The sequence below is a fragment of the Leuconostoc litchii genome (assembly GCF_008107645.1).
Lineage (GTDB): Bacteria > Bacillota > Bacilli > Lactobacillales > Lactobacillaceae > Leuconostoc > Leuconostoc litchii.
This window is the reverse complement of sequence record NZ_SDGY01000001.1, coordinates 1,168,343-1,223,023: the sequence shown is the minus strand read 5'-3', so window position 1 is coordinate 1,223,023 and position 54,681 is coordinate 1,168,343. Positions and strand designations below refer to the sequence as shown.

Genomic DNA, 54,681 nt, shown 5'->3' with positions numbered 1-54,681 from the left:
GAAAAAATTTACCAAAGAGACGGGGTATAAGGTTAGTTATGAAACGTTTGATTCTAATGAAGCGATGTATATGAAAATAAAGCAGGGCAGTACGTCATATGACTTAGCAGTCCCTTCAGAATATATGATTGAAAAAATGAAGGCGGATCATTTGCTACAGCCACTCGATCATCGTAAACTAACAGGTTTAAAAAATTATGATAGTCGTTTTCTGAATCAAACTTTTGATAAGGGGAATAAATATTCCGTGCCATATTTTTGGGGAACATTGGGCATTATATATAATGATAAGTACGTTCAAGCAAAAGATGTCCAGCACTGGGATGATTTGTGGTCTCCAAAGTTCAGAAATCAGATTATGCTGATTGATTCAGCACGTGATGTTCTTGGTATTACTTTGATTACGCAAGGCAAACCGGTTAATGATAAATCTGAGGCAGATTTGGCTGCCGCGCAAGGAAAGTTAACAACCCTGATGCCAAATGTTAAGGCAATTATTGCCGATGAAATAAAAATGTATATGGCACAAGATGAAGCTGCAATAGCTGTTACATACTCCGGAGAAGCAGCCGAAGCAATGGATAAAAATCCTCACTTACATTATGTTGTGCCTAGTGAAGGCTCTAATTTATGGTTCGATAATATTGTCATGCCTAAGAATGCGAAGCATAAAACAGCAGCGTACGCTTTTCTGAATTTTATGAGTGAGCCGAAAAATGCTGCACAAAATGCTGAGTATATAGGGTATGCGACGCCTAATAAAAAGGCGTTAGCATTGTTGCCTAAATCTATTCGTGGTGATAGGCAGTTTTACCCTGATGCAAAAACAGTTAGTCATTTACAAACATATGATGACTTAGGTCAGAAATGGACAGAAAAATATAATGACGCTTTCTTAGAGTTCAAAATGACACAACGATAAGCAAGCAGTAATTTAAGAATTAATTTGTGGCTGAAAAGTATCAAAATTAAATTTTAAATAATAACAGAAAAACCCTTGCTATGCACGGGTTTTTCTGTTATTATATTTAAGTACGCTTTTGGAACAGTAGTAGTAAAAACCTACCGAAAGCCTAGTGTATCAATGTTTAGCGATGATGATTAAGGTTGCGACACGCGCGGCCGCGTTGCCATGGGCGCGCAAAACACAAGCAGTGTTGTCGGTTTTTAATCGAAGTTAGCTGATTTACAAAATCAACGAGGAGGCATGAAATAATGGCACAAAAGAAGATCCGTATCCGTTTAAAGGCATACGAACACCGTATCTTAGACCAATCAGCAGAAAAGATTGTTGAAACAGCTAAGCGTACGGGCGCAGAAATTGCTGGTCCTATTCCGCTACCAACTGAACGTACATTGTATACAATTTTACGTTCACCACATAAGCACAAGGATAGTCGCGAACAATTCGAAATGCGCACGCATAAGCGTTTGATTGACATTGTGAACCCTACTGACAAGACAGTTGACGCATTGCGTAAGCTAGAATTGCCATCAGGTGTTGCAATCGAAATCAAGTTGTAATCCAAACGGAATATAACTTCATGTCTCATTGAGACAAACACATTAAAAATATTTAAGGAGATTAGTCATGACTAAAGGTATCTTAGGCCGCAAAGTCGGTATGACTCAGGTTTTTACAGAATCTGGTGAATTGATCGCCGTGACTGCTGTTGAAGCAACACCAAACGTCGTTTTGCAAGTTAAAAATGCAGAAACAGACGGATATAGTGCTATTCAACTTGGTTACCAAGACAAGCGCACAGTTTTGTCAAATAAACCTGAACAAGGTCACGCTTCAAAAGCAAACACGACCCCTAAGCGCTACATTCGTGAAATCCGCAATGCGGGAGACGAATTTAACGTTGGGGATGAAATTAAGGTTGACACATTCCAAGCAGGTGAATACGTCGACGTAACCGGAATCACAAAGGGACATGGTTTCCAAGGTGCTATTAAGCGTTTGGGACAGTCTCGTGGTCCTATGACTCACGGTTCTCGTTACCACCGTCGCCCTGGTTCAATGGGTGCTATTATTAACCGCGTATTTAAGGGTAAGCTTTTGCCAGGACGTATGGGAAATAATAAGCGAACAATGCAAAATATTGCTATTGTCCATGTTGATGTTGAAAACAACTTGTTACTTTTGAAGGGCAATGTACCTGGTGCTAACAAATCACTTTTGACTATTAAATCAACTGTAAAAGTAAACGCAAAGCATCCTGAAGTTAAGATGGCTAATGCATCTGCATCTGCTGCTAACTCAGAAGAAGCTTAATATAAACTATTAGAAAGGAGAACAATCAATCATGACTAAAGTTGCTGTATTAAAGCAAGATGGTAGTCAAACTACTGAAATCGAATTAAATGATGCAGTATTCGCCATCGAACCTAACAACGCCGTTATCACTGATGCAGTATTGATGCAACGTGCATCATTGCGTCAAGGTACACATGCTGTTAAGAACCGTTCTGCGGTTTCTGGTGGCGGACGTAAGCCTTGGAAGCAAAAGGGTACTGGTCGTGCACGTGCCGGTTCAATTCGTGAACCTCAGTTCCGTGGTGGTGGAATTGTCTTCGGACCTACACCTCGTTCATATGCTTACCGTATTAACCGTAAGGCTTACCAATTGGCATTAAAGTCAGTTTTGTCACAAAAAGTCGCTGATAACAAATTAGTAGTTGTTGATGCTTTGTCATTTGAAGCACCAAAGACACAAGACTTTAAGAAAGTTTTGGCAAATTTGTCAGCTGACACAAAGACATTAGTAGTTGTTGATGAAGACAACGAAAACGCAATCTTGTCAGCACGTAACTTGACAAATGTTCAAGTTATGACAACAAAGGGTATCAACGTTCTTGATGTTGTTAATGCAGATAAGCTGGTGGTTGTTCAATCATCAATCGAAGAAATCCAAGGAGGTCTTGCCTAATGGATGCACGCGATATTATCCGTCGCCCTATCATCACCGAAGCTTCAATGGCGCAAACAGAACGTAAGCGTTATGTCTTCGAAGTTGATACACGCGCAACAAAGCCTGAAATAAAAAAAGCTATCGAAGAAATCTTTGAAGTTAAAGTTTCTGGTTTGAACACTGCAAACGTCCGTGGTAAGAAAAAGCGCCAAGGCCGTTATGTTGGTTACACACGTAAATTAAAGAAGGCAACCGTTACGTTGTCAAAAGATTCAAAAGATATTCAAATCTTTAACGAAGGTTAATCTAAAATAGGAGGATAAGACATTGGCTATCAAGAGTTATAAGCCAACTTCTGCCGGACGTCGTAATATGACGACTTCAGATTTCGCTGAAATCACGAAGACAACGCCCGAAAAGAGTTTGTTGGCCAAAAAGTCAAAGACTGGTGCACGTAATGCATCTGGTCGTATGACAGTTCGCCACCATGCTGGTGGACATAAGCAAGCCTACCGTATTGTAGACTTCAAGCGTACTAAAGATGACAAGACAGCGACTGTAAAAGCTATCGAATATGATCCAAATCGTACTGCTAACATTGCTTTGTTAGTATACGAAGATGGTATCAAGTCATATATCTTGGCGCCAAAAGGATTGAAGGTTGGCGACAAAGTTCAATCTGGTCCTGATGCCGACATCAAGCCCGGCAATGCCTTGCCATTAAGTGCTATTCCTGAAGGTACTTTGATTCACAATATCGAATTGAAGCCTGGTAAGGGTGGACAATTGGCTCGTTCAGCTGGTGCATCAGCACAAATTTTGGGACGTGATGGTAAATATATCATCGTTCGTTTGACTTCAGGTGAAGTTCGTTTGGTATTAGCTACAAACCGTGCAACAATCGGTGAAGTGGGTAATGCAGAACATTCTTTGATTAACTGGGGTAAGGCTGGTCGTAACCGTTGGCGTGGAAAGCGTCCACATGTTCGTGGATCAGTTATGAACCCTAACGATCACCCACACGGTGGTGGTGAAGGTAAAGCGCCAGTTGGTCGTCCAAGTCCTATGTCACCATGGGGTAAGAAGACTGCCGGTAAGAAGACTCGCGATAAGAAGAAGGCTTCAACAAAGTTTATCGTTCGCGGTCGTAAGAGTAAGTAAGGGAAAGGAGACAACTAATGGCTCGTAGTTTAAAAAAGGGACCATTTGCGGACCCACACTTGCTTAAGAAGATTGAAGCGCAAGTTGATTCTGAAAAGAAATCAGTGATCAAGACTTGGTCACGTCGTTCAACAATCTTCCCAAGCTTCATCGGCTTTACAATTGCCGTTTATGATGGTCGCAAGCACGTTCCAGTTTATGTGCAAGAAGATATGGTCGGTCACAAGTTAGGTGAATTCGTACCAACTCGTACGTTCAAGGGACACAAGAACGACGATAAAAAGACTGGTAAATAAGGAGGAAGTGAAAAATGGCTGAACAAGTTACATCAGCTCGCGCGACTGCTAAGATCGTCCGCGTTGCCCCACGTAAGGCACGCCTAGTTCTTGACACTATTCGCCGTAAGAGCGTTAACGAAGCATACGCAATTTTGAAGTTCCTACCTAATACTTCTACAGAAGATATTTACAAGGTTTTGAACTCAGCAGTTGCTAATGCTGAAAACAACTTCTCATTAGACCGAGAAGATCTTATTGTGAAGGAAGCCTTTGCTAACGAAGGACCAACGCTTAAGCGTTTCCGTCCTCGTGCCAAGGGATCTGCTTCACCTATTAACAAGCGTACAAGCCACCTAACAATTGTGGTTGCTGAGAAGGAGGCAAAGTAATGGGTCAAAAGATTAACCCTACTGGATTCCGTGTCGGCGTTATTCGCGACTGGGATGCAAAGTGGTTTGCTGATAAGGCTGACTATGCTAACCAACTTCACGAAGATTTACGTATTCGTAAGTATATCGAGAAAAACTTAGCAGATGCCTCAGTTGATCGCATTGAAATTGAACGTACAACAAAATCACGTGTTGACGTTTCTATCCAAACTGCCAAGCCAGGAATGGTTATTGGTAAGGGTGGTTCAGAAGTTGAAAAGCTTCGTACACAATTGGCAAAATTGACAGATACAGATGAAAAAGGTCGTTCAAAGCGCGTATTCATCAATATTGTAGAAATCAAAAAGCCGGATTTGAGTGCACATCTAGTTGGACAACAAATCGCTGGTGATTTGGAACGTCGTGTGGCTTTCCGTCGTGCTATGCGTGGTGCTATTCAACGTGCTACTCGTTCAGGTGCTAAGGGTATCAAGGTTATGGTTTCAGGTCGTTTGAATGGTGCTGATATTGCACGTATCGAACAATACACTGAAGGTACTGTACCTTTGCATACTTTGCGTGCGGATATTGATTACTCATGGGATGAAGCAATGACTGCTTACGGAAACTTGGGTATCAAGACTTGGATTTATCGTGGTGATGTATTACCACAAAAAAAGAACAGTAAGTAAGGAGGGAAGCAAACATGTTAGTACCAAAGCGTGTTAAGTTCCGTCGTGTACACCGTGGCCACATGCGTGGCGAAGCAAAAGGTGGCAAGACGGTAACATTCGGTGATTATGGCTTGCAAGCAACAACTTCAAGTTGGATTACTAACCGTCAAATTGAAGCTGCCCGTATTGCAATGACACGTTATATGAAACGTGGTGGTAAGGTTTGGATTAAAATCTTCCCTCATAAGTCATATACATCTAAAGGTGTCGGTGTTCGAATGGGTAACGGTAAAGGTGCACCCGAAGGTTGGGTTGAACCAGTTAAACGTGGCAAGGTGATGTTTGAAGTTGCAGGTGTTCCTGAAGCAACTGCACGTGAAGCATTACGTTTGGCACAACACAAGTTGCCTGTACGTACAAAGATTATTGCTCGGGAGGCTGAATAATGGCTAAAGCAAGTGAATTGAAAGAATTGTCACTTGCGGATTTGCAAAAGCGCGAAGCCGAATTCAAGGAAGAATTATTCAACCTTCGTTTTCAATTGGCTACTGGTCAATTAGAAAACACGGCGCGTATCGCACAAGTTCGTAAGGACATCGCACGAGTTAAGACAGTTATTCGTGCACAAGAATTGGCAAACGCCAACAAATAAGACGAAAGGAAGAAGCTGAAAAATGAGTGAAGAACGTAATGCTCGTAAGGTTTACCAAGGACGTGTTGTTTCAGATAAAATGGACAAGACAATCACTGTTGCTGTTGATACTTATGTAAACCATGCCGTTTATGGTAAGCGTGTTAAGTATACAAAAAAGTTTAAGGCCCATGATGAAAAGAATGTTGCCAAGCAAGGTGACCTTGTTCAAATTATGGAAACTCGTCCTTTGTCTGCAACTAAGCACTTCCGTTTGGTCAAGATCGTTGAAGAGGCAGTTGTCCTTTAATAGATCGACTAAATCGTCGTAATTAATTGCTAACAAGGAGGAAGAACCATGATTCAACAAGAGAGTCGTTTAAAAGTGGCTGACAACTCTGGCGCACGTGAAATCTTAACGATTAAAGTGCTCGGTGGTTCAGGCCGTAAGTTTGCTGGTGTGGGTGACATGATTGTTGCCACAGTTAAGCAAGCTATCCCTGGTGGTAACGTAAAGAAGGGTGACGTCATTAAGGCTGTTATCGTTCGTACTGTTTCTGACGTTCGTCGTGCAGATGGCTCATACATCAATTTTGATGAAAACGCCGCTGTTATCGTGAAGGACGACAAGTCACCAGTAGGTACACGTATTTTTGGTCCCGTTGCACGTGAATTGCGTGATAACGACTATATGCGTATCGTTTCATTAGCACCAGAAGTGCTCTAATACTGACAAGGAGGAGCCAAATCATGTTTGTAAAAACAGGTGATAAGGTTCGCGTCATTGCCGGCAAAGATAAGGGAAAAGAAGGCACAATCACTAAGACTGTTGCTGGAAAAGATCGCGTCGTTGTCGAAGGCGTGAACATCGTTAAGAAGCATCAAAAGCCTTCTAACGAATATCCACAAGGTGGTGTTATCGATATCGAAGCACCTATCCATGTTTCTAACGTGCAATTGCTTGACCCTTCAACTAATGAACCAACACGTGTTGGATTCAAAGTAGAAGATGGCAAGAAAGTTCGCGTATCTAAAAAGTCTGGTAACGTACTAGGCTAAATATCGAAAGGTGAAATCATTTTCATGGCTAATGCTTTAAAAGAAAAATATGTTAATGAAGTTCAACCTGCTTTGATCGAAAAGTTTAACTTTAAGTCATCAATGCAAGCCCCAAAGATTGACAAGATTGTCTTGAATATGGGTGTTGGTGATGCAGTTTCAAACTCAAAGAACTTGGATGAAGCGGTTGAAGAATTGAAGTTGATCTCTGGTCAACAACCAGTTATCACAAAGGCAAAGAAGTCAATCGCTGGTTTCCGTTTGCGTGAAGGTATGTCAATCGGAACAAAGGTTACACTACGTGGAGAACGTATGTATGACTTTTTAGACAAGTTGATCAATATTTCATTACCTCGTGTTCGTGATTTCCGTGGTGTGTCATCAAAGGCTTTTGATGGTCGTGGTAACTACACTTTGGGAATTCGTGAACAATTAATTTTCCCTGAAATCGACTTTGACAAAGTTAACCGTGTACGTGGTTTAGACATTGTTATTGTTACAACAGCACAAAACGACGAAGAAGGTCGTGAATTGTTGACACAAATGGGAATGCCATTTACTAAGTAATTAGTGAATAAAAATGTTGTTACTCGAAAAGAGTGACGCGTTTTTAACTGTTATTGACCTAAATAGTCTATAATAGTTAAGAGCGTGTCATTTTGTATGATTACGTTCAAAATTAAAAGGAGGATATCGATAGATGTCTATGACTGATCCAATTGCTGATTTTTTGACTCGCATTCGTAATGCCAATTTGGCACGTCACGAAGTGGTTGAAGCTCCAGCATCAAAAATTAAAAAGAGCATCGCTGAAATTTTGAAATCAGAAGGTTTTATCCGTGATTTTGAATACATAGATGATAACAAGCAAGGTGTTATCCGTGTATTTCTTAAGTATGGAGAAGACCGTAATCGTGTGATTACAGGAATTCAACGTATCTCTAAGCCAGGCTTGCGTAAGTATGCTAAGGCTGAAGATTTGCCAAGAGTTTTGAACGGTTTGGGAATTGCTATTATCTCAACTTCTGCCGGTGTTATCACTGACAAAGAAGCACGTTCTAAGCAAGTCGGTGGCGAAGTAGTCGCTTACGTTTGGTAATATATCTAAGAAAGGAGACTTACCATGAGCCGTATTGGAAATAAAGCAATCACATTACCTGCTGATGTAACTGTATCTCAAGAAGGTGCTGTTGTAACAGTTAAGGGACCTAAAGGTGAATTGTCACGTGAAATCGTTTCAGCCATTACAATGACTATTGAAGGAAATGAAGTTTCTTTCAGTCGTAGTAGTGATGACAGTAAAACCAGAGCTTTGCATGGTACTACACGTGCCAATGTTGCAAATATGGTCGAAGGTGTATCTGCAGGTTTCACTAAGACATTGAAGCTTGTCGGAGTTGGATACCGTGCATCAAAGTCAGGTTCAAAATTGACTTTGAACGTTGGTTATTCACACCCTGTTGATTTTGAGGAACGTGAAGAATTAACTGTTGAAGTACCCGATGCTTTGACAATTAAGATTTCAGGTATCTCAAAGCAAAAAGTCGGCGATTTGGCAGCTGAAATCCGTGCCGTACGTTCACCTGAACCTTATAAAGGTAAGGGAATTCGTTACGAGGGTGAAGTTGTTCGTCGTAAGGAAGGTAAGACTGGAAAGTAAGCAATTACTTTGCATTTTACAAAATTTCATTAATAATAAACTTAAAATGGCATACGCCATAAGAAAAGGAAAGCACAGCTATGATTTCAAAACCAGATAAGAATAAGCTCCGCGTAAAGCGTCACAAGCGCGTTCGTGGAAAAATCTCTGGTACTGCTGCTCGCCCACGTTTGAACGTTTTCCGTTCTAATGCAAACATCTACGCTCAATTAATTGATGACGTAGCGGGTGTAACGCTAGCAAGTGCCTCAAGTCATGATGCCGAAGTAAAGGGATCAAAGACAGAACAAGCGGTTAAAGTTGGTGAATTGATTGCCTCACGTGGTAAGGCTGCAAACATCGAAGAAGTTGTTTTCGATCGTGGTGGTTATGTTTATCACGGACGTATTCAAGCATTAGCAGAATCAGCCCGTGAAAACGGATTGAAGTTCTAAAGGAAAGGAGGAGTATAAAAATGGTTGAATTCGTTAATCCTAAGTCACTTGGTGAATTAGAAGAAAACGTTGTTGCTATTAACCGTGTTACCAAGGTTGTTAAAGGTGGTCGTCGTTTACGTTTTGCAGCATTAGTTGTTGTTGGCGATAAGCAAGGACACGTTGGCTTTGGTACTGGTAAAGCGCAAGAAGTTCCTGAAGCAATTCGCAAAGCTGTTGAAGATGCGAAGCGTAAGTTAATCACCGTACCAACAGTTGGTACGACTATTCCTCATGAAGTCCTTGGTGAATGGGGTGGCGGTAAAATTTTGGTTAAGCCCGCCGAAGAAGGATCTGGTGTTGCCGCTGGTGGAGCTGCACGTTCTGTGATGGAACTTGCAGGTATCGCCGATGTGACTGCAAAGTCACTTGGATCATCAACACCAGTTAACGTTATTCGTGCAACTTTTGATGCTCTTACGAGCTTAAAGGATGCCGAAGGCGTTGCAAAGTTGCGTGGTGTTTCTTTGGAACACTTAGCTGAATAAGGAGCGATAAAATGGCTGATTTGAAAATCACTTTGATTAAGAGTGCGGTTCATCGCTTACCTAAGCAACGCGCGATTGTTAAGTCACTTGGACTTGGCCGCGTATCTAGTTCAGTGGTGAAGCCTAACAACGAAGCTACACGTGGTGCAATTTTCCATATTGCACACTTAGTTAGCGTTGAAGAAGTTAAGTAATTACACAATTAAAACAGGAGGTACCGAAAGATGAATTTGAATGAATTACAACCAGCTGCCGGCTCACGTCATGTACGTAACCGTGTTGGTCGTGGTACATCATCTGGAAACGGTAAGACATCCGGACGTGGTCAAAAGGGTCAAAAGGCTCGTGGAAAAGTACGTTTGGGATTTGAAGGTGGTCAAATGCCTTTGTACCGTCGTATTCCAAAGCGTGGATTTACTAACATTTCACGTAAAGAATACGCAGTTGTTAACTTGGAAAAGTTGAACAGCTTTGATGATGGTACAGAAATTACCCCAGTACTTTTGATTGAAAATGGAATTGTTAAAAATCAAAAGTCTGGTATCAAGATTTTGGCTGTTGGTCAGCTTGAAAAGAAGTTGACTGTTAAGGCACATAAGTTCTCTGCAGCAGCAGTTGCCGCAATTGAACAAGCTGGTGGGTCAACTGAGGTACTTTAATGCTTAGCACGTTATTTAATGCAGTTCGTGAAAAAGACATTCGAAAAAAGTTAGGGTGGACATTTTTTATTCTGTTCGTTTATAGAATTGGAACACACATTACTGTGCCAGGTGTCAACCCTGCCGCTATGTCTGAAATGGCTAACTCCGGATTAATGAACATTTTGAACATCTTTTCTGGTGGTGGCTTGACAAACTATTCGTTGTTCGCAATGGGTGTGTCACCATACGTGACAGCACAAATTATTGTACAACTCTTGCAATTAGATATCGTGCCTCGCTTTGTCGAATGGAGTAAGCAAGGTGAAGTTGGCCGCCGAAAGTTGAACAATGCAACACGGTGGCTGACACTCATTCTTGCTTTTGTTCAATCCGTTGGTATCACAGCAGGGTTTAACTCTCTATCGTCTTATGGCTTAGTTAGTCAAACTAATAGTGTGATGTCATTTATTGTTATCGGCTCTGTTATGACTATTGGAACATTTTTTGCAATGTGGCTAGGTGAAATGATCACTGAGAAAGGCTTAGGTAACGGCGTTTCAATGATTATTTTTGCGGGTATCATCTCGCAAGCCCCAGAAGGTTTTTATGAAATTTTCAAAGAAAATATTCTTCAGGCTAACAGTAGTGATATTCTAAATGGGTCAATTTTTGTAGTTGTATTAGTTATAGCGATGATTTTGGTTGTAGCGTTTACGACATGGTCTTACGAAGGAACACGTCGTTTACAAATGCAATATACGCGTTCAGCAACATCATATGGAACTGAAGCGTATTTACCTTTAAAAGTAAACGTTTCGGGTGTCATACCGGTTATATTTGCTTCATCGTTTATTAGTACACCGCAAACAGTCATGCTAGCCTTCCAAGATAAATATGCTTCAGCGCAGTGGTATCAAGTGATGCAACAAATATTTAGTATGACAACTTTGCCTGGTGCAATTTTATATACAGTGTTGATTGTTGTATTCACATATTTCTATGCCTTTGTTCAAGTTAATCCAGATAAATTGTCCGAAAACTTACAAAAGCAAGGCGCATATATCGTTGGTGTTCGTCCAGGTGCAGAAACCAAAGCATTTGTTTCTAAATTATTATTGAATTTAAGTTTTGTGGGTTCAATTTTCTTAGGTGTCGTTGCTTTGGTTCCACTAATTGCATCAGATGTGTGGGGACTAAATGAAAAAATTGGTCTCGGTGGCACAAGCCTATTGATTTCAATAGGTGTTGCTTTGGATTTGATTCGTCAAATTGATGGATTGATGCAAAAAAAGAATTATGTTGGGTTTATTACAAAAGATCAGTTAACAACTCGGGAGGCAATCAATGGCTAAAAACTTGATTTTGTTAGGTTTGCCAGGTGCTGGTAAAGGCACACAGGCAGACTTTATCGTGGAAGATTATTCTATTGTCCATATTAGCACAGGAGATATTTTCCGTGCTAACTTGGCTGAGAATACAGAACTAGGAAAAAAGGCGCGCCAGTTTATGGACGCTGGAGATTTGGTTCCTGATGAAATCACGAACGCAATGGTTGCTGATCGTTTAAGTCAACAAGATGTTGAAGCTGGTTTTATGCTGGATGGATACCCACGAAATGAAGCCCAAGCAGTTTTCTTAGATAAATACTTATCTGAGAACGGGAAATCTATCTCAGCAACATTATACTTTGAAGTTGCTGATTCATTATTGCGCGATCGACTTTTAGGTCGTGGTCGTGCAGATGATACACCCGAAGTTATTGACAATCGTTTAGAGGTCAATAAAGCAGCTAACTTGCCTTTGGTGGACTATTACCAAAAAGTTGGTGTGTTGCACACAATCGATGGCGGTCGTGAACTTACTGATGTGTATCATGATGTTAAGGAAGTTTTGGATAACTTATAATAATTAATTAGTTGTTTAGAACAACGTTGTTGAGAGATACCAGATTTTCTGGTATAATTTGATAGGTTAAGCACTTATATCAGCAATGTAAACATTATAAGCACAGGAGGTTAAGTGCGTGGCCAACGATGTCATTGAAATCGAAGGTAAAGTAAAAGAAACTTTGCCAAATGCTATGTTCCAAGTAGAACTAGAAAATGGTGCTGTGATTCTAGCGCATGTATCAGGAAAAATTCGAAAGAATTTTATTCGTATCTTGCCTGGTGATCGCGTTACTGTTGAAATGTCACCATACGACTTAACGAAGGGTCGTATTACTTATCGTTTCCGATGAGTAAAAGATAATAATCAGTTAACCGAATAGGAGGAATAGATTATGAAAGTACGCCCATCAGTTAAAAAGATGTGTGATGCTTGCCGTGTTATCAAGCGTAATGGTCGAACTATGATCATTTGTTCTGCTAACCCTAAGCATAAGCAACGCGCTGGAAAATAAATTTCGCGTGTTTTAAAAATTGATTGAATAAAGACATAATTGTCATTTTCAAAATTAAAAAGGAGGTAAATTGTTATGGCTCGTATAGCAGGTATAGATTTGCCACGTGACAAGCGAATTGTCATTGGCTTAACTTACATCTACGGAATTGGTAATACAACTGCACAAACAATCTTGGCTGAAGCTGGTGTGTCTGAAGATGTTCGCGTACGCGATCTAACTTCTGACCAAGAAGACGCCATTCGTGCAACAGTTGACAAGTTAAACTTGCAATTGGAAGGTGATTTGCGTCGAAAGATATCACTTGATATTAAATCATTGCAAGAAATTGCATCTTACCGAGGCATTCGTCATCGTAAGGGCTTGCCCGTTCGTGGACAAAACACGAAGAACAACGCTCGTACACGTAAAGGCCCAGCTAAGGCAATTGCTGGAAAGAAGAAGTAATCTTTTACTTTTTCTAGTTGTATCCTCATCGGTATGACAAATGATTATCGCAACCAAAGTTGTGTAATGTTGGTTAACAAATGTTAACCCGAGAAATTATAAACAAGTATTGAAAAGGAGGCAAACTAATGGCAGGTCGTACAACGCGTAAGCGTCGTGTAAAAAAGAATATTGAATCTGGTGTAGCACATATCCATTCAACGTTCAACAATACTATCGTCATGATTACTGATGTTCAAGGTAACGCGGTTGCTTGGTCATCAGCTGGTGCACTTGGTTTCAAGGGAAGCCGTAAGTCAACACCTTTTGCTGCTCAAATGGCAGCTGAAGCTGCAGCTAAAAGTGCCATGGAAATGAATATGCGCACAGTTGCAGTTACTGTTAAGGGTCCTGGTTCAGGTCGTGAATCAGCTATCCGTGCTTTGGCAGCAGCTGGCTTAGATGTTACATCAATCAAAGATGTTACACCAGTTCCCCATAACGGATCACGCCCACCAAAGCGTCGTCGTGTTTAATTGAATTTCATTGCTCTTGCTGTGAAAGAAGGGGTAAGAATTTACAGATGATTGAATTTGAAAAGCCAAATATTCATAACATCGAGGAGGACGCCCGCTACGGCAAATTTGTTGTAGAGCCTCTTGAGCGTGGATATGGTACGACACTTGGTAATTCTTTGCGTCGTATCTTGTTGTCTTCGCTTCCTGGCGCAGCCGTTAATACGGTACAAATTGATGGCGTAGTCCATGAGTTTTCAACTGTGGACGGCGTTGTTGAAGATGTCACACAAATTATCTTGAATCTCAAGAAAGTTGTGTTGGCAATTGACTCAGATGATGAACGTTCTCTTGAAATTGATATTCAAGGGCCAGCGGACGTTACAGCTGCTGATTTACAAGGTGGCGCAGATGTGGAAGTTTTGAACCCAGATTTGCATATTGCTACAGTAGCAGCTGGTAAATCATTGCATATGACAGTCACGGCAGTAAAAGGCCGCGGATACACGTCAGCTGATGAAAATAAAAAATTACGTGATGAAATGCCAATTGGTGTTTTAGCTGTTGATTCGATTTATACACCTATCGAGCGTGTGAACTACCAAGTAGAAAACACACGTATCGGTGCACGTGACGATTATGATAAGCTCACTTTTGATATTTGGACTAACGGTTCTATCAAACCTAGTGATGCATTAAGTTTAGGTGCTAAAATTCTAGCAGAACATCTTGGTTTGTTTATGGATATTTCTCCAGTAGCAGCTGAAGCCAATGTTATGGTTGAAGCAGAACCTGTTGCTGCTAGTGCATCGGACTCTGCTCCAATTGAAGATTTGGACTTATCTGTTCGCTCGTATAATTGTCTCAAACGGGCCGGTATCAACACTATTGTTGAACTAACAGATCGCACTGAAGCTGACATGATGAAAGTGCGTAATCTCGGTCGGAAATCACTTGATGAAATCCAAGAAAAGCTCACTGATATGAACTTAGGTTTTCGCAAGGAAGATTAATACATGTCTTTAAATTAATAAAAGGAGGACTCACCAATGGCATATCGTAAATTGGGTCGTACATCTTCACAACGTAAAGCTTTGTTGCGTGACTTGACAACTGATCTTTTGATTAATGGTCGTGTTACAACCACTGAAGCTCGCGCTAAAGAAGTTCGTAAGACAACTGATAAAATGATTACATTAGGTAAGCGTGGTGACTTAAATGCCCGTCGTCAAGCTGCTACTTTTGTTCGAAACGAAGTCGCAGATGTAATAGAAGACGGTGATGACGTTAAGGTACAATCAGCTTTGCAAAAATTGTTTGATGATGTTGCACCACGTTTTTCAGAACGTAATGGTGGTTATACACGAATTCTTAAGACAGTCCAACGTCGTGGCGATGCTGCGCAAATGGTTATCTTGGAGCTTGTTGATTAAAAATTAAAAAGCACTTGTNNACAAGTGCTTTTTAATTTTTACGTTGTAACAATAAATTAGCGAGATGATGTAACTTATTTTGTAACGCTTTATTTGGTAGCTTATTAAGCAAGGTGTTAAGTTCTTCAGTATATTCAGATAATAGGGTGTTAAGTCGTAACATCGCATTACTATCGGCAACGATTTTGTGAATCAAAATGAGCTGCTCATCGGTAATTGTATCTTTTAGAGATAATAATGCAATTAATTCCTCATTAACACTTTGATCTTCCAAGGCAAATATGATAGGTGCTGTATAAATACCATTACGAACATCTTGACCAGATGGTTTACCAAGCGAAAGCTGCTCTGTAATCGACTCAAAATCTAAATAATCATCTAATAGTTGGAACGCAATACCGAGATTTTTTCCGAGTTTACCAACAACATCTAATAAATCTTCATCAAGTGCTCCCGAACTAGTAGCGCCGAATAACACGCTTAGTTTAAATAAAGCAGCTGTTTTACCTGTAATCTGAGTAAGATATTTGTCAAAGCTTGTACTAGTTATATAACGATTTTGTTTTTGAGTTAGTTCACCGAATAAAAGCTTTTTTAGTGCTTCTAGTGCTAGCTGATTTGCTTGTGCGTTATTAGCGTCATTTAGTAGAGATAACATGCCGGTAAGAAGGTAGTCGCCAGCGTAAACAGCAGTATCTTTACCAAATTGTGCCTGTACACTCTCGTATCCGCGGCGAAGTTTAGATTCATCAATAATATCATCATGAATTAACGTGGCCATATGCAAAAGTTCTACACTTGAGCCCAGTACAATTGCTTTTTTATTATATGGTGCATCGGTCAATTCAGAGAAAAGCAATGTTAATGCGGGACGAACAAGTTTCCCTGCACTAGCTTGTGAGCGAACAGCACGATCAATTTCTTCAAAGCCTATGTGCCAACTTTCTGACATTTCGGTTAATACATTTTGAAGAGGCGTATTTAACTCAGGGAAGGTCTCCCAAATTTTTGGTAATGTTGGCATTGCCATGGAAATCTCTTTTCATTCATTATGTACAAAGTGCGAGAATTATAATTCTCGCACCTTATTATTATAACTTATTTTTCTAATTCATTATATGTTGATTTTGCTTTACCATACCAGAAGCCACCAAATATTTTTTGTAACAGTGGTACGACGTAGAAATCTAATCCGAATCCACGGCCTGAACCATTCATAATAGCTAAACTACTAAACATTATGAACCAGTGGACTATTTCAAAAGAGTGTGTTGCACCGGAAATGATCGTGAGAATAATTGATAACACAGCAAGTGGCCAGGTAAATAGACCAAGTAAAATTCCGGCCCCTGTGACAATTTCGAGAAAACTAGAAATACCATTTTGCCAGAATAAGTCGTTAAGATTACCGGCATTTCCTAAAGCAACTAATATCCAAAATAGTCCTAGTAACAGGCGTAACGGTGTTGACCATAAAACATTTCCGAGCCTCGATATGCTTCCTTTAAATGGATTTCGTCCGTCTTCTGTTCGGAAGAACTCGTCCATCATGTAGTGGAATATTGAATAAGCTGAACGAATCTGTGAGTAAAAGAAAAGATTAATACCATGCTTGGCGATGCTAGCCAAGAATCCGGAGAAATTCAATCCCATCAAACTTGCCACAGTGTAATGAGATCCGATAGAAACAGCAAATCCATGATATTTGACAGTTTCAGAAAATTTCTTTGCCTTACCATATCCAAAGTCGGCAAGAATGTTAGCAGATACTGCACGAGCAGCGCTCTCCGCACCTTCGACTGTTTGGGGAATAGGACCAGTTTTTTCGTCGACATAAGACAAAGTATCACCGGCTACGTATATATCTTGTTCAGGAGTACCGTCTTCTTTAGTAGCTCGCATGTAATCGTCAGCTTCAATACGTCCGCCACGACCATATTTGAATCCCCAATCAGAGATAAATGACTTTGCTTTAACACCGGCAGTCCAGATTAATGATTTTGTTGGTAGTGTGGATCCATCTTGGAAAGAAACACCACTTTCATCGACACCAGTAACTCTTGAATTTAGACGTATATCAACATTATTGTCTTCCATATATTTGAAAGCTTTGTCTGCTAATTTACGATCTTTTAACATATTCAAAATAGATGGTGAAGCTTCAAGCAAAACGAGCTTAATCTCATTTTCATCTAGCTTATACGTTTGTGCTAAAACTTTGCGTTGTTCAATAAATTCACCCATTAATTCTGCACCGGTAAATCCAGAGCCAACCACAGCAATTGTTAACATTTGTTCACGTTTAGCAGGATCTAGTTCAGCAGCACCTTGACCAATAATATTTTCAATGTGATTGCGGATTTTAAGAGACTCTTCCATTGACCACATTTCAAAACCATATTCTTTTACACCTGGGGTACCAAAATCATTTGATTGACCACCAACTGCTAAAACAAGCTTTTCATATGGAATATTACCCTGTGTGGTTGCTATCGTTTTGTCTTTTTTATCAATATTTGTTACTTCGGTCGTTAATAACTTAACATTCTTGTCTTGATAAAACAGATGTTCTAGGTCTTCTTGAACATGCTTTGGCTTAACACGTTGAGAAGCAACTTCATGCAATTCAGTCATATATGTGAAGTATGAATGCTTGTCTATAAGAATAATATTGTATTCTTTGTGATTTCTTAGCTTTTTAGATAATGTTTTGGCTGCAAAGACGCCACCAAATCCAGCACCGACGATAACGATATTTTTTTCTCTCATGGAATGCTTCCTTTGTGAAATTAATTATTTATTAGCATTTTACTTATTCTAGTATAGACCAGTTTATAGTAATTTACTAGGTTTATGAGAGTTAATCTTTGTGAAAATGTTGAAGAAATGTTAATAATCAGTAGCAATCAATTTTTTGAGAGAAATATGCTAAAATAAGTAGTAATGGTTAAAGCGATAGAGATAAACAATTTAAAATATAGCTACGATGAACAACCTTTGTTCAATGACTTTAATTTAAACATTGAAGCAGGTCAATGGGTTGCCTTAGTTGGACATAATGGTTCAGGGAAGTCTACACTAGCTAAACTAATATTAGGCTTGTTAGTTGCAGATGAGGGACAGATTATTGTTTTTGATGAACAATTAAGTATTGAATCAGTGCATCGCGTACGTGCAAAAATTGGAATGGTTTTTCAGAATCCAGATAATCAATTTGTAGGGGCAACTGTGGCTGATGATGTCGCCTTTGGACTAGAAAATACAAAAGTGGATAGTTCTGATATGCCTCAAAAAATCGATGCAGCGCTCACGGTTGTTGGCATGCAAGATTTTAAAGATCGTGAACCACATACATTGTCTGGGGGACAAAAGCAACGTGTTGCTCTAGCAAGTGTTCTAGCTTTACAACCAAAAATTATTATCTTAGATGAAGCAACTGCAATGCTGGATCCTGACGGAAGAATGACGGTAATGGAAACATTACAGCAACTAAAACAACAGTTTGGTCAAAATTTAACCTTAATAACAATTACACATGATATGGACGAAGCGACATTAGCCGATCGAGTTGTTGTGATTAATGATGGGCGAAAAATTTTAGATGGCACACCCGCTAAGGTATTTTCACAGCGAAGGGTTTTGCATGATAATGGATTAGAACTACCATTTGCCAATGAATTGGCTTACCAATTAGATAAAAAGCCTGAAGATTATATGGATGAGAGAGAACTGATACAGTGGCTATCAACTTTGAACAAGTAAATTTTAGTTATGGTGCTGGTACGACTTTAGCTCAGCCAATTTTGCATGATATTAATGTCACGATACCAGATGGACAGGTAACCGCAATTGTCGGTCAAACTGGATCAGGGAAATCAACCTTAATTCAGCATCTAAACGGACTACTTAAACCAACATCAGGCCGAATAATTATTGATGATTTTATTTTGACAAATGGTATCAAAGAAAAGCAATTAACAGGCTTACGTGCTCGAGTGGGGATGGTTTTCCAATTCCCTGAAAATCAACTTTTTGCTAATACCGTTTTAGATGATGTGATGTATGCACCGATTAATTTTGGTTATTCGAAACGTGAAGCACAAATTGCTGCAAAAGAAGCTTTGAAACGGGTGCATGTTTCTGAAAAATTATGGCATAAATCACCATTTGAACTATCTGGTGGTCAAATGCGTCGAGTAGCCATGGCCGGTACATTAGCCAGTAATCCAGATATCGTTGTTTTAGATGAACCAGCCGCTGGACTAGATCCTAAAGGTCAAAATGAATTGCTTAATATTGTACGTGATTTAAAATCGGCTGGTAAATTGGTAGTGTTGATTTCCCATCAAATGGATCATGTGATAGCTGTTGCTGATCATATGATTGTCATGAATAACGGCCGTGTGGCGGCAGAAGGGACACCAACTGAGATATTTAACCGCGATTTATCATGGTTTAAGGAAGTTGCGTTAGATTTGCCTAAAGCAGGACAATTTGCAGAAAAATTACGTCAAAAAGGTCGTTCGTTAAGCCGTCGGCCTCTTTTGTTGACAGAACTAGCAAAAATGTTAAATGGAGATGACCAACATGAATAATATTATGATTGGCCGTTTTGTGCCAGGAGATTCTTGGATACATCGTCTGGACCCAAGAACTAAAATGATTGGTACCTTTATATTTATTTTTGTAATGTTGTGGGCTAATTCGTGGGCGACTTATGCTTGGTCGGCTGCATTTGTTTTCGCGATGATTCGCTTAACAAAGCAACCCTTTAAATTGTACTGGGATGGATTAAAACCAATATTTTGGTTAATTTTGTTCACAATTATTTTGCAACTATTTTTTACGCCAGGAGAGCCAGTATTGTTTCAGGCTGGACCATTGAAAATTACTGTACCAGGAATTATAAATGCGATATACGTTATGATTCGTTTTGTGTTAATTATTTTGATGTCGACAATATTGACATTGACTACGGCACCAACAAGTATTGCAAATGCGTTAGAATCTCTGTTAAAACCTTTAAAAAAACTTCACGTACCGGTAGCAGAATTAGCCTTAATGTTATCGATTGCATTACGTTTTGTACCATTATTGATGGATGAGACACAAAAAATCATGAATGCGCAAAAATCGCGTGGAATGAGTTTTTCTACTGGTGGGCCTATTAAAAGAGCGAGAGCAATTGTACCATTGCTTATTCCATTATTTGTTGGTGCCCTTCAACGAGCGCTAGACTTAGCTAATGCTATGGAAGTTCGTGGTTTTCAAGATGCTACGCAACGTACCAAATATCGTATATTGTCATATGGTTCAGAGGATAGTAAGGCTTTTGCAGGTTTGTTTATCTTTTCGGTTCTTTTTATTGCAATTAAATTTTTTATAAAATATTAAGGGGAGAATTAATGCCACGATACAAAGCGATAATAGCTTATGATGGCGCTGATTTTTTTGGTTTCCAGTTACAGACAAAAAATGGTGTTGAATCTGTTCGAACAGTTCAAGGGGAGCTTAATAAAGTAGTGAATAAAATGGCGAAAAATCCAGTTCCTGAAATTAAGGTAGTTGGTGCATCACGTACGGATACGGGTGTCCATGCTTTTGGTCAAGTTATACATTTTGATTTACCCTTTAACATTGATCCAGAAGGTGTTCGTAAGGGGATGAATACTTTATTACCACATGATGTTGTTGTTAAATATGTAGAAAAAGTTGCCGATGATTTTCATGCCCGTTTTAATACGCATTCCAAGCGGTACATTTACCGTGTTTCAACGACTGATTATAAGGATCCTTTTAAACGTAAATATACTGGTCATTTTCATTGGCATTTAGATATCAATAGAATTTTGGCGGCACTACCCGATTTATTGGGAGAACATGATTTTGCCAGTTTCGCTGCTTCAGGAAATGAAACAGCTACAACAGTGCGTTTAATTACACGAGCAGATGTTATAGCATTGTCCGATGAACATGAGATTGTATTCACATTCGAGGGGAATGCTTTCCTGTATAATCAAATTCGTATTATGGTTGGTGTGTTATTAGAAATTGGTACTGGAAAACGTGATATTCATGACATTATACGACTAATTGAAGTTAAAGATCGCAATCAGGCTAGATTTACGGCACCAGCCAGTGGCCTTTATTTAGATGAGATTGATTACAATTGAACAATCTTTGTTATAATAGAACTAGCATTATTTTAAGGGGAAACTATTGTGACATTTTTTGAAGAATACATTCAGGCGTCGGGAGGATTAGTATTTGTAGCTACTACAAGAAATAATCAACCAAGTATGCGTATTATGGGCTTTGCAGTTAGCCCAGTGCATGAAAACATTTGGTACTTTAATGTTGATCCTACATCATATAAGGTAAAAGATATTGATACGAATGATAAAGTAGCGATTATGACACCTTTTAATGAGAATGGAGAACGTATTGAATCAAACAATGCCACGATGAAGCGTTCTGATAAAAAATGGCCAGATATCAAACCGTTATTCATAGGCAATAAAAGCTATATGCATGGGCATCCAAATATTGAAAGTGAGATTGTACTTGAGCTTCATATACACTCTGCTAGACTAACATCATACGGTTACAAAAAAGATGTTAATTTTAATTAAAATAATTGACATATGACACTTTTTTAGTTAAGATAGAAGACGGTATTGTTTACCTCACGATAAGCCCCGGAAACTTATTGTAAATGTTTAGCAAGGAACGGCTAAGCCAGTAAACAACTAATCAAAGGAGCGCAAACATGCGTACAACATTTTTAGCAAAACCAGGTGAAATCGAAAAGAAGTGGTATATTATTGATGCCAAGGACGTTGTTTTGGGACGTCTGTCAACAGTAGTAGCTTCAATTTTGCGTGGTAAAAACAAGCCAACGTTTACACCAAATGTTGACATGGGTGACAATGTCATCATCATCAATGCAAGCGAAGTTAAGTTGACTGGTAAGAAGGCCACTGATAAGGTTTATTACCACCATTCAAACCATCCAGGTGGCTTGAAGGCTCGCACAGCTGGAAACTATCGTGAATTCAACCCTGAAAAGTTGGTTGAATTATCAATCCATGGTATGTTGCCAAAGAACACTTTGGGACGTAAGCAAGGCTTGAACTTGCATGTGTATGCAGGTGCAGAACATGGCCATGCAGCACAAAAGCCCGAAGCACTTGACATCAACAAGTTAGTTTAAAGAAAGGAGAATCTGAATTATGACTACAGCAGTACAATATGCCGGCACAGGTCGTCGTAAGAACTCAGTTGCTCGTGTACGTTTGGTTCCAGGTAATGGCCAAATCACAATGAACGGCAAGTCAATCGAAGAATACATTCCTTTTGCTAACTTGCGTGAAGTTGTTTTGCAACCATTTAACGTTACTGAAACTTTGGGTAACTATGATGTATTAGTTAACGTTATCGGTGGTGGTTATTCTGGTCAAGCTGGTGCAACACGTCACGGTATCGCCCGTGCTTTGTTGACAGTAGATCCTGATTTCCGTGCAGCATTGAAGGCAGCAGGTTTGTTGACTCGTGACTCACGTATGAAGGAACGTAAGAAGCCAGGTTTGAAGAAAGCCCGTAAGGCATCACAATTCTCAAAGCGTTAATATATGTTATTCTGAAAATTATGATCGATACCGATTATACGAAACAGAATTACTTAAAATATTGAGTTTAAAAGCACACAACTTTATCAGGTTGTGTGCTTTTTTGTGAGTATTAAAATAACTGTTTTTGAATATTATTATTTTATGTAAAATTTGATCGTTCATAAATAATCCATGAGATTAAATAGGTGGAAAAGGTAATAACAAGTAGCGAACTTAGCATGATAATTATAAATATGCTGACAGTTGTTACGTTTGCGGCTAATGATAAACTAAAAAATAACGAGGCGACAATAACAAATATTAAACCGTAGACCATAACTTGGAATGTTCTCTTCATAGCGAAATAGCTGACATATTGCTCACGCTCATCTCTAACACTAAACTCGCCATCATTAATATTGTAACCATCTTTGGCACATTTCTGATAAAAGTGCTTACAGACATCAAAAATTAAAAACCAAGCAGCTAACAAAAACCAACCATATCCGAAATGGATTTGAGATGAGCTTGGTGTTGGTTGTGGTGAAAGTACAATAGATTGAATTAAAGCAAAACCTAGTATAAATATAGTAATCATGTTGCCAGTCTGTTCAAAAATTATTTTTTTCATATCTCGTCTTCCTCATTAATAGTAAATAGATCAGTAAGGGGTGTTTTCAATGCCTGTGCTAATTGAAAAGCTAACATTAGGGAGGGCGTATAGTTACCTTTTTCAATTGATACAATTGTACGACGTGAAACACCAATATTTTGTGCAAGGGTGCCCTGTGTTAAATTAAGATTTTTTCTAATATGTTGAACATTATTGTCTATTTTCATATTATATTTCCTAATCCCAATGTGTAATAAACTTCACAAATAGTATATCATTCATAAAAAGTGAAGTCAACTTCACTTTTTAAAAATAAAACTAAAAAATAGTAGAAAAACCTTGCCAATGAATTTCGGATTTGATATACTAATATAGTTGTTTGAGATATGGGAGTGTAGCGAAGTCTGGCTAAACGCGACGGACTGTAACTCCGTTCCTTCGGGTTCGTAGGTTCGAATCCTACCGCTCCCATTGCCGATTTTAGCTAACGGCAAAAGAAATTAGCTATTGCCCCTTCGCCAAGTGGTAAGGCATCGGTTTTTGGTACCGACATGCGCTGGTTCGAATCCAGCAGGGGCAATGTTTAAAGGAATCTGTATAGATTCCTTTTTTGTTATCGATTTTTTTAATCAGTTAAAATAAAAAAGCTATGCTTGTTAGCATAGCTTTTGATGATGCAGTTGGCGGGAGTCGAACCCGCACGCCCTAAAACGGGCACAGGATCCTTAATCCTGCGCGTCTGCCAATTCCGCCACAACTGCATATCAATTGACAACTATATAATTATACCTATTAAATTCATGGTCGTCAATAGATATTCCATGACAGGCAACAAGTAATTTTGGTAGAATAGAGCTAATGGAGAAAAAACATGAGATTTTTTAATCGAAAAAAAACAGAGACGGTGACGCCTGAAATAAAAGCAAAAAATGAGGTCCTACAAAGTGAAAATGATGATTTATTGGATCAAATAGAAGCTTTGAAATTAGACGTTTCAGAATTGAAATCAGAAAATGAACACCTGACTGAACTTTTATCACGTAGTAAGTATCAGCAGAAATTAACTAAAACAGGTGGTGGATTGGCTGTTTTATTCATTAGTTATATGTTATTAACATTATTTGGTGAACCTTCTCGTTATATGATTTGGTTGCTATTGATTGAGGCTGTATTTATTTTTATGATGCTTAGAGGAGATGAACAATGAGTCAACATAATGCCACAAGAGTACCGTTTGTCGTTGCCAATTGGAAGATTAACAAATTACACGCTGATGTAGCGGACTTTTTGGACAAAGTAAACGGTAAAGTGCCCGCTCAAAATATTGTAGAAACAGGTATTGCGGCTCAAGATTTATTTTTAGCTGATATGGTTCGCGCTACGGCCGACTCGCCGATTCACATTGTGGCTGAAAATGTTCATTGGGAAGATAGTGGCGCCTACACTGGTGAAACGTCGCCCAAGGCCTTAAAAGACATAGGTGCTAAATACGTTTTGATCGGCCATTTTGAACGTCGTAAATTCTTTAATGAAACTGATTCAACAGTTAATTTGAAAGTTACTGCCGCGCTTAGAAATGGCTTGCGTCCAATTATCGATGTGGATGAAGATATGAGTACGTATGCCCAGTTTATGGATGCAGAACCATCTGTTGCTCAAGTAGCTGCTGCTTTGGCAGGAGTATCGGTTGATCAAATTCGTAATGTTACATTGGCTTATGAACCAACATGGGCTATTGGTTCAGGAGAAGCCGCAAGCGCTGTGCAAGCGCAAAAAGCTGCACATTTGATACGTCAAACTTTAGCTAAATTATATTCACCAGTTATCGCTGAACAAGTACGAGTTTTGTATGGTGGTTCTGTTACACCAGAAAATGCTCGTGAAATCATGTTACAAAAAGATATCGATGGTGTTTTAGTTGGTACTTCAGCATTGGACCCAGAAAAATTCTTACAACTTGTAGCTATTGCACAAGATCCAGAAATACCTGACTTTAACGTAGATAATGCCTAATTAGTGCCCAGTTAAGTGTATTATTTTCTAGTATGTGTTTAGTAAATTTTTGAATATGACTCTTAGCCTGTGATATAATATACATGGTATATAACCGAAAACCAAAGGAGAATTAAAACATGTCTTTAATCACTGATATTATCGCACGTGAAGTCCTTGACTCACGTGGAAACCCTACACTTGAAGCTGAAGTTATCACAGAATTAGGTGGCTTTGGTCGTGGCATGGTGCCTTCAGGTGCATCGACAGGTGAACACGAAGCTGTTGAATTACGTGATGGAGACAAGTCACGTTTTGGCGGTAAGGGTACAACAAAGGCTGTTGCCAATGTTAACGATGCTATCGCTAAGGCTTTGGTTGGTAAGTTCGATGTAACTGACCAACGTGCAATCGATCAAGCTATGATCGAACTCGACGGTACAGAAAACAAGGGTAAGTTGGGTGCAAACGCTATTTTGGCTGTTTCAATCGCTGCTGCCCGTGCTGCTGCTGATGAATTAGGTGTACCTTTGTTCTCATACTTGGGCGGTGCAAATTCATACGTATTGCCAACACCTATGATGAACGTTATCAATGGTGGTGCTCACTCAGCAAACAAGGTTGACTTCCAAGAATTCATGATTATGCCTGTTGGCGCACCAACAGTTAAGGAAGCAATCCGTTACGGTTCAGAAACTTTCCACGCCTTGAAAAAGTTGTTGGAAGCTGATGGTAAGGCAACTTCAGTCGGTGATGAAGGTGGATTTGCTCCTGATTTCGCTGATAATGAAGAACCTTTGAAGTATTTGATCCGCGCAATCGAAGCTGCTGGTTACAAGCCTGGTAAGGATATCGCAATCGCTGTCGATGTTGCTTCATCAGAGTTGTATGATGCAGAAACAAAGACATACAAGTTGCGTTGGTCTACTGGTGATGAATTTACAACACCAGAATTTATCAAGTACCTTGAAGATTTGGCAGACCGTTACCCAATCATCTCAATTGAAGATCCTATTGATGAAAACGAATGGGAAGACTGGGCTACAATTACTGCAGAATTGGGCAAGAAGGTTCAATTGGTTGGCGATGACTTCTTCGTTACTAACACACAATACCTTGAAAAGGGTATCAACATGGGTGCTGCTAATTCAATCTTGATCAAGGTTAACCAAATTGGTACTTTGACAGAAACTTTTGAAGCTATTGAAATGGCTAAGGAAGCTGGTTATACAGCTATCGTTTCTCACCGTTCAGGTGAAACAGAAGACACAACAATTTCTGACTTGGTTGTTGCTACAAATGCTGGTCAAATCAAGACTGGTTCATTGTCACGTACTGATCGTATCGCTAAGTACAATCAATTAATCCGTATTGAAGAATTGTTGGATACAACTGCTAAGTATAAGGGTATTCACTCATTCTATAACTTGTCAGCTGCTGCTCGCGAAGTTATTGAAAACAAGTAAAAAATAAAAGACGACCATTTGGTCGTTTTTTTATACACAAAATTATTTAGAACCATATTTGAAAATGCTAGTTCTAGTTATAGAAGGAAATAATATGAATGGAAAGTTGAAACGTTGTTCTTGGGTAGATAAGTATCAAGATGAAAATTTCATGACAGTATACCACGATGAAGAATGGGGACAGCCACGACAGTATACAGATGCAGCACTGTTGGAACTATTAACATTAGAAGTTTTTCAAGCTGGACTCAGTTGGGAAACCTCATTAAAACGGCGCACAGCGATGAAATATGCTTTCGCTTCATATGATATTCATGTGGTTGCTAACATGAATGAAAATGATATTTTGCGGTTAAAAAATGATCCTGAGATTATTAATAACACCTTAAAAATTAAAGCTACGGTAAATAATGCCAAAATCATTGAACAATTACATGAATCATTTAATAGCTTTTCTGATTATATGTGGTCTTTTACTAATGGACAGGTCATTAACCATCATATTATTAATTATAATGAAGTTCCTAGTCAAAATGAATTATCACAGAGAATCTCTAAAGATATGAAAAAAAGAGGTTTTAAATTTATTGGCCCAGTAATCGTTTATTCATACATGCAGGCGATTGGCATTATTAATGATCACGAGCAAAATTGCGTTTTTAATCCAGATAATTTCTAATTCATATTGAAGTTACGACCTTTACCTTTTCCTAATACAACCACAATATTAAATGTGATAAACTAGCCTTAGAGGGCTCGATATATGTCAAAATTACAAGGCGTTATTCTTCTAAATACTGATGCTGCAGCGCTACAAATTGTTGATAACCGTGGACATCAAATTGAGCATGTTAGGCGTGAATATAGCGAAAATGATCTGGCATTGGCTAGCTTTTCTACAGAAGTTATGCAACGCGCACTGGATCAGTTGCAGCGATTTCAACAATTATTACGAGATTATGGTGTAGAGGATGTTCGTCTATACGGTAGCGAAAACTTGTCAAAAATGCTTAATGCCATTTATTTTGTTGATCAAGTAGAGAACATAACGGGCCTTGAGTTACTTTGGTTGAATGCCAATCAAGAGAATTATTATCGTCAACTCGCATTGCGGATTAACGATGAAAAAATTTTGAATGAGAATTATGCTTTTGTTTTGGGTATTAGTTCTACACGAATTGATTTATCTTATTTTGAAAATAATCAGTTTAAATTTTCACAACATTCGGCTATTGGACCTGTTAGATTGACGCAATCTATTCGTGATATGGCAGCGGAAATCACCGAAGTACCAGATTTAATACCAGAATTTATTGATAGTAAATTAGCCGATTTTTGGCATATGTTACCACCATTTCAATCAACAGATACAGTGGTTTTACTTGGGGCTGATGTATTAAATCATCTTTTCTTAAACAAAAAAAATAAAGCGACGATTTTGAAATCAGAATTACAGTCACTGATTGCTAGCTTTAGTCAAATGAATAAACAAGCCTTTGCAGAACGATATCATATTGAATTAAATGATATTTGGATGGTTTTCATGGAAGCGGTATTGGTTGTACAGGTTATGACAGCTGTTGGCGCAAGTAATCTTCATATTAGTAATCTGACTGTTTTAGATGGCTTGGTAATCAAAGATAATAATGCACAAGATGATATTATTACGGCAGCACGTGGGATTGCAGATCGATATATGGTTGAAGAAAAGCATCGTGAGATTGTACTTAAATATGCTTGGCGTCTATTTGATCGATTGAAAAAAATTCATCGTTTAAGCGCTCGAGATCGTCTATTATTAGGTGTTGCTGCCTTAACACATGATGTTGGTAGCTTTATTAATTCTCAGAAACATTATCAATACTCGGAAGAAATTTTAGAGGGTATTGATTTTCATGGTTTATCCACGTCTGAACAACGGATGATTGCGTCAATTGCTCGTTATCATAGTGCGGAAACACCAGATAATGCGTTAAGATCAACCCAAGATTTTTCACCAAGGCAACGGATTCGCATTGCCAAAATGGCTGCTTTACTACGGTTAGCTGATGCACTGGATGATAGCAGATTACAAAAGATTAGTAAGCTAACTGTGTCTGTTGGTTTAGAGAAAGTTACCGTAACAGGCCAAACCACTGCAGATTTACAATTAGAAATTTATATATTTGCCCAGAAAGCACATTTTTTTGAGGCGGTTTTCGGATTGCCAATTGCCTTAAAGCGCCAGGGGAAAAGAAGCTGAGGAAATATTATGATTGATTTAAAACAACCTGAATATTATGTTAATCGTGAAATTAGTTGGTTAGGCTTCAATAAGCGTGTGCTTGAAGAAGGCCGTGACACGCAGAATCCTATATTAGAACGAGCTAAATTTTTAGCGATCACGCAGAAAAATATGGATGAATGGTTCATGGTGCGTGTTGCCAGTCTACAACAGCAAATGCTTGTGGGTCATGACAAGATAGATGCCTCTGGTTTGTCACCCAAACAACAATTAGTTAAAATTTCTGCTGCCGCAGGAGAACAAATTAAAAATCAATATCAAGTACTGACACGTAGTATCATTCCAACAATGAAAAGATCAGGGTTTGAATTGCTTCATGCAGATGATTTAACTGATGAACAATTTATTTTTTTGAAAGAAATTTTTGAAAGAGAATTACGGCCTGTTCTAACACCGATGGCTATTGATAGTACGCGGCCTTTTCCTTTTTTGGCAAATGATACATTAAATATTGGTGTTCGTTTAAAAAAGAATGATGAACAATCCGAAAAGCATATTGCTGTGTTGCAGGTACCTGCAACCTCTGGCCGTGTTATTGCGTTACCGGAAGGGAACAAGGTTATTTTAGTTGAAGAGATTGTTCAACTATTTTTAGATGCACTTTTCCCAGGTTACACAATCAAAGAATCGAATGTTTTTCATATTTTACGTGATATGGAACTAGATGTTGCTGATGATGAAGATACACCTAATATTTTGCAAGAAGTACAAAGTAAATTACAAGAACGAGAACGCGGTCGAGTGATTCGTATCATTGTCAGCGCTAATACGGGCAAAATGTTGATGACAAAGCTTATCAAAGCGTTACAGGTCCCGGATGATCGAATCTATGAAGTCAGCGGTCCAATTGATTTAACATTTATCAATGCATGGTTAAAATTAATTGACGCGCCAACATTAGAATATGCACCATTTCATGGCTATGAAAATCCAGATTTATCTTCTGATAAAATCTTTGATAGTATTCGTAAACGTGATTATTTGTTGCATCATCCATATGACTCGTTCAAACCGGTGGTTCAATTTATTAAAACGGCAGCAAAAGATGATAATGTTCTGGCCATTAAAATGACTTTGTATCGTGTATCAGGTAATTCACCAATCATCAAAGCCTTGTCAGATGCTGCGCAACGTGGTAAACAGGTAACTGTTTTACTTGAAATTAAAGCTCGTTTTGATGAAGAGAATAATGTGCATTGGGCGCGCGAATTAGAGCAAAAGGGTGTGCACGTCGTGTATGGCTTACGTGGACTAAAAGTTCATGCTAAGATGGCGATGGTTGTGCGACGTGAAGATGATACGATTCGTCGCTATGTTCATCTGGCAACTGGAAATTATAATGATGTTACGGCAAATTTCTATACAGATCTGGGATTACTAACGGTGGATAGTGAATTAGGCGCAGATGTAGCTTCAATTTTTAATATTTTAACTGGTTACTCCGACCCAAGTTTTTTCCATCAATTGCATATGTCGCCCAATGGGATTCGTGAATTTATTTATGAAAAAATTAATGTAGAGATCATGAACGCTAAAGCAGGAAAATCATCAGGGATTAAAATGAAGTTTAATTCTTTATCTGATGAACGAATGATTCGGCATTTATATGAGGCCAGTGAAGCCGGCGTTCCAGTTGAATTAATTGTTCGAGGAATTACAATGCTTAAGGTTAATATGCCCAAAATCAGTGAGACCATTGCAGTTCACTCAATTGTTGGTCGTTTTCTGGAACATAGTCGAATTTTTATTTTTAATAATGATGACAAACCATTAGTTTATTTGTCTTCGGCAGATTTAATGACGAGAAATCTTGATCGACGAGTTGAATTACTATTTCCAATTCGACATACTCATTTATCGCAACAAGTCATAAATATTTTCGAAACGATGTGGGAAGATAATGTTAAGACACGTGTTTTGAAAACTGAGGGTAACTTTGAAAAAATTGATCGAAGAGGATTAGCTTCAGTGAACGCACAAGAAATGTTTATAGCGGAATCGATGGCCAAACAGGTAGAGTTAAAACAACAGCAAGAACGGGAGAGCGCTCAAAAAGAATTTGAGCCGATTAATAATCCATTTACGGGAGGTGAAGTATGACTGTTATAGCAGTGATTGATTTGGGATCAAACTCAGTGCGTATGACGATTAGTAAATATCATCAAGATGGGCATTATGAAGTATTAAGCCGACTGCAAGAGATGGTGCGTCTTTCTGAAGGAATGGGTGAAGATAAGGTTCTACAGCCAGAAGCCATTAAACGTACGTTAAACGCTCTAAAAAGCTTCAAAGAGGCACTTGAAGAGCATCCTAAAGCAAAAATACGTGCGGTAGCTACTGCAGCCGTACGTCAAGCGACAAATCAAGCTACTTTTTTATCTGAATTTGAAAACACAATGAAATTTCCACTACAAGTTTTGACGGGTGAAGAAGAAGCACACTATGATTATGTCGGTATCGTCAATACTTTAAACATTAACGATGCCTTGATTTTGGACACCGGCGGTGCTTCAGCAGAATTGATTCTGGTCAGAAATAAAGTATCAGTTCATGAGATTAGTTTACCTATTGGTGCAGTAACTATCAGTGAAATGTTTTTAGAAAAAAATGTTATTAATGCGGCTTCTTTGTTTAAAGCAACGGTGGCTTTGAGACAAATGTTTGGGGATGTGTCTTGGCTAAATGATGCGATGCATTTGCCAGTCGTGGCCTTGGGAGGTAGCAATCGTACATTGGCAAAAATATCTCGTCGTCAGAAAAAAATTACAGATATGCCAATTCATGGTTATCATTTAAGTATGCAAGATGCAACTGAAATCTATCAGACCATCTTAAGCAAAAATTTAGTTGAGCGACAGAAAATGGCAGGATTGGCAAAAGATCGTGGTGATATTATTGTTGGTGGATTATTGCCATTAATAGAATTATTAATTCTATTGAGTGGACAGCAAGTTATTTTCTCACAAGCAGGATTACGTGAGGGGATTTTGTTTGAAACAATTAAACAAGACACAGGGCAAGATGTGATTGCACCAGAACCAGCCTCAATGACGGTGGATTAAATTCACACAAAAAAACAGTCAATAGTACTATTGACTGTTTTTTTGTGTGTGAATGATCCACCCGGGAGTCGAACCCGGATTTCAAGAACCGGAATCTTGCGTGCGATCCATTACACTAGCGGATCATAACTATTCAATTATATCTTATTTTAATGGAATTTCAAAGTGTGTTTCATCACCGATGATAAATTGAATGTGGCCTGAAAATTGGTTGGTTAAATCAGTTTGAAATTGAAGTAGTGTTTCTTCGGCTACGGGTACTACGATGTGGACATTGGTGTCATATTGACTATCAATTACTTGAAAATTATGCTTAGTTAGCCAGTAGGTCAAAGAATCTACGTGTTTATAATCAAGTGTAATGGTCACTTTAGTTCTAGTTAACCTTTCAACGATGTTGACTGATTTTAAGCCTTCGGCTGCTGTTCCTGCGTAGGCGCGAATTAATCCGCCAGCACCTAACTTAATACCACCAAAATATCGTGTGACTACTGCTACAATATCATGCAATTCATTTTTTTGTAGTACTTCTAAGAGTGGAACACCAGCCGTACCACTTGGTTCGCCATTATCACTGTAACGTTTGATGGCATCATTTTCTCCCAAGACGTAAGCAAAAACATTGTGTGTCGCTTTATAATGCGTTTTACTTACTTTCTCAATAAAATCTCGAGCATCGCCTTCGGATGTAATTCTGGCGAGACTTAAAATAAAACGTGATTTTTTAATTTCTTGTTCCCAGGTGAATGTCTTAGGTTGAATTGTGAGGTATTTTGTCATATAACGTATTATACAGCATGAATGATGATTATTTCTATGGTCGGCAAATTGTACAACCTAAAACAGAGTCTACGAAAAGAAATGTGAATGAAGCATTTATAGGTACAATGTGCCAACGTTGTGGGCAAAATGATATTGAAAAACTGCCTAAGAAGCACTTTTATTGTAAAGCGTGCATTATGTTAGGTCGTGTGAGCTCGTTAGACAACTTAGTTTCATTACCGGAACCCAATCAATTTAGTGGACAGACTGAATTAACCTGGCAAGGTCAGCTGACTACCCAACAAAAACAAGTGAGTGATACATTATTAAAAGTACTATCACAAAGGCGTACGCATTTAGTATGGGCGGTGACAGGTGCGGGGAAAACCGAGATGCTATTTCCAGTTATTTATAAAGCACTTAATCAAAAACTTCGAGTGGCAATTATTTCACCACGAATTGACGTGATTGTGGAGCTTGCCCCAAGAATACAGGCAGCTTTTGAAAAGACTGATATAGTGGTTCTGCATGGTAATCAAGTAGAGCAGTATCGATATACTCAACTAGTTTTAGCTACAACACATCAAATGTTACGCTTTTATCGTGCTTTTGACTTGCTTATTGTTGATGAAATAGATAGTTTTCCATTTGCTGGGGACAAAATGTTGGCTTATGCTGTGAATAAAGCTAAAAAAGTGAATAGTGCGTTGATTTATCTTACAGCTACACCAACAACTACTTTGCGTAAACAACTAGGTAAAACATTGACAGCATCTTATTTACCATTAAGATTTCATCAGCACTTATTACCAGAATTAAAAGTTAAGTTAGTAAATAACTGGCGTAAAAGGCTGCCTCGAAAAGTTGAGCAACAGATTAAAGAACTTATTCAATTAAAACGGCAATTTTTGATTTTTTTGCCACGGGTTGCTGATTTAAAACCGTTATATCAAAAACTGAATAAAATATTTCCAGAAATTAAAAGCGATTATGTATATGCGGCTGATCCACAACGACAAGCAAAAGTACAAAAGATGCGGGATGGAGAGATACAATATCTTATGACAACGACTATATTAGAAAGAGGTGTCACTTTTCCTGGTATTGATGTGCTCATTTTAGGCGCTGATGATAAGGTTTTTAGTGAGAACGCTTTGGTTCAAATTGCTGGTCGTGTAGGGAGAAGTGTGACGCGACCCTATGGATTGGTCCTGGCCTACGTGCAACATATTAATTTAAAAGTACTTGCTGCACAAAAACAAATTATGACAATGAACCGCCGAGGTCGAGCCGTTAAATATAAGTCAAAACCAGACAGTATGGTAATAGAAAGTGAAAAATTATGATTTGTGCTTTGTGTCGAACAGAATTATTTGAAGTGGATTCTTTCTTACAGTTCTTTGGGTTAGTAAAAACAGAAGGCAAAGAACTATGTTATTCATGCCAGAGTGGTTTTGAGATAATTGGGTCAGACTGTTGCCCAGACTGCGGTCGTCAACAAGTTAATCGTCAAAAATGCTATGATTGTCAACGTTGGCAATACCAGCAAAAGCCTTCACTGCACCATCGAGCACTTTATAAATATAATGATGCTATGCGGTCATTCATGCAACAATATAAATTTACTGGTGATTATATGCTGCGTAAAATTTTTAATCGTCAGTTAATTCAGTTGGTCCATAATACAAATATGGATTTGGTTGTACCCATTCCTGTGAGTCAATATACGATGCGGACACGAGGATTCAATCAAGTGACAGGTATGCTAGAGGGAATCCAACTAACTAATGCATTACAGGTTATATCCGTTAAAAAGAGGCAGCAATCAAATTTAAATCGTAATGACCGCATGAAAAGGAAACAACTTTTTGACATACAAGATTCAACATTAATTATTGGAAAGAGTATTTTACTTGTAGATGATGTCTATACTACAGGAAGTACATTGCATTGTGCTGCTGAGTTATTAATATCTTGTGGAGCAGTTTCTGTGAAAAGTGTTTCACTAGCACGTTGAAAATGAATAAGACGCTCATTTTACAGTAAACGCTTTCAAGTATGATATAATAAAGACAGAACCAATATAAAATAACTAGACGAATGATATTAATTTAGAATTTTATCATTAATCTAGGCACTTTGGAGGAATTAGTTTATGTTAGATTACAATGTACGTGGTGAAAATATCACAGTCACAGATGCAATTCGTGAATATGTGGAAAAGCGCTTAACGAAACTAAATCGTTATATTGAAGAAAGCGCTAAAGCTAATGTTAATTTGCGCACATACAAGTCTGATAACTCTGGTAAGGTCGAAGTAACTATTGTATTACCTTACGTGGTTTTACGTGCAGAAGATACTAATCAAGATTTATACACAGCAGTTGACAATGTTTCTGAAAAAGTAGAGCGCCAAATTCGTAAATATAAGACTAAGATCAACCGTAAGTCAAGAGAAACAGGATTCAAGGGCATTGATTCTAAGGGTGAAATTCCGGATGATGAAGTTGATGACTCAGTATTGCAGATTGTGCGAACTAAGCAAGTCGACTTAAAACCAATGTCTCCTGAAGAAGCTGCTTTGCAAATGGATTTGTTGGGCCATGTGTTCTTTATCTTCAAAGATGCTGAGTCAAACACGGATTCAGTAATTTACAAGCGAGCTGATGGGAAATATGGTTTGCTTGAGACAGCTGAGTGATTTTTCTCAGGTACGTGTTTAGTGATGAAAATGGGGAACATTTTTCCATAATTTAGTTAAGAAACGTAAAAAGTTTATAAAATTATCCACAAGACCTCTTAAATTGCGTATGCTATACTAAGCAGAGTTTAAAATAAAGAGGTCTTTTTATGTCGGGTTGGCGAACAATATTAGAAAATAAGCGTAGTTTGATTAAGTGGCTGGTGGTCACAATTTTACCTGTGATACTGGTAGCGGGGTATTTAGGATCCGTTAGTCATGTCACACAACATGCGTATCGATTAAGAGTAGGTGTTGTTAATTTAGATAGTGCGGCACAATTTGAGGGTGAAAAACAAAATGTTGGTACTAAGTTAACTGATCAACTGTTAACGAATAAAAAACTCACCTTTAAAAGTTACAAATCACAGCAAGAAGCGCAGCAAGCGCTTAAGTTGGGGCAAATAACGAGTGTTATTATTTTTCCAAAGCAAATGACAAAGCAGTTGGCATCATTCAAAAGTACTGGTCAAAATGTTAGTGTAAAACAAACTATAGCAACAGGCAATAATCAATTTGCTACACAGTATTCACAACAAATCATTACTAATCTGATTGGTGAAATTAATGTTAAACTAAGTATGGGTATATCGAATGATTCCACACTTAAAAATTTGGCTAAGCAAAGTAATACTTTAGCTGATAAAACAGCTGATCTGCAAGCTAATCTACAAGCTGTTGGTAATGCGATTGATATTGATACAGCTAAGGAATTACAATCTGATACAAATGACTTAACTACGCAATTGGCAACTTACACTGTGGAATTAAACACGGCTATTAGTAACAGTGACACTGATAAAATAAAAGAAGCGGCAGCAAAAATAAATGACGTATCTTATAAAATGCAGACGACTGTTGCTGGTGGGATTAGTAATATTACAGCTAATTTGAGTAACACTAAAGCATTGAGTCAACAGTCAGGAATCATACAGTCAGATGCAACAGCTGTTAAAAATGGACAAAATTCAATTTCTAGTAAGTTAAATTCATTACTAAGTGATAAGGCTGATACAACGTCTTCATTGACACAAATGCTTACATTATCGACAACTGACATTCGACAGGTAAAAAATAATGGTCAAGCTATTTTTGCGCAATGTGTAGCTATGGGAGTGACAGCTATGGCTATTCTCTTTGGCTTAGTATTGTCGATTAAACCGTTGAAGCCAGAAGCACTTGCGCTTGAACAATGGTGGGGTACTTTTCAAGTGGGCGGTGTACTAAGTGTCATCAGTGCGCTATTAATGACAGGCAGTGCAGTATTGTGGCATGTGCCTATTACAAATGTTTGGTTTGCTACTGGTATCATTGTGTTAGCTGAGTGGGTTATGATGAGTATCATCTGGTATTTGAAACAGTTACTTGGTCAAAATGGTTGGTGGCTAGCGCTTGGATTGTTCATACTACAGGCTGTTATAGTGGTAATTAGCTATCCAAGCATTGTTCAAGAAACGGTCTTTGGTGTATCGAGAACATTCTGGCCATTAAGTACACTAATCAGCGCCTTGAATCATCTTATATTTGGTGGAGATGTGCAACAAGAAGTAATGATCTTGATTATTTGGTGGATTATCTTAACAATTTTATTGGTATCAAATTATCGTTTGCAACAACGTCATCGTTTGATTGAAAAAGTAGTTGAATAAAAAAAGTGGGCTGATTATCAGCCCACTTTTTTATTTTTATACATTTTTATTCTGCTTAAAATACTGTTGTATCATCATTAAAGTTTGTTATTTTAACATCATGCTCATTTAATTCAAGTTGCATGATGGCACCATTTTTGACGCTGACTTTTGCAAAATCTTGATAACCAAAATAATCAGCAATGGCTCGTATAGTAGTCCCATGTGAGACGATTAAGATGTTATCACCATCATGGTGACGTGATTGGATATCTTCAAATCCATGACGTATACGTGTTATGAATTGTTGATAATTTTCAGCAAGGTTAAACGGATCACCTTCGTTGACGAGATTCATGGCAGCAGGCATACCGTATTTGGTGATAACATCAGAAAAATCTGAAAAATTATCATTTTTGTACGCACTTAATGTTGTTAAGACGACACCAGTGTGAACACCTTCAAACGATCCAAAATTCTCTTCACGAAAATCAGGCAATTGAACGGCTTCTCTAGGTGATTTAGCTGTATTGTTTGCTAAAATATAGCGCGATGTGTGGATGGCTCTTGTTAAGTCAGATGAATAGGCACCATGAAAATGGACCTTAGCCAAACGAGTACCAGCTGCATAACCATCTTGAATTCCTTTTTCTGTTAAAGGGGCATCAGACCACCCTTGGAAGCGATGCAATAAATTAAAGTAGGTTTCGCCATGGCGTACCATATAAATATTGACTGTCATAAGTTTCCTCCTGAAGATGACTATTTTTATTTTACCACAACATCTGGATAACAACGTATCAAAAAAAGCATGCTTCTCAGCACACTTTTAATTAATTGTTATTTGAAGTATTTTCAGATTTTTTTTCGGAAGAAATTTCATCTTCATCAAAAATACCATTTTTATTTAAATCGTCTTTAGGTAGTGGGAATTCTTTGACTACAAACTGTGAAATATAAGCATTGTCGTAATCCAGTGCTGTCAATTCGAAGTTGGCAACTTTCATCGTGTCACCGGCCCGGAATTCAGGATCGTGGTTTAGAACATAGCCAGTCAACGTTACAGCATCATCATTTTCCAGTTCCTTGATATTTCTATTAAAATAACGCTCGAAATCGTATAATGTCATTTTACCTGATATTTTAAAACGATGGTCACCGAGTTTTTCGATGTAATCGTCGGCAACATCATCGATTTCATCACGTACAGTACCAAATAATTCTTCATAAATATCTTTATCTGTGATTAGTCCTGAGGTACCACCATATTCATCCACAACGATAGCAATGGGTGAACGTTTCATAATCATTTCATCCATTACATCGTGTAAATCCATGTTTTCAGGCACGGCAGGAATGTCACGCATGATTTTTGATACAGGATCAGAGGATTTAATACGTGCTTGACGTACTAAATCGTAGTTAAAGACGTAACCAAGTACTTTATCCTTGTCATTATCAGCAACTACTGGGAAGCGAGAGTAGCGTTCTTGCAGGTATAGATTTAGGCCATCTGAAATAGTAGCTGTGACATCGATAATTGTCATCGATGTACGATCAATCATGATATCAACAGCCACCTTATCGTTCATCTCAAAGGCACGTTGCATAAATGTTAAATCTTCTTCATCTAATTCTCCAGCAGCAGCTGCATTTTTTGATAATGATAAAATTTCTGTTTGAGAATAGATGTCTTCTTCGCCGTCTGTTCGGAAACCGAGTAGATGTGTGATACCATTGGACAAATGATCCAATGTCCAAATTAATGGGAATAAAGCGATATGAAAGAAACGTACTGGACGAACAATAAAAAGTAGTACCTTAACGGGTGATTCAATCGCAATATTTTTTGGCACCAAATCGGTAAATACGGCGTGAACAATAGTGAAGATAATCATAGCTGCTACTGAAGATATAGCACGAGCATACTCAGCAGGGAGTAGACCAGAGCCAAGAAGGATATCAGCAACAGTTTCTTCACCAATCCAACCTAAAATCAGACTAGTTAGTGTAATACCGACTTGTGCGGTAGAAAGATATTCAGTTAGATGTGTAGTCATATAAATGGCATTGTTAATATTACGTGAAGGCTTTTCACGTGTTTCTTGCAATGCCTTTAATGCACTTAAACGTACTTTTACTAAGGAATATTCAGTTAGTGTAAACAAAATAGCTAGTAAAAGGACCACCAAGATAATAAAAAAGTTGATGATCATAGACGGACCAGAATCCAAATTCGTAAACCTCTTTTCATTATAACTAATACACATTATAACAAAAATAGTTCGAGAACGTTTGATTTTATCACTTTCTTAATCGGTCGATTAGTATAGAAAATAAAGCCGTTTGTTTTAAAGCGGGAAGGGAACAAATATATGCTTAGCCTAATCATTTTAGTAGGATTAGTAATCAAAGTATGATATTATAATACCCTAAGTAATTATTTCATAGCAGTAAAATCATTGATATAATAACGTTTTCAGTTTTTATGTATAAATTATTTTTAATCAAGGTAGTAATTTAATCTTACATCGCCCAAAGGGAACAAATGTTCCCTGAGACAAAATTAGACCTTGAAGAATTAATTAAAAAGGGTAAACTTAAGGTCAGTAGTTCAGAGAATAAAAAACGAATATAAAAGAGGTTCATACCATGGAAAAAGTGACAGTATATACGAAATACAATTGTGTACAGTGCAAAATGACTAAAAAGTTTTTAGAGGCACAGGGGATTCCATTTAAGGAAATTAATATTGAAGAAGAAACCCAATTTGTTGAAAAGTTGAAAGCTAGTGGTCATCGCCAAACACCTGTTGTGGCAGTTGAAGGGTTACCAGCATTTTCTGGATTCCGTCCGGATGTGCTAAAGAAAATTTCTGCTTAAGTTTCCTCAACATCGTGTGGTGAAGAACTGATCGGTGTTTTTTATTACATTTCTATTAGAAAGATGTTGAGAAATTTTACGTTGAAAAACCACTATAAGCAATTTTATGTAGTTACACTAAAAGAATGCTTGATTTTAAAAGTTAAAGGACAAAATTTATGTCATTAAAAGATCTACCTTTAGAAAATGTAACCTATTTCGATTTGAATAATCAAGTCAACATTCCTAAAAATAATCAAATACAACTTGATAAAGATCAAGAGGCATTGGAAGCTTTTTTGGAGCAAAACGTTATACCTAACGTTAAGCAGTTTGATTCGTTACAAGAGCGTTTTGATTGGCTTTTTGATAACCATTTCTTAGAACGCAGTTTTATTGAAAAGTATAGTTTAGATTTTATTGGGAAGCTATATGAATATCTTAAGAATGAACATTTTAAATTTAAGTCTTTTATGGCTGCATTTAAGTTTTACAATCAGTACGCATTGAAGACGAATGATGGTGCATATTACATTGAAACTTATGAAGATCGTGTGGCAATGAATGCATTATATTATGCTGATGGCAATGAAGAACTAGCTTTACGATTAGCAGATGAAATGATTCACCAACGTTATCAACCTGCAACTCCTTCTTTTTTAAATGCTGGTCGAGCTCGTCGTGGAGAATTAGTGTCATGTTTCATTATTCAGACCTCTGATAATATGAACTCAGTTGGTCGTACGATTAATTCAGCTTTACAATTGTCAAAAATGGGCGGTGGTGTTGGAATTAATTTGTCTAATGTTCGTGAGGCTGGTGCGCCAGTGATGGGTATTGACAATGCAGCAGGTGGTGTTGTGCCAATCATGAAATTGTTAGAAGATTCATTTACATTTTCATCTCAAGTTGGTGCTCGTCAAGGTGCTGGAGTTGTTTATCTATCGGTATTTCATCCGGATATTCTGTCGTTCTTATCGACAAAAAAAGAAAACGCCGATGAAAAAATTCGCGTTAAAACATTATCACTTGGTTTAACGGTTCCGGACAAGTTCTATGATTTAGTAAAGCAAAATGAATCAATGTATCTCTTTAGTCCTGACGACGTTGAGAAAGTTTATCATCAGCCTTTTAATTATGTTGATATCACAGCTGAATATGATAATATGGTCGCAAATGATAGAATTCGTAAGCAACGAATTAGTGCGAGATCCTTAGAAGAAGAAATTTCAAAGCTACAGCAGGAGTCCGGCTATCCATATATTATTAATATAGATACTGCTAATAAAACAAATCCAATTGCTGGTAAAATTGTTTCATCTAACTTGTGTTCAGAAATATTACAAGTTCAGACACCGTCAGAAATTGATAATGAACAGCGCTATACAAAATTGGGTTCAGATATTAGTTGTAATTTAGGATCTATTAATATTGTGAACATGATGAAGACCACCGATTTTGCTCAATCAGTTGATACTATGGTTCGCGCATTGACTTTTGTTTCTGATTCCTCAAATTTGGATGTTGTGCCATCAATAGATTTAGGCAATAAAGAAAAACATGCAATAGGCCTTGGTGCTATGGGGCTGGCTGCTTATTTTGCACAAAATAAGATGTATTATGGGGATGAAGAGTCATTAGATTTCACCACCACATTCTTTATGATGCTTAATTACTATTCAATACAGGCATCTATGGAAATTGCTAAAGAACGCGGTGAAAAGTTTTATCAGTTTGAAGAATCTGCTTACGCAGACGGTACATATTTTGACAAGTATGTAGAGCAGGATTGGTCACCAAAAACTGATAAAGTGTCTCAAATTTTTGATGACTTCGATGTACCTACAAAACAAGATTGGATAGTGTTAAAAAGGCTTGTTGCTGAATTTGGTATGTATAACGCTTATCGTCATGCCATTGCACCAACAGGGTCAATTTCTTATGTAAATGATGCAACAGCTTCACTATTGCCAATTGTCAATAAGATTGAAGAACGTCAAGAAGGTATGATTGGAAAAGTCTACTATCCTGCTCCAGGTTTAAGTAGCGAATCAATGCCTTATTATGTTTCCGCTTATGATATCGATATGCGAAAAGTGATTGACGTTTATGCTGCAGCACAAGAACACATTGATCAAGGAATGGCCTTGACGTTATTTATGCGGTCAACTTTACCTGAACATTTGTATGAATGGAAAGATAATCGAACTGCTAAAATGACAACACGAGACTTGAGTATACTACGTAATTATGCTTTCAATAAGGGTATTAAGTCGCTTTATTATATTCGTACCTTCACAGATGATAATCAAGAATCAGGTGTTAATGAATGTGAAAGTTGTTCAATTTAGAATGAACAGAAGCTACATCTTGCTATGAAATGAAGGAACCGATGACAACTATAAACATTCTTTATGCCTCAACAGAGGGTAATACAAAATCATTTATTGAAAAATTAGCTGTAATTGCGGAATCTACAGGTGATGAGTTTCATGCACGTTTGATCGGTGATGAAACAGAATATGCAAATGAGGAACAACCTTACGTTGCATTTGTCCCAACCTATTTAACTGGTGGGACAGGAATTGGGCCAGAAGTTAAAGAAATTTTCACAAATGCTCTGGGGGAATATATTTCTTTCGGTAATAATGCTGACTATTTAAAAGGGGTAGTTGGTTCTGGGAACCGAAATTTTAATGTACAATTTAACCTAACAGCAATTCGTTATGGAAACAAATTCGGTGTTCCGATGATTGCGGCATATGAGTTGCGAGGCAGCAAATTTGATGCAGAAAAAATATATAATAAGATAAAACCTTACTTTGGAGAATGAAATGGCACATATTAATGATGGCTCGTATACAGCGATTAATTGGAACAATATTGAAGATGAGTTAGATAAGGCAACATGGGAAAAGCTGACGCAGCAGTTTTGGTTGGATACACGAATTCCGATTTCTAATGATTTACGTACTTGGCGTGGAAATATGTCAGTACAAGAACGCCAGACAATGAACTTAGTTTTTGGTGGCTTAACAACTTTGGATACTTTACAATCGCAAGATGGTATGGCTCAGCTTAAAATTGATTCAACTAACCAAAAAGAAGAAGCAGTATTGAACAACATCCAATTTATGGAATCTGTTCATGCAAAGTCTTATTCATCTATTTTTGAAACTTTGAATGAGAAAATTGAAATTGAAAAAATTTTTGAATGGGCTGATTCTAATGAATTTTTGCAATATAAGGCGAATAGAATTAATGATATTTATCATAATGGGACAGCCCTACAGAAAAAAATAGCTTCTGTGTTTTTGGAAACGTTTCTATTTTATTCAGGCTTTTATACACCATTGTACTTTTTAGGGCATAATAAGATGCTGAATGTTGCTGAAATCATCAAGTTGATTATTCGTGATGAATCTGTCCATGGAACGTACATTGGGTACAAATTCCAAATTGGTTTCAATAAACTATCCAGTGATGAACAGACAAAATTGCAAAGTTGGATGTATGATCTACTTTACGAATTATACGAAAACGAAGAAAAATACACACATGAGTTGTATGATGATTTAGGTTGGACAGAACAAGTATTGACATTTTTGCGTTATAACGCTAACAAAGCCTTAATGAATTTGGGTCAAGAACCTATGTTTCCCGATGGTGCTGAAGATGTCAATCCAGTTGTAATGAATGGTATTTCCACATCAACAGCAAACCATGACTTTTTCTCTGGTGTTGGTAATGGTTATCTATTGGGTGAGGTTGAAGCTATGGATGATGATGATTATAATATTGGATTGAAGTAATAAAAAAGAATCGCGTATGCGATTCTTTTTTATATTTCATCATGCGAGAAGAAAGGCAATGATATAAGATATTTTGCTAGTATAGGATATAGCTTGCCAGCTAAGATAACCCACGAGTAAGCTAATAAAATTGCAGCAACGGTGTCAGTGAAATAATTGGCATTGAAATACATCCGAGACATTATGTTCATTACACCAACAAGTATTATCCCCCATGAAATTAATATTCTTTTTTGATAAGATTCAATGTTAGGGATTACTACTAGGAACAGTATAAAGATAACTGAAAAAATACCGAACACATGGCTACTAGGGAATGAAGAACCTTGATCGCTGAGTAAGTGGCCAACCGGACGTGTTCGAGCAACTATTAGCCGTATGAATGAGTTGAGTATATATCCTAAAATAATCGTGGATATTGACCAAATTGCTGGAATCCGTAAATTAGCTAAAATCAATACACCAGTTAGGATTAATATATAAATGATATCCACTATGGGTGACCCGAGAAAAGAAAAGACAGTCATTATTGCATCATTTAAATTATTTTGAATACCTGTCGTAAATGAATGAATCGCATTGTCTAACGATGGAATAAGAAAGTTTATTTTTAAAGACAGGGCGAGAATAATCACGGCAATAAAATATATAATAGCATGACGTAATTGTTTATTTTTTACGGAAATAATCATTGTACTGATCCCCAGAAAGAGTTTTTTTAACTCCTTCTAGTATAATGGATTAACTATGGAAATTACAATACTATCATTCCTAATGTAATAACCATATTGACAAATATGGAATTCGTTCAATTACCTTTATAATCGGGAGCTAATTTATTGACTGGTGGTGTAAATTCACGCATTGACTCTGCTAAATGAACAAAATTAGTCACTAGATGTTGGTTAGGTGCGCTAATGCCATGTTTGTCTGCCAGATCAGCAATCCAACCGTTAATATAGTCAACTTCTGTTGGACGCCCTTTAACAAAATCTTGATACATCGATGGGAAATGTAACGGATTACCAATAGTTGAAACATAATCCACTTGCTTAACCATTTCATCACGTGTTTCAATCAACGAAATACCTGCTGCTTCGGCAGCATCATAGGCCTCATTAATCAATGGACGAGCAATACCTTCTAAAAAATTGTCGTAGGCCATTAGCTGTCCCATGCGTGATTGGAACATTGTGGCAATTGAGTTTTCAACTGCATTGAAAAAAACTTTAGTTAACAATGTACCCATGAAATTTTCGGTGTAAGAAGGGTTCAAATGGGCAGCTTTGAAATCTTCTTGGATTTGATCCATAACAGCTGATGGCTTTTCAGTTAGATTAGCATAAACTGAACTACCCATATTTTCATCACCCATGAAGTCAACGTCACCATAATCATTTAGAACTGTGGCAATCATTGCTGTTCCACCAATAATATATTCATCATCAAAGTATTGTTGTAATTTTTCAATATGTCCCATACCATTCATGGCACCCAGAGCGGTTTGACCAGATTTGAATTTCGGGGCAAGTCGTTCTAATGTATCTTGTAACTGCATTTGCTTCATGAAAAAAATCCAAACATCTGGATTGCCATCGTATTCTTCTGGAGAAAAAATGTTAATTTTAATTTCGTGGCGATCTTTGTGATCGCGAGACTTCCAGACCTTGTCATCTTGTGCGTGAATCTTATCGAGGCTCGCTTGTGTTGGTTCAACAAAATCAACTGAAACCCCAGCGTTTTCTTGAAGCAAAATACCATAACGGAGTCCCATTGCACCAGCACCAACAACTGTATATTTCATAATTATAATAGCCTCCAAACTTTTTATGAGATAATACTAATCCTTTTATCACGAAAAGTCAATGTACTCTATGCATTAACTGAGCGCTTTGTGGAGATACGATAGGATATTTTAATATTTTAAACGATAAGACATAAATCATATAACGTTCATTTAGACTAGCTGTTATAATATTATGGTATGCATATAGTATATTTTAACAACCAACAATATATCGCTCAAAATATTAATATGACCTTGTTAGTAGTAATATTGAGTATTTTTTTCTTAGCATACTACACGTTCACTACAACACGGCAACGAACTTTTTCTTGGTATCAATTCTTGGGACGTATCATTTTATCAATCTACTTAGTAACTGTGACTGGATGTACATTAACTTTTTATAAATGGTCGTCATTGGATTCTTACCTAGCAGTTATCAAAGGCTATGGTACTTTTGGCAAAGTGTCATTTGCTCATTTATCATTATTTAATTCTAATCACGTTGCCTTGAGCTGGTATCAGATGATTGGCAATCTAGTCTTATTAATGCCACTAGGATTTATAGCGCCTTTTATTTTTCCAAAATGGCGAGAATTCTTTCGTGTCATACCAAAGATATTTTTAACTACGTTTATGATTGAAATGATTCAAGGAATAAGTACATTTTTATACCTATCAAATCGTATATTCGATATAAACGATTTAGCAGTTAATACTACGGGCGGTGTCATTGGATACTTTTTATACCTAGTTACTACTAGATTGCTGAAAGGAAAAAATATTTTTTCGAAACATCTTAAGGAAGGTAAAATAAGTGAGCACAATATTTATATTAAGCCTTAATCTGATATGTATATACTTCTTTTTTTGGTTAATTAGACCAATAAATTTTGCCAAGATTATGCCGTACACCCCCCGACAAGCAGCGTTTTTGAAAGTAGTGCTTGCTATTGTAGGGGGATACTTGTTGGCAAGCTTTTTTGTTTCGGCAACCAATTGGATTTTGCAAATTCCGTCAAGCATATTGGGAAGTTAGTTGTGCGGGTGTCTTTCGTTTTGGAGTGAGTTGGTAAAAGAATCAAACCAAAAATGACTTGATGATATGGTATAATTTAATAGATTATATACAAAAATAATTACTATTAATAAAAGTTAAAGTCTCGGAGACATGAAATGGCAAAAGATATTGGAATTGATTTAGGAACAGCCAATGTTCTCATTTACGTAGAAGGAAAAGGTATTGTATTAAACGAACCCTCAGTTGTTGCGGTTGATGATAAGACTGATCGGGTATTAGCGGTTGGGTCGGAAGCCTATCGTATGGTTGGCCGTACACCGGGAAACATTCGAGCAGTGCGTCCGCTAAAGGATGGTGTCATTTCAGATTTTGATGTAACTGAAGCTATGTTAACCTATTTTGTTGACAAACTGAATGTGAAGGGTTTTATGTCTAAGCCTAACATTATGATTTGCGCGCCAACAAATATCACAGAAATCGAAAGAAAAGCTATCATACAAGCTGCTGAAAAAGCTGGTGGTGCTAAGGTTTATCTTGAATATGAACCAAAGGTTGCTGCTGTTGGTGCAGGTTTGGATATCTTCAAGCCAATTGGCTCGATGGTTATTGATATGGGTGGTGGAACATCTGACATTGCTGTGCTATCTTTAGGAGATATCGTTGTTTCTGAGTCAATTCGTGTTGCAGGCGATAAAATGAATTTTGACATTGTTAACTTTTTAAAACGTCGACATAACTTAATTGTGGGAGAACGAACTGCAGAAACAATCAAAATTCAAATTGGATCAGCACTACAAGCCGATGAACCATTAACTATGGAAGTACGTGGACGAGATAACTTTGAGGGGATGCCTAAGACAGTGACTATCAACTCGAATGAAGTTGAGGACTCATTACATGATACATTACAACAGATTGTTCGTGCAGCTCACTCAGTTTTAGCTAAGTTGCCACCAGAATTAGCTTCAGATATTATTGATCGTGGTATTATGTTAACAGGCGGTGGAGCATTGTTACACGGTATGGATCAACTACTTTCGGATGCGTTGGAGGTACCGGTTGTTGTATCAGATTCACCATTAGATAACGTTGCTAAAGGAGCCGGAGCGTTATTAGAACATATGAAGTCAGGGCGTCGGGGTCTATAAATGAGAAAAAAGAATCAGAACTTTGATGTTGAATTGGTTGCGAAGGATCAACAAGTTCAAGTCTTAGTAGATAAAAAACAAATTGGATACATACAAAAAGCAGATCGAGGTTTTGTTGGTGTTTTTGGACAACAAGCTGTGATTAATCAAGCTAAAGATGAAGATGAAGCACTACAAGCTATTTTAGCAAGTTTTAATTTGAATCATTAACCTTTCATAAGGCACGTTGTGACTATTCATAACGTGCTTTGTACATAATTTTAAGAAATAACGGGCACTGTAAAGTTTTTTAGTGCACCGCTTTATATACTGGAGATACTATGCAACAGACACGACAAACGTCAAGACGTACATCTGGATCAGAGCTCGATTGGGGAATTATTTTAGCTTTGCTACTATTTATGATTATTGGATTGAGTTCGTTGTATGAAGCAGCAACGCATATGCAAGGTGCAACGGGAATGAGCGCATTAAAAGTTGTCATTAGTCAAGGTGCATTTTGGTTCATTGGGACACTTTTGATTGTTTTTCTAGTTCGTTTCGATGGTTCACAACTGTGGAAGCTAGCGCCTATCGCTTATGGTTTAGGTATTTTCTTACTAGTCGCAGTGCTTATTTTTTATAATCGTTCGATGGCTGATGCAACTGGTGCCAAGTCTTGGTTTGTGATAGGCCCAATATCTTTTCAACCTTCAGAAGTGGTAAAACCTGCGTTTATTTTGATGTTGGGAAGGGTTGTTGCTCAGCATAATAGAAATAATCCAATTCATGCTGTATCAACAGATTGGTTGTTGTTGGGTAAAATGGCCTTGTGCTTCCTACCGATTGCAGTGCTGATTGCTTTACAAAATGATTTGGGAACATTATTGGTTTTCGTAGCTATCTTTGGTGGTGTTGCACTAGTGTCTGGTGTTACTTGGCGAATCCTTGCGCCAGTGATAATTCTTGGTGCTACAGTAGGAACAACATTGTTAACTTTAGTTATCTCATCAGCTGGGCGCACAATATTAACTAAGCTTGGTTTTCAATCCTATCAATTTTCTCGAATTGATACTTGGTTAAATCCAGCTAATGACACTTCCGGTAATGGCTATCAAACTTATCAAAGTTTAAAAGCTATTGGATCAGGTCAGCTTACAGGGAAAGGTTGGGGCGGCCTCAAAGTTTATGTGCCAGTGCGTGAATCTGATATGATTTTTTCCGTTATTGGGGAAAGTTTTGGATTTATTGGTGGAGCGCTGTTAATTTCTCTCTATTTTGGATTGATTTACCTTTTGATACGAGCTACTTTCAGAGCACAAAGCGCTTTTTATGCTTATATTGCAACAGGTGTTGTAATGATGGTGCTTTTTCATGTTTTTGAAAATATTGGTATGAGTATCGGGCTATTACCATTGACTGGAATTCCGTTACCATTTGTGTCACAAGGAGGCTCATCTTTGCTAGGAAATATGATTGGCGTTGGTCTTATCCTTTCGATAGGGTATCAACGTCAGAATAGTACGTTTACAGAAACGACAGGATTCTTTATTTGATGATAAAATTTGATGAATTAAAGCAAGAATTTATAACGTTACGTCGAAAAGTGAATCATGGGGATATATTTCAGTCATTAGGTGATCTAATGAAGGAATCGCTAAATAAAATACCACCACAACCTTTAACAGTAGTTTCTCTACCGGTTGATGGGGAATTTGCTCTAAACAGAATACAGAGTTACACACATGAAATTAACCAACTATCTGAAAATGAAGATTTTGATGTAGATAGTCATGATTTTCGTGTTAAAGACACCGATTTAGAAATTATTGTGGAACAACTAGCTAATCCAATAGCTAAGTATCGAGATACTGGTGCTTTTTTCTTTCTGAGCGATGTTATTCAAAACGATTTATTAACGCACGAACAATTAATTTGGTTAACGGATTATTTGATTAGTGATGAACAATTGTTTGCTCACATTTTAGAACCACAAAACGATGCCATATATCGTCGTTCATTTAGCGTGATGGTTCTGTCTTTATTATTATTTTCTAATCGCATCAAGGCTTCTTTTATGTCAGAAAAACAAATGGATCGCGTTATTAATCAAGTTGCTCTATATGCAGCCTTAGAGCGAGATGGACGTGGATTTATCAATGATAATGGTTGGGCTCATGCATTTACGCACATTGGTAATACAGTGTCGGAAATATTTTTAATGCCGGATTTAGTTAGAGCCGACAAGATGTTTGTTCTAGGGGCAGTTTTATCTGGTTATCGAGAATTATCGCAACCACTGACATTTGGTGAAACAAGTCGGTTAGTAGAGGTAATTATTTATGTTGCTAATCAGCACGACTTATACGCAGATTATTTATTATTCAATTTAAAAATGTGGCGTAAGGATTTGGTCACACACACACCACCACATACGCAAAGACAGTGGCAACAACTCTATAATCGTTCACAATTTTTCCATGAAATATTGCTTCGTGGAAAGAATGATGTACCGGAAGCTGTTTTTGATTATGTTAACATGACAAAAAATTACTTAGCATAGAATTATAATTAAAAAATGAGGACATAAAGATGACGAAAAAAAGAGTAGCATTAATTTTTGGCGGAAATTCTTCAGAACATGATGTTTCTAAACGTTCAGCGCAAAACTTTTATGATGCAATTGAAAAAACAGGTAAGTATGAAATATTTGTTTTTGCAATTGCTCAAAATGGCTTTTTTTTAGATACTGAAAGTTCAAAAAAAATATTATCACTTGAAGATGAACAACCTATTGTTGATGCATTCATGAAAACGGTAAACAAGCAAGATCCGTTAGCAGCAATTAATGCTTTAAAAAGCGCAGGAGATTTCGATATTTTCTTTCCCGTTGTACACGGTAATTTAGGTGAAGATGGTACGTTACAAGGTTTATTCCGCCTTCTTAATAAACCATATGTAGGTGCGCCATTACGGGGTCATGCGGTTAGTTTTGATAAAGTATTGACCAAGGAACTGCTAACAGTGAATAATATACGTAATACAAAATACGTAGTTGTGAATCCTGAAACTGCCAAAGAGTGGTCATGGGATAAAATAACTTCTAAATTAGGAAATGTGGTATTTGTAAAAGCAGCAAATCAAGGTTCTTCTGTCGGTATATCACGTGTTAAGAATGCTGAAGAATATACAATTGCTTTGGCTGATTCTTTCCAATATGATTATAAAGTTCTGATTGAAGAAGCGGTTAACGGTGCAAGAGAATTAGAAGTTGGTGTAATTGGTAATGATCAACCACTTGTTTCAGAGATTGGTGCACATACTGTACCAGATCAAGGCGATGGGGACGGCTGGTATGATTACAATAATAAGTTTGTTGATAACTCAGCTGTTCACTTTGAAATACCAGCAAAGCTAAGTGTAGCAGTGACACAAGAAGTGAAACAAATGGCGTTAGACGCATACAAGGTATTGAACCTACGTGGAGAAGCGCGTATGGATTTTCTATTAGATGAGAATGGTGTACCTTATTTGGGCGAACCGAACACATTACCAGGTTTTACCAATATGTCACTGTTTAAACGTTTATGGGACTATTCTGATATTGATAATGCTAAATTAGTTGATATGCTGATTGATTTTGGCTTTGAAGATTTTGAACAAAATCAGCACTTAAGTTATTCGTTTGTATCTCTTGGTGAAGAAAAGATTGGGAAATTTAACGAATAATTGATTATTAATAAAACTTTTATGAAAAACAAGTATTATACATCAAAATTTCTTTTGATGAGATAGTGTAAGTGTAGTTTTACTAAGCAACGGAGAGGCTCATGGGACAAGTCTTATCACAAAGTGAACACCGTCGACAACAAATTATTGATGCGGCAACTATCATTTTTTTATCTAAAGGTTTCGAACAAACCACAACACGAGATATCGCTAAAAGTGTTGACATTAGTCAACCTGCTTTGTATCATCATTTTGGTGACAAACAAACATTATTTGTTGAAGTTATTACACATGTGGGGGGATTAGTCCATAATGATATGCAACAAATTTTGACCGCAACTTACGTTGAGCCTATTGATCAATTAGTTGATCTAACGCAAGTCATTATTAGCCGTCATCCGAAAGATGTATTTAGGCTAATACATGATAGCTTTGAATCATTATCTGGTAACCATAAAAGTCAACTTGGTATGATTTTTGGCCACGATTATGTAGCGCCTATTGCGCAGTTTTTTGAGACAATACCATTACGTAATCATATCAGCGCGCAAGAGGCCAGTTCGTTTTATATTACTAGTTTATCTCCTTTGTTTGGCGATTTTCATGCACTAGGGGAAAATTTGACATCACGGCAGCGCATTCAACAATTAGTAGATCTCATTTTATATGGGGTAGAAAAAAAATAGTATCAATGGTATGATACTAAAAGAATATGGAGGCTTTTTGATGGCAAGTCACAAAGTATCGTTAGCGTGTACAGTTTGTGGTTCACGTAATTACACAGTTACAATATCTAAAGATCGCACGGAACGTTTGTCAGTAAGTAAGTTCTGCCAGCATTGTGGTAAACACACCTTACATCAACAAACAAAATAAAGGATTCGAAATGATTAACTATTTCAAAAATGTTGCACAAGAAATGAAAAACGTTACCTGGTTGACAGGTGAACAGACATCTAAGGAAACTATTACAGTAATTACAGTATCAATTATTTTTGCACTGTTTTTAGGTGGCGTTGATTGGTTGTTACAACAGGGATTTAACTTCTTACTAGCGAAATAGTTTTTTTTTTGATATACTGATAGTTACTAATACCAAGGACTCTGATGGAGTCTTTTTATTTTGAAAAAAGGGGTTAATAATGTCTGAAGAAATTGAAAAATCATGGTTCGTTGTGCATACTTATTCAGGATATGAACATAAAGTTAAGGCCAATTTAGAATCACGTACACAAACAATGGGTATGTCAGAGCAAATCTTTCGTATTTTAGTACCTGAACAAGAAGTGACTACCATTCAAGATGGAGAAGCTAAGCAAACTGTTGAAAATGACTTTCCGGGATATGTGTTGGTAGAAATGGCAACACCCCATGAAGACAATATGACTGATGAAGCGTGGTATGTTGTTCGTAATACACCTGGCGTTACTGGGTTCTTAGGTTCCCACGGTGCTGGGTCAAAGCCTAATTCTCTGCTTCCTGAAGAAGTGGATCTATTGATGAAGCGTATGGGCATGGTTACGCGTGAAAAGGTTGATCTAGATGTTACAGTAGGGCAAACTGTTAAAATTATTTCTGGGCCATTTTCTGGTATGGAAGGTATAGTAACTTCTATTGACCATGAAAAGCAAACTTTAGAAGCCACAGTAGCAGTATTCGGACGTGAAACACCAACAGAACTTGATTTTGCTGATGTTGATACAACATTAGACTCTTTATAAAATGTTAATGCTTGAATTTTATTTTTGTTTTTGATAAAATGATATGGTATGTCAGTAGACATGCGTGGGAGCAGCACTAAAGCTGTGTTTCACCACAACACGAGGAGGAAAAAATCGTGGCTAAAAAAGTTGTAAACGTAGTTAAGCTACAAATTGCCGCCGCTAAAGCGACACCGGCACCACCAGTTGGTCCTGCATTGGGACAAGCTGGAATTAACATTGCGCAATTCACTAAGGAATTTAACGCACGTACTGCAGATCAAGCTGGATCAATTATTCCAGTTGAAATCTCTGTCTTCGACGATCGTTCATTTGAATTCGTTACAAAGACACCACCTGCAGCTGATCAATTACGTAAAATTGTTGGTAAGGGTTCTGGAGAACCTAACACAAAGAAAGCTGGAAACGTTACTCTTGATCAAATCCGTGCTATCGCGGAAAACAAGATGGCCGATTTGAATGCCAACGACATTACAAACGCTATGCGTATGATCGAAGGTACAGCACGCTCAATGGGTGTTACTGTTGATGGTGTTGACTTGACTGTTGAAGGTACAGCAATCAAGGAGGACGCAGAATAATGGCTCAAAAGCATGGTAAAAATTATGTTGCAGCAGCAACAAAAGTAGAGGCTGAGAAGGCTTATGCTTTAAACGACGCTGTTTCATTGGTAAAAGAAATCGATTTTGCTAAGTTCGACGCTTCTGTTGAAGTTGTTTTCAAGTTGAACGTTGACACACGTCAAGCAGACCAACAATTGCGTGGTGCTGTTGTGTTGCCAAACGGAACTGGTAAAGATAAGACTGTTGTTGTCTTTGCACAAGGTGACAAGGCAAAAGAAGCTGAAGCAGCTGGTGCTGACGTTGTTGGTGCTGCTGACTTGGTACAACGTATCCAAGGTGGATGGTTAGACTTTGACGTTGCCGTTGCAACACCTGACATGATGGCTCAAGTTGGTCGTGTAGGTCGTGCGTTGGGTCCTAAGGGATTGATGCCAAACCCTAAGACTGGTACAGTTACAATGGACGTTACTAAGGCTGTTTCAGATGCCAAGGGCGGACAAGTAACATACCGTACGGACCGCGATGGAAACGTTGCTGTACCTGTTGGTCGTGTATCATTTGAAGAAGGCAAGTTGGCTGAAAATATCAAGTCAATTGCTGAAACAGTTATCAAGGCTCGTCCTGCAGCTGTTAAGGGTACTTATGTACAACACGTGTCAATTTCATCAACATTTGGTCCAGCTGTAACATTGGATATTAATACATTGTAATTTGACATTATCAACTTCGTTTGGTAAAATTTATTAAGTAATTGAATCAATTTTGCCTAAGACTCAGGTG

Annotated in this window: 73 protein-coding genes, 3 tRNA genes and 1 other annotated feature (2 of these 77 only partly in view); of the genes, 66 read left to right on the top strand and 10 right to left on the bottom strand. The window is 37.7% G+C overall.

The annotated features are described in order from the left end of the window. From ESZ47_RS06115 to rplQ, 29 genes are all read left to right on the top strand, one after another. A protein-coding gene (locus ESZ47_RS06115; protein ID WP_148605663.1) for an ABC transporter substrate-binding protein crosses the window boundary here: on the top strand, positions 1-922 show its 3' portion. 158 nt of this gene lie to the left of the window's left edge; 922 of the gene's 1,080 nt are visible here — the last part of the coding sequence; its start codon lies off the left edge, out of view; its stop codon occupies positions 920-922. Between the two features lie 293 nt (positions 923-1,215). After that, complete coding sequence (gene rpsJ / locus ESZ47_RS06110; protein WP_002816040.1) at positions 1,216-1,524, top strand: 30S ribosomal protein S10; 309 nt, start codon at positions 1,216-1,218, stop codon at positions 1,522-1,524. 67 nt (positions 1,525-1,591) lie between these two features. Next, a complete protein-coding gene (gene rplC, locus ESZ47_RS06105; RefSeq protein ID WP_148605661.1) occupies positions 1,592-2,278 on the top strand; it encodes a 50S ribosomal protein L3 in 687 nt (228 codons plus the stop codon). Between the two features lie 31 nt (positions 2,279-2,309). Next, on the top strand, positions 2,310-2,933 hold the full coding sequence (gene rplD, locus ESZ47_RS06100; protein WP_148605659.1) for a 50S ribosomal protein L4: 624 nt from the start codon (positions 2,310-2,312) through the stop codon (positions 2,931-2,933). Then, positions 2,933-3,220, top strand: coding sequence for a 50S ribosomal protein L23 (gene rplW / locus ESZ47_RS06095; protein WP_002816036.1), 288 nt, complete (start codon positions 2,933-2,935; stop codon positions 3,218-3,220). The genes rplD and rplW overlap by 1 nt, the downstream gene beginning before the upstream one ends. Positions 3,221-3,242: 22 nt before the next feature. Further along, a complete protein-coding gene (gene rplB / locus ESZ47_RS06090; RefSeq protein WP_002816035.1) occupies positions 3,243-4,076 on the top strand; it encodes a 50S ribosomal protein L2 in 834 nt (277 codons plus the stop codon). 17 nt (positions 4,077-4,093) lie between these two features. Next, complete coding sequence (gene rpsS / locus ESZ47_RS06085; RefSeq protein WP_002816034.1) at positions 4,094-4,372, top strand: 30S ribosomal protein S19; 279 nt, start codon at positions 4,094-4,096, stop codon at positions 4,370-4,372. A gap of 14 nt (positions 4,373-4,386) precedes the next feature. Beyond that, the gene (gene rplV / locus ESZ47_RS06080) at positions 4,387-4,743 is read left to right on the top strand and encodes a 50S ribosomal protein L22 (protein WP_002816032.1); all 357 of its coding nucleotides are present in this window, start codon (positions 4,387-4,389) and stop codon (positions 4,741-4,743) included. Further along, positions 4,743-5,414, top strand: a complete 672-nt coding sequence (gene rpsC, locus ESZ47_RS06075; RefSeq protein ID WP_002816031.1) for a 30S ribosomal protein S3 — start codon at positions 4,743-4,745, stop codon at positions 5,412-5,414. The genes rplV and rpsC overlap by 1 nt, the downstream gene beginning before the upstream one ends. Positions 5,415-5,428: 14 nt before the next feature. After that, positions 5,429-5,842: a 50S ribosomal protein L16 gene (rplP, locus tag ESZ47_RS06070; protein ID WP_148605657.1), complete on the top strand. Its 414-nt coding sequence runs from the start codon at positions 5,429-5,431 to the stop codon at positions 5,840-5,842. Next, positions 5,842-6,048 (top strand): 50S ribosomal protein L29, encoded by a 207-nt coding sequence (gene rpmC / locus ESZ47_RS06065; protein WP_002816028.1) that lies wholly within the window; start codon positions 5,842-5,844, stop codon positions 6,046-6,048. The genes rplP and rpmC overlap by 1 nt, the downstream gene beginning before the upstream one ends. Before the next feature lie 22 nt (positions 6,049-6,070). Continuing rightward, positions 6,071-6,337, top strand: coding sequence for a 30S ribosomal protein S17 (gene rpsQ, locus ESZ47_RS06060; protein ID WP_148605655.1), 267 nt, complete (start codon positions 6,071-6,073; stop codon positions 6,335-6,337). A gap of 48 nt (positions 6,338-6,385) precedes the next feature. Beyond that, the gene (rplN, locus tag ESZ47_RS06055) at positions 6,386-6,754 is read left to right on the top strand and encodes a 50S ribosomal protein L14 (protein WP_002816026.1); all 369 of its coding nucleotides are present in this window, start codon (positions 6,386-6,388) and stop codon (positions 6,752-6,754) included. A gap of 23 nt (positions 6,755-6,777) precedes the next feature. After that, complete coding sequence (gene rplX / locus ESZ47_RS06050; RefSeq protein ID WP_002816025.1) at positions 6,778-7,086, top strand: 50S ribosomal protein L24; 309 nt, start codon at positions 6,778-6,780, stop codon at positions 7,084-7,086. Positions 7,087-7,110: 24 nt separating this feature from the next. Beyond that, the gene (gene rplE / locus ESZ47_RS06045) at positions 7,111-7,653 is read left to right on the top strand and encodes a 50S ribosomal protein L5 (protein ID WP_148605653.1); all 543 of its coding nucleotides are present in this window, start codon (positions 7,111-7,113) and stop codon (positions 7,651-7,653) included. A gap of 133 nt (positions 7,654-7,786) precedes the next feature. Then, positions 7,787-8,185: a 30S ribosomal protein S8 gene (gene rpsH / locus ESZ47_RS06040; RefSeq protein WP_148605651.1), complete on the top strand. Its 399-nt coding sequence runs from the start codon at positions 7,787-7,789 to the stop codon at positions 8,183-8,185. Positions 8,186-8,209: 24 nt separating this feature from the next. Beyond that, positions 8,210-8,746: a 50S ribosomal protein L6 gene (gene rplF / locus ESZ47_RS06035; RefSeq protein WP_148605650.1), complete on the top strand. Its 537-nt coding sequence runs from the start codon at positions 8,210-8,212 to the stop codon at positions 8,744-8,746. Positions 8,747-8,826: 80 nt separating this feature from the next. Further along, complete coding sequence (gene rplR / locus ESZ47_RS06030; RefSeq protein WP_148605648.1) at positions 8,827-9,180, top strand: 50S ribosomal protein L18; 354 nt, start codon at positions 8,827-8,829, stop codon at positions 9,178-9,180. A gap of 20 nt (positions 9,181-9,200) precedes the next feature. Beyond that, complete coding sequence (gene rpsE, locus ESZ47_RS06025; protein WP_148605646.1) at positions 9,201-9,707, top strand: 30S ribosomal protein S5; 507 nt, start codon at positions 9,201-9,203, stop codon at positions 9,705-9,707. 11 nt (positions 9,708-9,718) lie between these two features. After that, positions 9,719-9,901, top strand: coding sequence for a 50S ribosomal protein L30 (gene rpmD, locus ESZ47_RS06020; protein ID WP_072612951.1), 183 nt, complete (start codon positions 9,719-9,721; stop codon positions 9,899-9,901). 30 nt (positions 9,902-9,931) lie between these two features. Beyond that, complete coding sequence (gene rplO, locus ESZ47_RS06015) at positions 9,932-10,366, top strand: 50S ribosomal protein L15 (protein ID WP_148605644.1); 435 nt, start codon at positions 9,932-9,934, stop codon at positions 10,364-10,366. Beyond that, on the top strand, positions 10,366-11,700 hold the full coding sequence (gene secY, locus ESZ47_RS06010) for a preprotein translocase subunit SecY (RefSeq protein WP_148605642.1): 1,335 nt from the start codon (positions 10,366-10,368) through the stop codon (positions 11,698-11,700). The genes rplO and secY overlap by 1 nt, the downstream gene beginning before the upstream one ends. Continuing rightward, the gene (locus ESZ47_RS06005) at positions 11,693-12,253 is read left to right on the top strand and encodes an adenylate kinase (RefSeq protein ID WP_148605640.1); all 561 of its coding nucleotides are present in this window, start codon (positions 11,693-11,695) and stop codon (positions 12,251-12,253) included. Before secY ends, ESZ47_RS06005 begins: the two co-directional genes overlap by 8 nt. Before the next feature lie 118 nt (positions 12,254-12,371). Beyond that, on the top strand, positions 12,372-12,587 hold the full coding sequence (infA, locus tag ESZ47_RS06000; RefSeq protein ID WP_002816015.1) for a translation initiation factor IF-1: 216 nt from the start codon (positions 12,372-12,374) through the stop codon (positions 12,585-12,587). Between the two features lie 42 nt (positions 12,588-12,629). Beyond that, positions 12,630-12,749, top strand: a complete 120-nt coding sequence (rpmJ, locus tag ESZ47_RS05995; RefSeq protein ID WP_002816013.1) for a 50S ribosomal protein L36 — start codon at positions 12,630-12,632, stop codon at positions 12,747-12,749. A 75-nt stretch (positions 12,750-12,824) separates the two neighbouring features. Next, positions 12,825-13,196 carry a 30S ribosomal protein S13 gene (gene rpsM / locus ESZ47_RS05990; protein ID WP_148605639.1) on the top strand — a complete coding sequence of 124 codons (372 nt, stop codon included), beginning with the start codon at positions 12,825-12,827 and terminating at the stop codon, positions 13,194-13,196. A 128-nt stretch (positions 13,197-13,324) separates the two neighbouring features. Further along, positions 13,325-13,711: a 30S ribosomal protein S11 gene (gene rpsK / locus ESZ47_RS05985; RefSeq protein ID WP_148605637.1), complete on the top strand. Its 387-nt coding sequence runs from the start codon at positions 13,325-13,327 to the stop codon at positions 13,709-13,711. A 47-nt stretch (positions 13,712-13,758) separates the two neighbouring features. Continuing rightward, positions 13,759-14,703 carry a DNA-directed RNA polymerase subunit alpha gene (locus tag ESZ47_RS05980; protein WP_148605635.1) on the top strand — a complete coding sequence of 315 codons (945 nt, stop codon included), beginning with the start codon at positions 13,759-13,761 and terminating at the stop codon, positions 14,701-14,703. Between the two features lie 36 nt (positions 14,704-14,739). After that, a complete protein-coding gene (gene rplQ / locus ESZ47_RS05975) occupies positions 14,740-15,123 on the top strand; it encodes a 50S ribosomal protein L17 (RefSeq protein ID WP_148605633.1) in 384 nt (127 codons plus the stop codon). Positions 15,124-15,154: 31 nt separating this feature from the next. On the opposite strand, the gene ESZ47_RS05970 is transcribed toward rplQ, so the two are convergent. Together ESZ47_RS05970 and ESZ47_RS05965 are read right to left on the bottom strand one after the other, a co-directional pair. Then, complete coding sequence (locus tag ESZ47_RS05970) at positions 15,155-16,153, bottom strand: polyprenyl synthetase family protein (RefSeq protein ID WP_148605632.1); 999 nt, start codon at positions 16,151-16,153, stop codon at positions 15,155-15,157. A gap of 68 nt (positions 16,154-16,221) precedes the next feature. After that, positions 16,222-17,892: an NAD(P)/FAD-dependent oxidoreductase gene (locus ESZ47_RS05965; protein ID WP_148605630.1), complete on the bottom strand. Its 1,671-nt coding sequence runs from the start codon at positions 17,890-17,892 to the stop codon at positions 16,222-16,224. Between the two features lie 174 nt (positions 17,893-18,066). Here ESZ47_RS05965 and ESZ47_RS05960 point away from each other — a divergent pair, with 174 nt between their 5' ends. The 7 genes from ESZ47_RS05960 (at position 18,067) to rpsI (ending at position 22,751) form a co-directional block, all read left to right on the top strand. Continuing rightward, entirely contained in the window at positions 18,067-18,885 is an 819-nt protein-coding gene (locus ESZ47_RS05960) for an energy-coupling factor transporter ATPase (RefSeq protein ID WP_148605628.1), read from the top strand. Continuing rightward, complete coding sequence (locus ESZ47_RS05955) at positions 18,861-19,718, top strand: energy-coupling factor transporter ATPase (RefSeq protein WP_148605626.1); 858 nt, start codon at positions 18,861-18,863, stop codon at positions 19,716-19,718. The genes ESZ47_RS05960 and ESZ47_RS05955 overlap by 25 nt, the downstream gene beginning before the upstream one ends. Continuing rightward, positions 19,711-20,517 carry an energy-coupling factor transporter transmembrane component T family protein gene (locus ESZ47_RS05950; protein WP_148605624.1) on the top strand — a complete coding sequence of 269 codons (807 nt, stop codon included), beginning with the start codon at positions 19,711-19,713 and terminating at the stop codon, positions 20,515-20,517. The genes ESZ47_RS05955 and ESZ47_RS05950 overlap by 8 nt, the downstream gene beginning before the upstream one ends. 11 nt (positions 20,518-20,528) lie before the next feature. Beyond that, positions 20,529-21,296, top strand: coding sequence for a tRNA pseudouridine(38-40) synthase TruA (truA, locus tag ESZ47_RS05945; protein ID WP_148605622.1), 768 nt, complete (start codon positions 20,529-20,531; stop codon positions 21,294-21,296). Between the two features lie 48 nt (positions 21,297-21,344). Next, complete coding sequence (locus ESZ47_RS05940; RefSeq protein WP_148605619.1) at positions 21,345-21,755, top strand: pyridoxamine 5'-phosphate oxidase family protein; 411 nt, start codon at positions 21,345-21,347, stop codon at positions 21,753-21,755. 137 nt (positions 21,756-21,892) lie between these two features. Next, positions 21,893-22,336: a 50S ribosomal protein L13 gene (gene rplM, locus ESZ47_RS05935; protein ID WP_148605617.1), complete on the top strand. Its 444-nt coding sequence runs from the start codon at positions 21,893-21,895 to the stop codon at positions 22,334-22,336. Positions 22,337-22,355: 19 nt separating this feature from the next. Further along, a complete protein-coding gene (rpsI, locus tag ESZ47_RS05930; RefSeq protein ID WP_002815996.1) occupies positions 22,356-22,751 on the top strand; it encodes a 30S ribosomal protein S9 in 396 nt (131 codons plus the stop codon). Between the two features lie 142 nt (positions 22,752-22,893). Here rpsI and ESZ47_RS05925 read toward each other — a convergent pair whose 3' ends face one another. Together ESZ47_RS05925 and ESZ47_RS05920 are read right to left on the bottom strand one after the other, a co-directional pair. After that, a complete protein-coding gene (locus ESZ47_RS05925) occupies positions 22,894-23,364 on the bottom strand; it encodes a DUF2178 domain-containing protein (protein ID WP_148605615.1) in 471 nt (156 codons plus the stop codon). Next, complete coding sequence (locus tag ESZ47_RS05920; protein ID WP_148605613.1) at positions 23,361-23,573, bottom strand: helix-turn-helix transcriptional regulator; 213 nt, start codon at positions 23,571-23,573, stop codon at positions 23,361-23,363. Before ESZ47_RS05920 ends, ESZ47_RS05925 begins: the two co-directional genes overlap by 4 nt. Positions 23,574-23,734: 161 nt before the next feature. Here ESZ47_RS05920 and ESZ47_RS05915 point away from each other — a divergent pair. After that, positions 23,735-23,817: transfer RNA gene (locus ESZ47_RS05915), tRNA-Tyr, on the top strand. Positions 23,818-23,854: 37 nt separating this feature from the next. Continuing rightward, positions 23,855-23,926 (top strand) — tRNA-Gln (locus ESZ47_RS05910). A gap of 95 nt (positions 23,927-24,021) precedes the next feature. Here ESZ47_RS05910 and ESZ47_RS05905 read toward each other — a convergent pair. Then, positions 24,022-24,107, bottom strand: a tRNA-Leu gene (locus tag ESZ47_RS05905). Positions 24,108-24,217: 110 nt separating this feature from the next. Here ESZ47_RS05905 and ESZ47_RS05900 point away from each other — a divergent pair. The 7 genes from ESZ47_RS05900 to ppx all read left to right on the top strand — a co-directional run bounded on the left by ESZ47_RS05900 (position 24,218) and on the right by ppx (position 32,150). Beyond that, complete coding sequence (locus tag ESZ47_RS05900) at positions 24,218-24,553, top strand: hypothetical protein (protein WP_148605612.1); 336 nt, start codon at positions 24,218-24,220, stop codon at positions 24,551-24,553. After that, positions 24,550-25,359: a triose-phosphate isomerase gene (tpiA, locus tag ESZ47_RS05895; RefSeq protein WP_148605610.1), complete on the top strand. Its 810-nt coding sequence runs from the start codon at positions 24,550-24,552 to the stop codon at positions 25,357-25,359. Before ESZ47_RS05900 ends, tpiA begins: the two co-directional genes overlap by 4 nt. 119 nt (positions 25,360-25,478) lie before the next feature. Then, positions 25,479-26,804 carry a phosphopyruvate hydratase gene (eno, locus tag ESZ47_RS05890; protein WP_148605608.1) on the top strand — a complete coding sequence of 442 codons (1,326 nt, stop codon included), beginning with the start codon at positions 25,479-25,481 and terminating at the stop codon, positions 26,802-26,804. Positions 26,805-26,898: 94 nt separating this feature from the next. After that, positions 26,899-27,483 (top strand): DNA-3-methyladenine glycosylase I, encoded by a 585-nt coding sequence (locus ESZ47_RS05885; protein WP_148605606.1) that lies wholly within the window; start codon positions 26,899-26,901, stop codon positions 27,481-27,483. Between the two features lie 84 nt (positions 27,484-27,567). Then, positions 27,568-29,046: a Ppx/GppA phosphatase family protein gene (locus ESZ47_RS05880; RefSeq protein WP_148605604.1), complete on the top strand. Its 1,479-nt coding sequence runs from the start codon at positions 27,568-27,570 to the stop codon at positions 29,044-29,046. A 9-nt stretch (positions 29,047-29,055) separates the two neighbouring features. Beyond that, on the top strand, positions 29,056-31,188 hold the full coding sequence (locus ESZ47_RS05875; RefSeq protein WP_148605602.1) for an RNA degradosome polyphosphate kinase: 2,133 nt from the start codon (positions 29,056-29,058) through the stop codon (positions 31,186-31,188). Continuing rightward, a complete protein-coding gene (ppx, locus tag ESZ47_RS05870) occupies positions 31,185-32,150 on the top strand; it encodes an exopolyphosphatase (RefSeq protein ID WP_148605601.1) in 966 nt (321 codons plus the stop codon). Before ESZ47_RS05875 ends, ppx begins: the two co-directional genes overlap by 4 nt. 144 nt (positions 32,151-32,294) lie before the next feature. On the opposite strand, the gene ESZ47_RS05865 is transcribed toward ppx, so the two are convergent. Further along, a complete protein-coding gene (locus ESZ47_RS05865) occupies positions 32,295-32,930 on the bottom strand; it encodes a YigZ family protein (protein ID WP_148605599.1) in 636 nt (211 codons plus the stop codon). A 17-nt stretch (positions 32,931-32,947) separates the two neighbouring features. On the opposite strand from ESZ47_RS05865, the gene ESZ47_RS05860 reads away from it, so the two are divergent. The 4 genes from ESZ47_RS05860 (at position 32,948) to ESZ47_RS05845 (ending at position 37,301) form a co-directional block, all read left to right on the top strand. Further along, on the top strand, positions 32,948-34,258 hold the full coding sequence (locus tag ESZ47_RS05860) for an ATP-dependent helicase ComFA (RefSeq protein WP_148605598.1): 1,311 nt from the start codon (positions 32,948-32,950) through the stop codon (positions 34,256-34,258). A gap of 260 nt (positions 34,259-34,518) precedes the next feature. Beyond that, on the top strand, positions 34,519-34,929 hold the full coding sequence (locus tag ESZ47_RS09530) for a ComF family protein (protein ID WP_244307561.1): 411 nt from the start codon (positions 34,519-34,521) through the stop codon (positions 34,927-34,929). Positions 34,930-35,067: 138 nt separating this feature from the next. After that, positions 35,068-35,613, top strand: coding sequence for a ribosome hibernation-promoting factor, HPF/YfiA family (gene hpf, locus ESZ47_RS05850; protein ID WP_148605594.1), 546 nt, complete (start codon positions 35,068-35,070; stop codon positions 35,611-35,613). A 149-nt stretch (positions 35,614-35,762) separates the two neighbouring features. Continuing rightward, on the top strand, positions 35,763-37,301 hold the full coding sequence (locus ESZ47_RS05845; RefSeq protein ID WP_148605593.1) for an ABC transporter permease: 1,539 nt from the start codon (positions 35,763-35,765) through the stop codon (positions 37,299-37,301). Between the two features lie 55 nt (positions 37,302-37,356). Here ESZ47_RS05845 and ESZ47_RS05840 read toward each other — a convergent pair whose 3' ends face one another. Further along, positions 37,357-38,022 carry a histidine phosphatase family protein gene (locus tag ESZ47_RS05840; RefSeq protein WP_148605591.1) on the bottom strand — a complete coding sequence of 222 codons (666 nt, stop codon included), beginning with the start codon at positions 38,020-38,022 and terminating at the stop codon, positions 37,357-37,359. Between the two features lie 91 nt (positions 38,023-38,113). After that, on the bottom strand, positions 38,114-39,514 hold the full coding sequence (locus ESZ47_RS05835) for a hemolysin family protein (RefSeq protein ID WP_148605589.1): 1,401 nt from the start codon (positions 39,512-39,514) through the stop codon (positions 38,114-38,116). A gap of 418 nt (positions 39,515-39,932) precedes the next feature. Between ESZ47_RS05835 and nrdH the strand changes: the two genes are divergently transcribed. From nrdH to nrdF, 4 genes are all read left to right on the top strand, one after another. Further along, positions 39,933-40,163: a glutaredoxin-like protein NrdH gene (nrdH, locus tag ESZ47_RS05830; RefSeq protein WP_148605587.1), complete on the top strand. Its 231-nt coding sequence runs from the start codon at positions 39,933-39,935 to the stop codon at positions 40,161-40,163. A gap of 158 nt (positions 40,164-40,321) precedes the next feature. Then, positions 40,322-42,493 carry a class 1b ribonucleoside-diphosphate reductase subunit alpha gene (gene nrdE / locus ESZ47_RS05825; RefSeq protein ID WP_148605585.1) on the top strand — a complete coding sequence of 724 codons (2,172 nt, stop codon included), beginning with the start codon at positions 40,322-40,324 and terminating at the stop codon, positions 42,491-42,493. Positions 42,494-42,534: 41 nt separating this feature from the next. Continuing rightward, entirely contained in the window at positions 42,535-42,975 is a 441-nt protein-coding gene (locus ESZ47_RS05820; protein ID WP_148605583.1) for a class Ib ribonucleoside-diphosphate reductase assembly flavoprotein NrdI, read from the top strand. Position 42,976: 1 nt separating this feature from the next. Further along, complete coding sequence (gene nrdF, locus ESZ47_RS05815) at positions 42,977-43,954, top strand: class 1b ribonucleoside-diphosphate reductase subunit beta (protein ID WP_148605581.1); 978 nt, start codon at positions 42,977-42,979, stop codon at positions 43,952-43,954. A 29-nt stretch (positions 43,955-43,983) separates the two neighbouring features. Here the strand turns inward: nrdF and ESZ47_RS05810 are convergent, their stop codons facing one another. Both ESZ47_RS05810 and ESZ47_RS05805 read right to left on the bottom strand, forming a co-directional pair. Next, the gene (locus ESZ47_RS05810; RefSeq protein ID WP_148605580.1) at positions 43,984-44,646 is read right to left on the bottom strand and encodes a phosphatase PAP2 family protein; all 663 of its coding nucleotides are present in this window, start codon (positions 44,644-44,646) and stop codon (positions 43,984-43,986) included. A 116-nt stretch (positions 44,647-44,762) separates the two neighbouring features. Further along, positions 44,763-45,758 (bottom strand): ketopantoate reductase family protein, encoded by a 996-nt coding sequence (locus ESZ47_RS05805; protein WP_148605578.1) that lies wholly within the window; start codon positions 45,756-45,758, stop codon positions 44,763-44,765. Between the two features lie 180 nt (positions 45,759-45,938). On the opposite strand from ESZ47_RS05805, the gene ESZ47_RS05800 reads away from it, so the two are divergent. From ESZ47_RS05800 to rplA, 13 genes are all read left to right on the top strand, one after another. After that, positions 45,939-46,586, top strand: a complete 648-nt coding sequence (locus ESZ47_RS05800; RefSeq protein ID WP_148605576.1) for a VanZ family protein — start codon at positions 45,939-45,941, stop codon at positions 46,584-46,586. After that, a complete protein-coding gene (locus ESZ47_RS05795; RefSeq protein ID WP_148605575.1) occupies positions 46,558-46,779 on the top strand; it encodes a DUF1146 domain-containing protein in 222 nt (73 codons plus the stop codon). Before ESZ47_RS05800 ends, ESZ47_RS05795 begins: the two co-directional genes overlap by 29 nt. Before the next feature lie 137 nt (positions 46,780-46,916). Beyond that, the gene (mreB, locus tag ESZ47_RS05790; RefSeq protein WP_148605573.1) at positions 46,917-47,909 is read left to right on the top strand and encodes a rod shape-determining protein; all 993 of its coding nucleotides are present in this window, start codon (positions 46,917-46,919) and stop codon (positions 47,907-47,909) included. After that, a complete protein-coding gene (locus ESZ47_RS05785) occupies positions 47,910-48,119 on the top strand; it encodes a DUF2969 family protein (RefSeq protein ID WP_148605571.1) in 210 nt (69 codons plus the stop codon). It begins immediately after the preceding gene. A 110-nt stretch (positions 48,120-48,229) separates the two neighbouring features. After that, on the top strand, positions 48,230-49,444 hold the full coding sequence (locus ESZ47_RS05780) for an FtsW/RodA/SpoVE family cell cycle protein (RefSeq protein ID WP_148605569.1): 1,215 nt from the start codon (positions 48,230-48,232) through the stop codon (positions 49,442-49,444). Next, entirely contained in the window at positions 49,444-50,451 is a 1,008-nt protein-coding gene (locus ESZ47_RS05775) for a DUF2785 domain-containing protein (protein ID WP_148605568.1), read from the top strand. Before ESZ47_RS05780 ends, ESZ47_RS05775 begins: the two co-directional genes overlap by 1 nt. A gap of 29 nt (positions 50,452-50,480) precedes the next feature. Further along, positions 50,481-51,617: a D-alanine--D-alanine ligase family protein gene (locus tag ESZ47_RS05770; protein WP_148605566.1), complete on the top strand. Its 1,137-nt coding sequence runs from the start codon at positions 50,481-50,483 to the stop codon at positions 51,615-51,617. Positions 51,618-51,718: 101 nt separating this feature from the next. Beyond that, positions 51,719-52,303, top strand: a complete 585-nt coding sequence (locus tag ESZ47_RS05765; RefSeq protein WP_148605564.1) for a TetR/AcrR family transcriptional regulator — start codon at positions 51,719-51,721, stop codon at positions 52,301-52,303. A 40-nt stretch (positions 52,304-52,343) separates the two neighbouring features. Then, complete coding sequence (rpmG, locus tag ESZ47_RS05760; protein ID WP_148605562.1) at positions 52,344-52,493, top strand: 50S ribosomal protein L33; 150 nt, start codon at positions 52,344-52,346, stop codon at positions 52,491-52,493. Between the two features lie 10 nt (positions 52,494-52,503). Beyond that, positions 52,504-52,680, top strand: coding sequence for a preprotein translocase subunit SecE (secE, locus tag ESZ47_RS05755; RefSeq protein WP_010293347.1), 177 nt, complete (start codon positions 52,504-52,506; stop codon positions 52,678-52,680). A 79-nt stretch (positions 52,681-52,759) separates the two neighbouring features. Continuing rightward, positions 52,760-53,338, top strand: a complete 579-nt coding sequence (gene nusG, locus ESZ47_RS05750) for a transcription termination/antitermination protein NusG (RefSeq protein ID WP_148605560.1) — start codon at positions 52,760-52,762, stop codon at positions 53,336-53,338. Positions 53,339-53,454: 116 nt separating this feature from the next. Beyond that, entirely contained in the window at positions 53,455-53,919 is a 465-nt protein-coding gene (rplK, locus tag ESZ47_RS05745) for a 50S ribosomal protein L11 (protein ID WP_002815940.1), read from the top strand. Next, complete coding sequence (rplA, locus tag ESZ47_RS05740) at positions 53,919-54,611, top strand: 50S ribosomal protein L1 (RefSeq protein ID WP_148605558.1); 693 nt, start codon at positions 53,919-53,921, stop codon at positions 54,609-54,611. The genes rplK and rplA overlap by 1 nt, the downstream gene beginning before the upstream one ends. Positions 54,612-54,648: 37 nt before the next feature. Further along, positions 54,649-54,681 (top strand) — a sequence feature (ribosomal protein L10 leader region); it runs 84 nt beyond the window's last position.

Bases quoted from the DNA above. Each gene is read 5' to 3' on its own strand.
- rpsJ (WP_002816040.1), top strand. From the start codon at position 1,216: ATGGCACAAAAGAAGATCCGTATCCGTTTAAAGGCATACGAACACCGT.
- rplC (WP_148605661.1), top strand. From the start codon at position 1,592: ATGACTAAAGGTATCTTAGGCCGCAAAGTCGGTATGACTCAGGTTTTT.
- rplD (WP_148605659.1), top strand. From the start codon at position 2,310: ATGACTAAAGTTGCTGTATTAAAGCAAGATGGTAGTCAAACTACTGAA.
- rplW (WP_002816036.1), top strand. From the start codon at position 2,933: ATGGATGCACGCGATATTATCCGTCGCCCTATCATCACCGAAGCTTCA.
- rpsS (WP_002816034.1), top strand. From the start codon at position 4,094: ATGGCTCGTAGTTTAAAAAAGGGACCATTTGCGGACCCACACTTGCTT.
- rplV (WP_002816032.1), top strand. From the start codon at position 4,387: ATGGCTGAACAAGTTACATCAGCTCGCGCGACTGCTAAGATCGTCCGC.
- rpsC (WP_002816031.1), top strand. From the start codon at position 4,743: ATGGGTCAAAAGATTAACCCTACTGGATTCCGTGTCGGCGTTATTCGC.
- rplP (WP_148605657.1), top strand. From the start codon at position 5,429: ATGTTAGTACCAAAGCGTGTTAAGTTCCGTCGTGTACACCGTGGCCAC.
- rpmC (WP_002816028.1), top strand. From the start codon at position 5,842: ATGGCTAAAGCAAGTGAATTGAAAGAATTGTCACTTGCGGATTTGCAA.
- rpsQ (WP_148605655.1), top strand. From the start codon at position 6,071: ATGAGTGAAGAACGTAATGCTCGTAAGGTTTACCAAGGACGTGTTGTT.
- rplN (WP_002816026.1), top strand. From the start codon at position 6,386: ATGATTCAACAAGAGAGTCGTTTAAAAGTGGCTGACAACTCTGGCGCA.
- rplX (WP_002816025.1), top strand. From the start codon at position 6,778: ATGTTTGTAAAAACAGGTGATAAGGTTCGCGTCATTGCCGGCAAAGAT.
- rplE (WP_148605653.1), top strand. From the start codon at position 7,111: ATGGCTAATGCTTTAAAAGAAAAATATGTTAATGAAGTTCAACCTGCT.
- rpsH (WP_148605651.1), top strand. From the start codon at position 7,787: ATGTCTATGACTGATCCAATTGCTGATTTTTTGACTCGCATTCGTAAT.
- rplF (WP_148605650.1), top strand. From the start codon at position 8,210: ATGAGCCGTATTGGAAATAAAGCAATCACATTACCTGCTGATGTAACT.
- rplR (WP_148605648.1), top strand. From the start codon at position 8,827: ATGATTTCAAAACCAGATAAGAATAAGCTCCGCGTAAAGCGTCACAAG.
- rpsE (WP_148605646.1), top strand. From the start codon at position 9,201: ATGGTTGAATTCGTTAATCCTAAGTCACTTGGTGAATTAGAAGAAAAC.
- rpmD (WP_072612951.1), top strand. From the start codon at position 9,719: ATGGCTGATTTGAAAATCACTTTGATTAAGAGTGCGGTTCATCGCTTA.
- rplO (WP_148605644.1), top strand. From the start codon at position 9,932: ATGAATTTGAATGAATTACAACCAGCTGCCGGCTCACGTCATGTACGT.
- secY (WP_148605642.1), top strand. From the start codon at position 10,366: ATGCTTAGCACGTTATTTAATGCAGTTCGTGAAAAAGACATTCGAAAA.
- ESZ47_RS06005 (WP_148605640.1), top strand. From the start codon at position 11,693: ATGGCTAAAAACTTGATTTTGTTAGGTTTGCCAGGTGCTGGTAAAGGC.
- rpmJ (WP_002816013.1), top strand. From the start codon at position 12,630: ATGAAAGTACGCCCATCAGTTAAAAAGATGTGTGATGCTTGCCGTGTT.
- rpsM (WP_148605639.1), top strand. From the start codon at position 12,825: ATGGCTCGTATAGCAGGTATAGATTTGCCACGTGACAAGCGAATTGTC.
- rpsK (WP_148605637.1), top strand. From the start codon at position 13,325: ATGGCAGGTCGTACAACGCGTAAGCGTCGTGTAAAAAAGAATATTGAA.
- ESZ47_RS05980 (WP_148605635.1), top strand. From the start codon at position 13,759: ATGATTGAATTTGAAAAGCCAAATATTCATAACATCGAGGAGGACGCC.
- rplQ (WP_148605633.1), top strand. From the start codon at position 14,740: ATGGCATATCGTAAATTGGGTCGTACATCTTCACAACGTAAAGCTTTG.
- ESZ47_RS05970 (WP_148605632.1), bottom strand. From the start codon at position 16,153: ATGGCAATGCCAACATTACCAAAAATTTGGGAGACCTTCCCTGAGTTA.
- ESZ47_RS05965 (WP_148605630.1), bottom strand. From the start codon at position 17,892: ATGAGAGAAAAAAATATCGTTATCGTCGGTGCTGGATTTGGTGGCGTC.
- ESZ47_RS05960 (WP_148605628.1), top strand. From the start codon at position 18,067: ATGGTTAAAGCGATAGAGATAAACAATTTAAAATATAGCTACGATGAA.
- ESZ47_RS05950 (WP_148605624.1), top strand. From the start codon at position 19,711: ATGAATAATATTATGATTGGCCGTTTTGTGCCAGGAGATTCTTGGATA.
- truA (WP_148605622.1), top strand. From the start codon at position 20,529: ATGCCACGATACAAAGCGATAATAGCTTATGATGGCGCTGATTTTTTT.
- rplM (WP_148605617.1), top strand. From the start codon at position 21,893: ATGCGTACAACATTTTTAGCAAAACCAGGTGAAATCGAAAAGAAGTGG.
- rpsI (WP_002815996.1), top strand. From the start codon at position 22,356: ATGACTACAGCAGTACAATATGCCGGCACAGGTCGTCGTAAGAACTCA.
- ESZ47_RS05925 (WP_148605615.1), bottom strand. From the start codon at position 23,364: ATGAAAAAAATAATTTTTGAACAGACTGGCAACATGATTACTATATTT.
- ESZ47_RS05920 (WP_148605613.1), bottom strand. From the start codon at position 23,573: ATGAAAATAGACAATAATGTTCAACATATTAGAAAAAATCTTAATTTA.
- ESZ47_RS05900 (WP_148605612.1), top strand. From the start codon at position 24,218: ATGAGATTTTTTAATCGAAAAAAAACAGAGACGGTGACGCCTGAAATA.
- tpiA (WP_148605610.1), top strand. From the start codon at position 24,550: ATGAGTCAACATAATGCCACAAGAGTACCGTTTGTCGTTGCCAATTGG.
- eno (WP_148605608.1), top strand. From the start codon at position 25,479: ATGTCTTTAATCACTGATATTATCGCACGTGAAGTCCTTGACTCACGT.
- ESZ47_RS05885 (WP_148605606.1), top strand. From the start codon at position 26,899: ATGAATGGAAAGTTGAAACGTTGTTCTTGGGTAGATAAGTATCAAGAT.
- ESZ47_RS05880 (WP_148605604.1), top strand. From the start codon at position 27,568: ATGTCAAAATTACAAGGCGTTATTCTTCTAAATACTGATGCTGCAGCG.
- ESZ47_RS05875 (WP_148605602.1), top strand. From the start codon at position 29,056: ATGATTGATTTAAAACAACCTGAATATTATGTTAATCGTGAAATTAGT.
- ppx (WP_148605601.1), top strand. From the start codon at position 31,185: ATGACTGTTATAGCAGTGATTGATTTGGGATCAAACTCAGTGCGTATG.
- ESZ47_RS05865 (WP_148605599.1), bottom strand. From the start codon at position 32,930: ATGACAAAATACCTCACAATTCAACCTAAGACATTCACCTGGGAACAA.
- ESZ47_RS05860 (WP_148605598.1), top strand. From the start codon at position 32,948: ATGAATGATGATTATTTCTATGGTCGGCAAATTGTACAACCTAAAACA.
- ESZ47_RS09530 (WP_244307561.1), top strand. From the start codon at position 34,519: ATGCAACAATATAAATTTACTGGTGATTATATGCTGCGTAAAATTTTT.
- hpf (WP_148605594.1), top strand. From the start codon at position 35,068: ATGTTAGATTACAATGTACGTGGTGAAAATATCACAGTCACAGATGCA.
- ESZ47_RS05845 (WP_148605593.1), top strand. From the start codon at position 35,763: ATGTCGGGTTGGCGAACAATATTAGAAAATAAGCGTAGTTTGATTAAG.
- ESZ47_RS05840 (WP_148605591.1), bottom strand. From the start codon at position 38,022: ATGACAGTCAATATTTATATGGTACGCCATGGCGAAACCTACTTTAAT.
- nrdH (WP_148605587.1), top strand. From the start codon at position 39,933: ATGGAAAAAGTGACAGTATATACGAAATACAATTGTGTACAGTGCAAA.
- nrdE (WP_148605585.1), top strand. From the start codon at position 40,322: ATGTCATTAAAAGATCTACCTTTAGAAAATGTAACCTATTTCGATTTG.
- ESZ47_RS05820 (WP_148605583.1), top strand. From the start codon at position 42,535: ATGACAACTATAAACATTCTTTATGCCTCAACAGAGGGTAATACAAAA.
- nrdF (WP_148605581.1), top strand. From the start codon at position 42,977: ATGGCACATATTAATGATGGCTCGTATACAGCGATTAATTGGAACAAT.
- ESZ47_RS05810 (WP_148605580.1), bottom strand. From the start codon at position 44,646: ATGATTATTTCCGTAAAAAATAAACAATTACGTCATGCTATTATATAT.
- ESZ47_RS05805 (WP_148605578.1), bottom strand. From the start codon at position 45,758: ATGAAATATACAGTTGTTGGTGCTGGTGCAATGGGACTCCGTTATGGT.
- ESZ47_RS05800 (WP_148605576.1), top strand. From the start codon at position 45,939: ATGCATATAGTATATTTTAACAACCAACAATATATCGCTCAAAATATT.
- mreB (WP_148605573.1), top strand. From the start codon at position 46,917: ATGGCAAAAGATATTGGAATTGATTTAGGAACAGCCAATGTTCTCATT.
- ESZ47_RS05785 (WP_148605571.1), top strand. From the start codon at position 47,910: ATGAGAAAAAAGAATCAGAACTTTGATGTTGAATTGGTTGCGAAGGAT.
- ESZ47_RS05780 (WP_148605569.1), top strand. From the start codon at position 48,230: ATGCAACAGACACGACAAACGTCAAGACGTACATCTGGATCAGAGCTC.
- ESZ47_RS05775 (WP_148605568.1), top strand. From the start codon at position 49,444: ATGATAAAATTTGATGAATTAAAGCAAGAATTTATAACGTTACGTCGA.
- ESZ47_RS05770 (WP_148605566.1), top strand. From the start codon at position 50,481: ATGACGAAAAAAAGAGTAGCATTAATTTTTGGCGGAAATTCTTCAGAA.
- ESZ47_RS05765 (WP_148605564.1), top strand. From the start codon at position 51,719: ATGGGACAAGTCTTATCACAAAGTGAACACCGTCGACAACAAATTATT.
- rpmG (WP_148605562.1), top strand. From the start codon at position 52,344: ATGGCAAGTCACAAAGTATCGTTAGCGTGTACAGTTTGTGGTTCACGT.
- secE (WP_010293347.1), top strand. From the start codon at position 52,504: ATGATTAACTATTTCAAAAATGTTGCACAAGAAATGAAAAACGTTACC.
- nusG (WP_148605560.1), top strand. From the start codon at position 52,760: ATGTCTGAAGAAATTGAAAAATCATGGTTCGTTGTGCATACTTATTCA.
- rplA (WP_148605558.1), top strand. From the start codon at position 53,919: ATGGCTCAAAAGCATGGTAAAAATTATGTTGCAGCAGCAACAAAAGTA.